General features: G+C 68.5%; 57 protein-coding genes and 1 pseudogene (2 of these 58 only partly in view). 24 read left to right on the forward strand and 34 right to left on the reverse strand.

Annotated features, from left to right (window positions below; translation table 11 throughout):
- Positions 1–190 carry the beginning of a type 1 glutamine amidotransferase domain-containing protein gene (locus ACPCHZ_RS19915; RefSeq protein WP_423486306.1) on the reverse strand. 368 nt of this gene lie to the left of the window's left edge, so only the first 190 of its 558 coding nucleotides appear in the window; it begins with the start codon at positions 188–190; the stop codon falls past the left edge of the window.
- 102 nt (positions 191–292) lie between these two features.
- Here ACPCHZ_RS19915 and ACPCHZ_RS19920 point away from each other — a divergent pair, with 102 nt between their 5' ends.
- On the forward strand, positions 293–1,084 hold the full coding sequence (locus tag ACPCHZ_RS19920; protein WP_423486307.1) for an SGNH/GDSL hydrolase family protein: 792 nt from the start codon (positions 293–295) through the stop codon (positions 1,082–1,084).
- Here the strand turns inward: ACPCHZ_RS19920 and ACPCHZ_RS19925 are convergent.
- The gene (locus ACPCHZ_RS19925; protein ID WP_423486308.1) at positions 1,081–1,458 is read right to left on the reverse strand and encodes a DUF732 domain-containing protein; all 378 of its coding nucleotides are present in this window, start codon (positions 1,456–1,458) and stop codon (positions 1,081–1,083) included. The two genes, ACPCHZ_RS19920 and ACPCHZ_RS19925, sit on opposite strands and share 4 nt — an antisense overlap.
- Positions 1,459–1,481: 23 nt before the next feature.
- Between ACPCHZ_RS19925 and ACPCHZ_RS19930 the strand changes: the two genes are divergently transcribed.
- On the forward strand, positions 1,482–2,387 hold the full coding sequence (locus ACPCHZ_RS19930) for a cyclopropane mycolic acid synthase family methyltransferase (protein ID WP_423486309.1): 906 nt from the start codon (positions 1,482–1,484) through the stop codon (positions 2,385–2,387).
- A gap of 7 nt (positions 2,388–2,394) precedes the next feature.
- Here the strand turns inward: ACPCHZ_RS19930 and ACPCHZ_RS19935 are convergent, their stop codons facing one another.
- From ACPCHZ_RS19935 to ACPCHZ_RS19945, 3 genes are all read right to left on the reverse strand, one after another.
- Positions 2,395–2,958, reverse strand: coding sequence for a hypothetical protein (locus ACPCHZ_RS19935; protein WP_423486310.1), 564 nt, complete (start codon positions 2,956–2,958; stop codon positions 2,395–2,397).
- A 68-nt stretch (positions 2,959–3,026) separates the two neighbouring features.
- Positions 3,027–3,215 (reverse strand): hypothetical protein, encoded by a 189-nt coding sequence (locus ACPCHZ_RS19940; protein ID WP_264014510.1) that lies wholly within the window; start codon positions 3,213–3,215, stop codon positions 3,027–3,029.
- 28 nt (positions 3,216–3,243) lie between these two features.
- Positions 3,244–4,047 (reverse strand): nuclear transport factor 2 family protein, encoded by an 804-nt coding sequence (locus ACPCHZ_RS19945; RefSeq protein WP_423486311.1) that lies wholly within the window; start codon positions 4,045–4,047, stop codon positions 3,244–3,246.
- Positions 4,048–4,137: 90 nt separating this feature from the next.
- On the opposite strand from ACPCHZ_RS19945, the gene ACPCHZ_RS19950 reads away from it, so the two are divergent.
- The 3 genes from ACPCHZ_RS19950 (at position 4,138) to ACPCHZ_RS19960 (ending at position 6,766) form a co-directional block, all read left to right on the forward strand.
- Entirely contained in the window at positions 4,138–4,524 is a 387-nt protein-coding gene (locus ACPCHZ_RS19950; protein WP_423486312.1) for a hypothetical protein, read from the forward strand.
- Positions 4,525–4,612: 88 nt separating this feature from the next.
- Entirely contained in the window at positions 4,613–5,038 is a 426-nt protein-coding gene (locus tag ACPCHZ_RS19955) for a hypothetical protein (protein ID WP_364983492.1), read from the forward strand.
- Positions 5,039–5,080: 42 nt separating this feature from the next.
- Positions 5,081–6,766 (forward strand): acyl-CoA synthetase, encoded by a 1,686-nt coding sequence (locus ACPCHZ_RS19960; protein WP_423486313.1) that lies wholly within the window; start codon positions 5,081–5,083, stop codon positions 6,764–6,766.
- Between the two features lie 12 nt (positions 6,767–6,778).
- Here the strand turns inward: ACPCHZ_RS19960 and ACPCHZ_RS19965 are convergent, their stop codons facing one another.
- Positions 6,779–7,756, reverse strand: coding sequence for an esterase family protein (locus ACPCHZ_RS19965; protein ID WP_423486314.1), 978 nt, complete (start codon positions 7,754–7,756; stop codon positions 6,779–6,781).
- Positions 7,757–8,070: 314 nt separating this feature from the next.
- Here ACPCHZ_RS19965 and ACPCHZ_RS19970 point away from each other — a divergent pair, with 314 nt between their 5' ends.
- From ACPCHZ_RS19970 to ACPCHZ_RS19985, 4 genes are read left to right on the forward strand one after another with little or no spacing between them, the layout of a single operon-like run.
- Positions 8,071–9,936 (forward strand): ATP-binding protein, encoded by a 1,866-nt coding sequence (locus tag ACPCHZ_RS19970; protein WP_423486315.1) that lies wholly within the window; start codon positions 8,071–8,073, stop codon positions 9,934–9,936.
- 57 nt (positions 9,937–9,993) lie between these two features.
- Positions 9,994–10,794 carry an alpha/beta fold hydrolase gene (locus ACPCHZ_RS19975; protein ID WP_423486316.1) on the forward strand — a complete coding sequence of 267 codons (801 nt, stop codon included), beginning with the start codon at positions 9,994–9,996 and terminating at the stop codon, positions 10,792–10,794.
- A complete protein-coding gene (locus ACPCHZ_RS19980) occupies positions 10,791–11,969 on the forward strand; it encodes a PP2C family protein-serine/threonine phosphatase (RefSeq protein ID WP_423486317.1) in 1,179 nt (392 codons plus the stop codon). Before ACPCHZ_RS19975 ends, ACPCHZ_RS19980 begins: the two co-directional genes overlap by 4 nt.
- On the forward strand, positions 11,966–13,507 hold the full coding sequence (locus tag ACPCHZ_RS19985) for an AMP-binding protein (RefSeq protein WP_423486318.1): 1,542 nt from the start codon (positions 11,966–11,968) through the stop codon (positions 13,505–13,507). The genes ACPCHZ_RS19980 and ACPCHZ_RS19985 overlap by 4 nt, the downstream gene beginning before the upstream one ends.
- On the opposite strand, the gene ACPCHZ_RS19990 is transcribed toward ACPCHZ_RS19985, so the two are convergent.
- From ACPCHZ_RS19990 to ACPCHZ_RS20010, 5 genes are all read right to left on the reverse strand, one after another.
- Positions 13,477–14,277, reverse strand: coding sequence for a glutaminyl-peptide cyclotransferase (locus ACPCHZ_RS19990; protein ID WP_423486413.1), 801 nt, complete (start codon positions 14,275–14,277; stop codon positions 13,477–13,479). The genes ACPCHZ_RS19985 and ACPCHZ_RS19990 overlap by 31 nt on opposite strands.
- Positions 14,278–14,309: 32 nt before the next feature.
- Entirely contained in the window at positions 14,310–14,762 is a 453-nt protein-coding gene (locus tag ACPCHZ_RS19995; RefSeq protein WP_423486319.1) for a nuclear transport factor 2 family protein, read from the reverse strand.
- A 6-nt stretch (positions 14,763–14,768) separates the two neighbouring features.
- Positions 14,769–14,996: a hypothetical protein gene (locus ACPCHZ_RS20000; RefSeq protein WP_264014519.1), complete on the reverse strand. Its 228-nt coding sequence runs from the start codon at positions 14,994–14,996 to the stop codon at positions 14,769–14,771.
- Positions 14,997–15,075: 79 nt separating this feature from the next.
- Positions 15,076–16,401, reverse strand: coding sequence for an APC family permease (locus ACPCHZ_RS20005; protein ID WP_423486320.1), 1,326 nt, complete (start codon positions 16,399–16,401; stop codon positions 15,076–15,078).
- A gap of 42 nt (positions 16,402–16,443) precedes the next feature.
- A complete protein-coding gene (locus ACPCHZ_RS20010; RefSeq protein WP_423486321.1) occupies positions 16,444–17,001 on the reverse strand; it encodes a class I SAM-dependent methyltransferase in 558 nt (185 codons plus the stop codon).
- Between the two features lie 103 nt (positions 17,002–17,104).
- On the opposite strand from ACPCHZ_RS20010, the gene ACPCHZ_RS20015 reads away from it, so the two are divergent.
- A complete protein-coding gene (locus ACPCHZ_RS20015) occupies positions 17,105–17,950 on the forward strand; it encodes an alpha/beta fold hydrolase (protein ID WP_423486414.1) in 846 nt (281 codons plus the stop codon).
- A gap of 3 nt (positions 17,951–17,953) precedes the next feature.
- On the opposite strand, the gene ACPCHZ_RS20020 is transcribed toward ACPCHZ_RS20015, so the two are convergent.
- On the reverse strand, positions 17,954–18,184 hold the full coding sequence (locus ACPCHZ_RS20020) for a hypothetical protein (protein WP_423486322.1): 231 nt from the start codon (positions 18,182–18,184) through the stop codon (positions 17,954–17,956).
- Between the two features lie 280 nt (positions 18,185–18,464).
- Between ACPCHZ_RS20020 and ACPCHZ_RS20025 the strand changes: the two genes are divergently transcribed.
- Positions 18,465–18,863 carry a nuclear transport factor 2 family protein gene (locus ACPCHZ_RS20025; RefSeq protein ID WP_423486323.1) on the forward strand — a complete coding sequence of 133 codons (399 nt, stop codon included), beginning with the start codon at positions 18,465–18,467 and terminating at the stop codon, positions 18,861–18,863.
- Positions 18,864–18,934: 71 nt separating this feature from the next.
- Here ACPCHZ_RS20025 and ACPCHZ_RS20030 read toward each other — a convergent pair.
- A pseudogene (locus tag ACPCHZ_RS20030) lies at positions 18,935–19,297 on the reverse strand (DUF4267 domain-containing protein); the annotation flags it as partial.
- A 47-nt stretch (positions 19,298–19,344) separates the two neighbouring features.
- A complete protein-coding gene (locus ACPCHZ_RS20035; RefSeq protein WP_423486324.1) occupies positions 19,345–21,714 on the reverse strand; it encodes a Tex family protein in 2,370 nt (789 codons plus the stop codon).
- 79 nt (positions 21,715–21,793) lie between these two features.
- Between ACPCHZ_RS20035 and ACPCHZ_RS20040 the strand changes: the two genes are divergently transcribed.
- On the forward strand, positions 21,794–22,417 hold the full coding sequence (locus tag ACPCHZ_RS20040; protein WP_423486325.1) for a hypothetical protein: 624 nt from the start codon (positions 21,794–21,796) through the stop codon (positions 22,415–22,417).
- Here ACPCHZ_RS20040 and ACPCHZ_RS20045 read toward each other — a convergent pair.
- Positions 22,414–23,709 (reverse strand): acyltransferase family protein, encoded by a 1,296-nt coding sequence (locus ACPCHZ_RS20045; RefSeq protein WP_423486326.1) that lies wholly within the window; start codon positions 23,707–23,709, stop codon positions 22,414–22,416. The two genes, ACPCHZ_RS20040 and ACPCHZ_RS20045, sit on opposite strands and share 4 nt — an antisense overlap.
- Before the next feature lie 254 nt (positions 23,710–23,963).
- On the opposite strand from ACPCHZ_RS20045, the gene ACPCHZ_RS20050 reads away from it, so the two are divergent.
- Both ACPCHZ_RS20050 and ACPCHZ_RS20055 read left to right on the forward strand, forming a co-directional pair.
- Positions 23,964–24,650: a M12 family metallopeptidase gene (locus ACPCHZ_RS20050; protein WP_364983440.1), complete on the forward strand. Its 687-nt coding sequence runs from the start codon at positions 23,964–23,966 to the stop codon at positions 24,648–24,650.
- Positions 24,651–24,745: 95 nt separating this feature from the next.
- Positions 24,746–27,235: a caspase family protein gene (locus ACPCHZ_RS20055; RefSeq protein WP_423486327.1), complete on the forward strand. Its 2,490-nt coding sequence runs from the start codon at positions 24,746–24,748 to the stop codon at positions 27,233–27,235.
- Here the strand turns inward: ACPCHZ_RS20055 and ACPCHZ_RS20060 are convergent.
- Entirely contained in the window at positions 27,204–29,462 is a 2,259-nt protein-coding gene (locus ACPCHZ_RS20060) for an NADP-dependent isocitrate dehydrogenase (protein WP_423486328.1), read from the reverse strand. The genes ACPCHZ_RS20055 and ACPCHZ_RS20060 overlap by 32 nt on opposite strands.
- A gap of 349 nt (positions 29,463–29,811) precedes the next feature.
- On the opposite strand from ACPCHZ_RS20060, the gene ACPCHZ_RS20065 reads away from it, so the two are divergent.
- Together ACPCHZ_RS20065 and ACPCHZ_RS20070 are read left to right on the forward strand one after the other, a co-directional pair.
- Positions 29,812–31,014, forward strand: a complete 1,203-nt coding sequence (locus tag ACPCHZ_RS20065; protein ID WP_423486329.1) for an acyl-CoA dehydrogenase family protein — start codon at positions 29,812–29,814, stop codon at positions 31,012–31,014.
- On the forward strand, positions 31,007–32,155 hold the full coding sequence (locus ACPCHZ_RS20070; protein ID WP_423486330.1) for an acyl-CoA dehydrogenase family protein: 1,149 nt from the start codon (positions 31,007–31,009) through the stop codon (positions 32,153–32,155). Before ACPCHZ_RS20065 ends, ACPCHZ_RS20070 begins: the two co-directional genes overlap by 8 nt.
- Before the next feature lie 13 nt (positions 32,156–32,168).
- Here ACPCHZ_RS20070 and ACPCHZ_RS20075 read toward each other — a convergent pair whose 3' ends face one another.
- The 7 genes from ACPCHZ_RS20075 to ACPCHZ_RS20105 all read right to left on the reverse strand — a co-directional run bounded on the left by ACPCHZ_RS20075 (position 32,169) and on the right by ACPCHZ_RS20105 (position 38,080).
- Positions 32,169–33,425, reverse strand: coding sequence for an MFS transporter (locus ACPCHZ_RS20075; RefSeq protein ID WP_423486331.1), 1,257 nt, complete (start codon positions 33,423–33,425; stop codon positions 32,169–32,171).
- Positions 33,425–34,276, reverse strand: a complete 852-nt coding sequence (locus ACPCHZ_RS20080) for a DMT family transporter (protein WP_423486332.1) — start codon at positions 34,274–34,276, stop codon at positions 33,425–33,427. Before ACPCHZ_RS20080 ends, ACPCHZ_RS20075 begins: the two co-directional genes overlap by 1 nt.
- A gap of 47 nt (positions 34,277–34,323) precedes the next feature.
- A complete protein-coding gene (locus ACPCHZ_RS20085; RefSeq protein WP_423486333.1) occupies positions 34,324–35,217 on the reverse strand; it encodes an SDR family oxidoreductase in 894 nt (297 codons plus the stop codon).
- Between the two features lie 111 nt (positions 35,218–35,328).
- Positions 35,329–35,733: a DUF1622 domain-containing protein gene (locus tag ACPCHZ_RS20090; RefSeq protein WP_423486334.1), complete on the reverse strand. Its 405-nt coding sequence runs from the start codon at positions 35,731–35,733 to the stop codon at positions 35,329–35,331.
- A gap of 17 nt (positions 35,734–35,750) precedes the next feature.
- Complete coding sequence (locus ACPCHZ_RS20095; protein ID WP_423486335.1) at positions 35,751–36,470, reverse strand: MgtC/SapB family protein; 720 nt, start codon at positions 36,468–36,470, stop codon at positions 35,751–35,753.
- 105 nt (positions 36,471–36,575) lie between these two features.
- Positions 36,576–36,956 carry a hypothetical protein gene (locus ACPCHZ_RS20100; RefSeq protein WP_364983410.1) on the reverse strand — a complete coding sequence of 127 codons (381 nt, stop codon included), beginning with the start codon at positions 36,954–36,956 and terminating at the stop codon, positions 36,576–36,578.
- 158 nt (positions 36,957–37,114) lie between these two features.
- Positions 37,115–38,080: a Bug family tripartite tricarboxylate transporter substrate binding protein gene (locus ACPCHZ_RS20105; protein ID WP_423486415.1), complete on the reverse strand. Its 966-nt coding sequence runs from the start codon at positions 38,078–38,080 to the stop codon at positions 37,115–37,117.
- Positions 38,081–38,458: 378 nt separating this feature from the next.
- On the opposite strand from ACPCHZ_RS20105, the gene ACPCHZ_RS20110 reads away from it, so the two are divergent.
- Positions 38,459–38,809 carry a hypothetical protein gene (locus tag ACPCHZ_RS20110; protein ID WP_423486336.1) on the forward strand — a complete coding sequence of 117 codons (351 nt, stop codon included), beginning with the start codon at positions 38,459–38,461 and terminating at the stop codon, positions 38,807–38,809.
- A gap of 15 nt (positions 38,810–38,824) precedes the next feature.
- Here ACPCHZ_RS20110 and ACPCHZ_RS20115 read toward each other — a convergent pair whose 3' ends face one another.
- On the reverse strand, positions 38,825–39,556 hold the full coding sequence (locus ACPCHZ_RS20115) for an SDR family oxidoreductase (RefSeq protein WP_423486337.1): 732 nt from the start codon (positions 39,554–39,556) through the stop codon (positions 38,825–38,827).
- Between the two features lie 27 nt (positions 39,557–39,583).
- Between ACPCHZ_RS20115 and ACPCHZ_RS20120 the strand changes: the two genes are divergently transcribed.
- Positions 39,584–40,216 (forward strand): TetR/AcrR family transcriptional regulator, encoded by a 633-nt coding sequence (locus ACPCHZ_RS20120; RefSeq protein ID WP_423486338.1) that lies wholly within the window; start codon positions 39,584–39,586, stop codon positions 40,214–40,216.
- A gap of 89 nt (positions 40,217–40,305) precedes the next feature.
- Here ACPCHZ_RS20120 and ACPCHZ_RS20125 read toward each other — a convergent pair whose 3' ends face one another.
- On the reverse strand, positions 40,306–41,526 hold the full coding sequence (locus ACPCHZ_RS20125) for a cytochrome P450 (RefSeq protein ID WP_423486339.1): 1,221 nt from the start codon (positions 41,524–41,526) through the stop codon (positions 40,306–40,308).
- Between the two features lie 186 nt (positions 41,527–41,712).
- Here ACPCHZ_RS20125 and ACPCHZ_RS20130 point away from each other — a divergent pair, with 186 nt between their 5' ends.
- Complete coding sequence (locus tag ACPCHZ_RS20130; RefSeq protein WP_423486340.1) at positions 41,713–42,279, forward strand: TetR/AcrR family transcriptional regulator; 567 nt, start codon at positions 41,713–41,715, stop codon at positions 42,277–42,279.
- A 62-nt stretch (positions 42,280–42,341) separates the two neighbouring features.
- Here the strand turns inward: ACPCHZ_RS20130 and ACPCHZ_RS20135 are convergent, their stop codons facing one another.
- The 3 genes from ACPCHZ_RS20135 to ACPCHZ_RS20145 form a co-directional block, all read right to left on the reverse strand.
- Positions 42,342–43,127, reverse strand: coding sequence for a DUF4239 domain-containing protein (locus ACPCHZ_RS20135; protein ID WP_423486341.1), 786 nt, complete (start codon positions 43,125–43,127; stop codon positions 42,342–42,344).
- A gap of 203 nt (positions 43,128–43,330) precedes the next feature.
- Positions 43,331–44,122, reverse strand: a complete 792-nt coding sequence (locus ACPCHZ_RS20140; RefSeq protein WP_423486342.1) for an enoyl-CoA hydratase/isomerase family protein — start codon at positions 44,120–44,122, stop codon at positions 43,331–43,333.
- A 62-nt stretch (positions 44,123–44,184) separates the two neighbouring features.
- A complete protein-coding gene (locus tag ACPCHZ_RS20145) occupies positions 44,185–44,604 on the reverse strand; it encodes a hypothetical protein (protein ID WP_423486343.1) in 420 nt (139 codons plus the stop codon).
- 97 nt (positions 44,605–44,701) lie between these two features.
- Between ACPCHZ_RS20145 and ACPCHZ_RS20150 the strand changes: the two genes are divergently transcribed.
- Complete coding sequence (locus ACPCHZ_RS20150) at positions 44,702–45,283, forward strand: DUF2165 domain-containing protein (RefSeq protein ID WP_423486344.1); 582 nt, start codon at positions 44,702–44,704, stop codon at positions 45,281–45,283.
- A 32-nt stretch (positions 45,284–45,315) separates the two neighbouring features.
- On the opposite strand, the gene ACPCHZ_RS20155 is transcribed toward ACPCHZ_RS20150, so the two are convergent.
- Both ACPCHZ_RS20155 and ACPCHZ_RS20160 read right to left on the reverse strand, forming a co-directional pair.
- A complete protein-coding gene (locus ACPCHZ_RS20155; RefSeq protein WP_423486345.1) occupies positions 45,316–46,107 on the reverse strand; it encodes an SDR family NAD(P)-dependent oxidoreductase in 792 nt (263 codons plus the stop codon).
- Positions 46,108–46,142: 35 nt separating this feature from the next.
- Positions 46,143–47,069 carry an alpha/beta hydrolase gene (locus ACPCHZ_RS20160; RefSeq protein WP_423486346.1) on the reverse strand — a complete coding sequence of 309 codons (927 nt, stop codon included), beginning with the start codon at positions 47,067–47,069 and terminating at the stop codon, positions 46,143–46,145.
- 104 nt (positions 47,070–47,173) lie between these two features.
- Here ACPCHZ_RS20160 and ACPCHZ_RS20165 point away from each other — a divergent pair, with 104 nt between their 5' ends.
- Together ACPCHZ_RS20165 and ACPCHZ_RS20170 are read left to right on the forward strand one after the other, a co-directional pair.
- Entirely contained in the window at positions 47,174–47,734 is a 561-nt protein-coding gene (locus ACPCHZ_RS20165; RefSeq protein ID WP_423486347.1) for a TetR/AcrR family transcriptional regulator, read from the forward strand.
- 122 nt (positions 47,735–47,856) lie between these two features.
- Complete coding sequence (locus tag ACPCHZ_RS20170; RefSeq protein WP_423486348.1) at positions 47,857–49,083, forward strand: serine hydrolase domain-containing protein; 1,227 nt, start codon at positions 47,857–47,859, stop codon at positions 49,081–49,083.
- A 215-nt stretch (positions 49,084–49,298) separates the two neighbouring features.
- On the opposite strand, the gene ACPCHZ_RS20175 is transcribed toward ACPCHZ_RS20170, so the two are convergent.
- Complete coding sequence (locus tag ACPCHZ_RS20175) at positions 49,299–50,816, reverse strand: adenylate/guanylate cyclase domain-containing protein (protein WP_423486349.1); 1,518 nt, start codon at positions 50,814–50,816, stop codon at positions 49,299–49,301.
- 438 nt (positions 50,817–51,254) lie between these two features.
- On the opposite strand from ACPCHZ_RS20175, the gene ACPCHZ_RS20180 reads away from it, so the two are divergent.
- Positions 51,255–52,097, forward strand: coding sequence for a serine/threonine-protein kinase (locus ACPCHZ_RS20180; protein ID WP_423486350.1), 843 nt, complete (start codon positions 51,255–51,257; stop codon positions 52,095–52,097).
- On the forward strand, positions 52,088–53,260 hold the full coding sequence (locus tag ACPCHZ_RS20185; protein ID WP_423486351.1) for a hypothetical protein: 1,173 nt from the start codon (positions 52,088–52,090) through the stop codon (positions 53,258–53,260). The genes ACPCHZ_RS20180 and ACPCHZ_RS20185 overlap by 10 nt, the downstream gene beginning before the upstream one ends.
- Here the strand turns inward: ACPCHZ_RS20185 and ACPCHZ_RS20190 are convergent.
- From ACPCHZ_RS20190 to ACPCHZ_RS20200, 3 genes are all read right to left on the reverse strand, one after another.
- The gene (locus ACPCHZ_RS20190) at positions 53,242–53,973 is read right to left on the reverse strand and encodes a hypothetical protein (protein WP_423486352.1); all 732 of its coding nucleotides are present in this window, start codon (positions 53,971–53,973) and stop codon (positions 53,242–53,244) included. The two genes, ACPCHZ_RS20185 and ACPCHZ_RS20190, sit on opposite strands and share 19 nt — an antisense overlap.
- Before the next feature lie 581 nt (positions 53,974–54,554).
- Positions 54,555–55,037, reverse strand: a complete 483-nt coding sequence (locus tag ACPCHZ_RS20195; protein WP_423486353.1) for a phage protease — start codon at positions 55,035–55,037, stop codon at positions 54,555–54,557.
- A 22-nt stretch (positions 55,038–55,059) separates the two neighbouring features.
- On the reverse strand, positions 55,060–55,522 hold the 3' portion of the coding sequence (locus ACPCHZ_RS20200; RefSeq protein WP_423486354.1) for a major capsid protein. The gene runs 425 nt beyond the window's last position; the window shows 463 of its 888 coding nt (coding positions 426–888); its start codon lies beyond the right edge, outside the window; the stop codon is at positions 55,060–55,062.

The raw sequence follows: 55,522 nt of genomic DNA on the forward strand, positions 1-55,522 counted from the left end.
GCTGCGCGGTGAGTGTGCCCGCCGGCTCCAGGTCGTGGTTGCGGGCGTCGACGTCGCCGGCCTGCAGGGAGAGCAGCTCGGTCTGCCCGCCCGCGTCGTGCACGGCGTCACGGGGTCGCTCGAACTCGACCATCTCGACGCCGTCGGCGGCCAGGATCGCGATCTTCCTGCCCTCGAGTTCGTTCGGCATGGTGTTCCTCCTCTGCTGTCGTGGCTGTTCCCGAAGTCCCGGCTACCCGGGCTCTCGGCGCCTCAACCCGCCGGGGGCACACCGTCGCTAGAGTCTCGGTTCGTGTCCGGATACACCCGCTATGTCGCGCTCGGCGACAGTCAGACAGAAGGACTGTGGGACGGCGACGACGCCGGCGGTCTGACCGGTTTCGCGGATCGACTGGCGATCATGCTCGACTCGCTGCGACCCGGACTCGAGTACGCCAACCTGGCCATCCGGGGCAGGCGGATCGCCGACGTGAAGGACGACCAGCTGCCGCGGGCGCTCGCGATGCGACCCGACCTCGTCACCCTCTGCATCGGCATGAACGACGTGATCAGGCCCGGCAACGCGTTCGACCGCGCGCTCGGCGACCTCGAGGACGTGTACCTCGCGCTGGCCCGATCCGGTGCCACGGTGGTCACCACCACCTTTCCCGACATCGCACAGATCCTGCCGGTCGGCCGTGTGCTGGCCGGACGCGTCCGCCGGATCAACTCCGTCATCCGCGAGTCCAGCACGCGGCACGGCTTCCGCCTCGTCGACCTGTTCGGCGCGCCGTCGATGCGGGAACCGGACACGTGGAGCATCGACCGGGTGCACGGTTCGACGAAGGGGCACCGGTTGTTCGCGGCCGCGGCGGCCGAGGCACTCGGCCTGCCGGGCAGCAGCCACGACTGGGCGCACAACGGTGCGGGCGGGGCGTGGCCGTCGTGGCGCACCCGGCTGACCTCGCAGGCCCTGTGGACCCGCAACATGCTGATGCCCTACCTGTGGTGGCATCTGCGCGGGCGGGCGGTCGGCGACGACCGCGACGCCCGGCGGCCGGAACTCCGGCGGGTGCAGCCCGCCCCGGCGCGAGGCCCGGCCTAGAAGCCCAGGAGTCCGAGCGGCAGCTGAGGGATCTCGCCGTTGCCGAGGCGGCTCACCATCGCCGGGCAGAACATCGAGATCGCCAGGCCGGTGAACATGGTGGCCGCGCCGAGCGGCATGCCGGCGGTGTCGGCCACCTTGGCGGTGGCATCGGCGGCGCCCTGGCCGGGATCGGCCAGCATCGGACACACCTGCTGGCCGAGGGCCACCGTGTCCGCCGGGTTTCCGGTCGCCAGGCCGGCGTCGGCCAGCGAGCGAAGGAAGGCGTCGTCAGCGGGTTCCGCGTGCGCGGGCGCGGCGAGGACGGTCGACGTCACAACCACCGCGGCGGCCAAGGTCAGGGTCCGAATGCCCGGTCGTTGTCTGCGCTGCACCGGAGGAATCGTACGCTGTCGGGATGCCGGACATCACTTCATTGCCACCTCAGGACCGCGACGCTGCGACAGACGGCCTGACCCCGCACTTCGAGGACGTCCAGGCACACTACGACCTGTCCGACGACTTCTTCCGGCTGTTCCTCGATCCGACCCGGACCTACAGCTGCGCCTACTTCGAGCGTGACGACATGACGCTCGAGGAGGCGCAGTACGCGAAGATCGATCTCGCACTCGGCAAGCTCGGCCTGGAGCCCGGCATGACGCTGCTCGACGTCGGCTGCGGGTGGGGTTCGACGATGCTGCGTGCGATCGAGAAGTACGACGTCAACGTGATCGGCCTGACGCTCTCGGAGAATCAGAAGGCGCACGTCGAGACGTTGTTCGCGGCGTTGGACAGCCCGCGTCGCCGGGAGGTTCGCCTGCAGGGCTGGGAGGAGTTCGACCAGCCGGTCGACCGCATCGTGTCGATCGGCGCGTTCGAGCACTTCGGCTTCGACCGTTACGACGACTACTTCGCGATGGCGTACGACGCGCTGCCCGACGACGGCGTGATGCTCCTGCACACCATCACCGGGTTGCACCCCAAGGAGATGGCCGAGCGCGGCATGCCGCTGTCGTTCCAGTTCGCCCGGTTCGTCAAGTTCATCGTCACCGAGATCTTCCCCGGTGGGCGGCTGCCGTCGATCTCGATGGTGGAGGAGCACGGCGCGCGGGCGGGGTTCACGGTGTCGAGGGTGCAGTCGCTGCAGCCGCACTACGCCCGCACCCTGGACCTGTGGGCCGCCGCGTTGCAGGCCCGCCGCGACGACGCGATCGCCGTCCAGTCCGAAGAGGTCTACGACCGCTACATGAAATACCTGACCGGTTGTGCGGACATGTTCCGCGTCGGCTACATCGACGTCAACCAGTTCACGATGGAGAAGTGACGCCGGGTCAGATGCCCGTCCAGCTCTCGTCGATCATCTCGGCGACGTTGATCACCTGGGCCTGCTGAGACGCCGGACTGTCGATCTCCCCTGCGACGTGGGCCGCGATGAACCGTTTGACCTCGTCGTCGATCCCGCCGATGATGCGGACCACCTCTGCGCGCAGCGTCTTCGAGGTGACGTGGATGGTGATGTCCGACGGCCGTGGCTTCTTGACGTCGAGGATGAGCAGCAGCGGTTCGGCGGCCAGCGCCGAGGCGCGCAACGCGATCTCGCCGTAGACGACGAACCGCGGCTTGTCGATGCGCAGGTCGACCACCATGTCGATCTCCAGCGGGATCTTGATGGCGAACGTGATCATCTCGCCGACGTGCCGCGTCACCTTCGGTTCCTGGACCTGCACCTTGGCGGTGACCTTGGCGATCTTGCCAGGCCCCTGCGCGATCGGACCGATCTCGAAGGCGTCACCGGCAATCTGGCCGATCGCGCCGCCGACGCGCTCGTCGGTGACCGCGAACTCGTAGAACTTCCGGCCGAATTCCTCGTAGGTCATGTACTCGTGGGCAGCCATGATGTTGCTACGGTCTCACGTCCGCTGCCCCGAGTGAACGCGGCGTGGCCGAACCGCAATCTGCGGACTCAGCTGTCGCCCTGTTGGCTGCGCGCTTCGGCGCCGCTCACCTCGTCGTCGAGCGCATCGTCGTTGAAGGTCCGGCCCACGTAGGAGCCGTCGCCCTCGTCGCCCTCTTTGCCGGCGCGGGAACCCGCGACCTTGTTGTCGTCGTCGACGTCGGTCTCGCTCTTGTCTTCGTCCTTGGGGCTGGTCACCTAGACGGTCTACCCAGTGCGCCGTCGGCTAACCGCCGGCCTCATCGTCGGCGAAGTACTGCAGCCCGGTCACCGTGTACCGGGGGGCGGCCAGGCTCGCGATCAGCACGCCGTGCCTGCCGTCGCGCTCGACCGATGCGACCGCGTGGCGGCCTGCGACGACGAGCTTGTCGGATGCGCCGGCTGCCAGCAGGTTCGACAGTGCGGCCCGCGGGATCGGCCCTCGCGCACCGTCGCGGGTCGGCGCCGGACCCGGCAACCGGCGGCGCACGGCGATCTCGTCGCCGGCGTGCGCGTCGGCGAGGAACCGGGCGAAGCTGCGCTTCCCCCGCCCGCCCACGCCGCGGAAACCGGTGAGGAAGCCGACGGTCCCGCGCGCGCCCTGATTGCGCAGCAGGGCACTCGACAGCCGCGCCCCGGCCGGTACGGCGCCCGGGCCCGCCCGCAGGAACTGCCCGACCATCGCCGGCAGCTCCCAGTACGCCTGCAGGCGGATGATCCGCAGGTCCACCGGATCGAGGTCGTACCGCAGGTAGGCGGGGATCATCATGGTCACCGACGGGCTCATCACGACCTCGAGGGTGGCGTCGCGGACGACGGTGGTGCCCGCGACGATGTCGCGGCGCGGGTGCGCGGTGATCTGCCGTGGCGCGATGAAGGTCTCGTAGAAGCGGTCCAATTGGTCGCGGCCGCGATGCGGGCGGGAGCCCACGGGATCTTCGACCAGGGCGGTCGCGGCGAACAGGTCGAGCCAGCCCGCGCGGTCGTGGGCGGCCGCCTTGTGCAGGGACTGCCGCGCGGCGGCGAGCGTGTCGGCACGCGAGAAGGGCATATGGCGGTTTACCACCCGGCCGGTCCGGAGCGGCGGGCGGACTGGATGGGTACCGTGGATGTCCAGGCTGCTGCCAGGAGGAGGACGGCGATGAGTAACGGGCCATTCGGATTCGACCCCGACGATCTCGACCGCGTCGCGCGGGAGGCGCTCGAGGGCGTCAGCAGGTTCTTCGCCACCTCGGGCGAACGCGCCGGATGGGGTGCCCTGGTCGACGAGCTCGGGCGGTTCTCCCGGCCGCGCACCGAACCGGAGACCACCGGTGAGGCAGGCGATGGGGTCTGGGCCATCTTCACCGTCGACGACGGCGGCGGCGCCCGCATCGAGCAGGTGTACCCGACCGAACTCGACGCGTTGCGGGCCAACAAGAACAACACCGACCCGGCACGGCGGGTGCGGTTCCTGCCCTACGGCATCGCGGTCAGCGTCTTGGACGCCAATGCCGAAGAGCGCCCCGAAGAGCAAGCCCCGGAGTAACGGGGAAATGTGTCGGCGGCGCCGCGGCAGCCGTTAGGCTTTGCGGCGCGGGGGCGATGGACGAGCGCTGGTCAGAGTGAGGGTGGACATGTTTCGCAGACTTCTCGTGAGCGCGGCGGCGGCCGGCGCGGTGATCGCTCTGGCGCCGGGTGCCGCGGCCGACCCCGGTACGGACTATCCCGACGACCCGGGTCGCTACTCCACCGACGTGCCCGGCATGAGTTACGACGCCCGCCTCAGCGCGCCGTGCTTCAACTGGGAGCGCAACGTATTCGGGCGTGGTCGCGGCGGTGAGCCGCTGCAGTGCAAGTACATCCCGAATCAGACTCAGCCTCCGGGCAGCGGCGGGTACTGGACCAGTTCGTATGCGCTGTACGGCGTTCAGCAGGTCGGCGCGCCGTGCCCCAGCCCGCAGTCCGCGGCGCAGTCGCCCGACGGCAAGCCGATGCTGTGCCTCGGCGCGCGGGGCTGGCAGCCCGGAGTGAAGACGGGCGCGGGCTTCTTCCCGATGTGATCGCCCGACCATACAGATGATGCCGCGATGTATGGTCCTCCCATGACCAGCGGCGCCGTCGCCTTCGACCTGTCCACCGTCTTCGCCACCGTCGCGCGGGCGATCCCGGATCAGACCTTCCTGGTCTGGCGCGATCGGCGGCTGAGTTACGGCGAGGTCGAGTCCCGGGCGACCGGGGTGGCGAATCATCTCGCCGGCCGCGGCCTCGGCTGCCACGTCGAACGGCCCGACCTCCGCGGGCACGAGTCCGGTCAGGACCATCTCGGCATCTACCTGCGCAACGGCAACGAGTACATCGAGACGATGGTCGGGGCCTACCGCGCGCGGGTCGCGCCGTTCAACGTCAACTACCGCTACGTCGGCGAGGAATTGGTCTACCTGCTGACCGATGCCCGCGCCACGGCGCTGGTCTACGCCGCCGAGTTCGCGCCACAGGTCGCGGCGATCCGCGACCAGCTGCCGCACCTCGAGGTGCTCATCCAGGTGGCCGACGGTTCCGGCAACGACCTGTTGCCCGGTGCCGTCGACTACGAGTCGGTCACGGCGAGACCCGCTCCCGCGGGCGGACTGCCCACACCCTCGGGTGACGACCTCTACGTGCTGTACACCGGCGGCACCACCGGCATGCCGAAGGGCGTGCTGTGGCGCCAGCACGACATCTTCATGTCGTCGATGGGCGGCCGCCCCTTCGGCAGCGACACCTTCCTCGCCTCCTACGCCGAACTCGCCGACCGCGCCACCGCGTCGGCCGGGGTGATGTCGATGCTGATGATCCCGCCGTTCATGCACGGCGCCGCGCAGTGGGCCACCTTCACCGGCGTGACGATGGGCGGAAAGATCGTCATCCCCGACCACGTCGACCGACTGCGGCCCGAGGACGCGTTGCGGGTGGCCGAGCGTGAACGTGTGCTGAGCATCCCGATGGTCGGCGACGCCGTCGCCCGCCCCCTCGTGGAGGAGATCGAGCGGGGCGACTACGACCTGTCGGGTCTGGTCACCATGACCAACGGTGGTGCGCCCCTGTCTCCCACGGTGCGCGATCGCATCCTGGCCGCCGTGCCGCACGTCATGGTGATGGACGCAGTGGGGTCATCGGAGTCCGGCGCCCAGATGAGCGCCTACACCGCATCGGGCGCCGCGGCTGCACCGCAGGCGAAGGCCGCCGTGTTCGACCCGCAGGCCGACACCGCCGTGGTGTCCGCCGACCTGACCCGGGTGCTCGGCCCGGGTGAGGGCCAGGGCTGGCTCGCCCGGCGGGACCTCATCCCACTGGGCTACCTGGGCGACGAGGCCAAGACCGCCAAGACGTTCCCGACGATCGACGGCGTGCGTTGGTCGGTGCCCGGTGACCGGGCCAATGTCCTCGACGACGGCCGGATCGAGCTGCTCGGCCGTGACTCGGTCACCATCAACTCCGGCGGCGAGAAGATCTTCGTCGAGGAGGTCGAGCGGGCCATCGCCGCGCACCCCGCCGTGTACGACGTCGTGGTGGTGGGGCGGCCCTCGGAACGCTGGGGCAGTGAGGTCGTCGCCGTCGTCCAGTTCGCCGACGGCAACTCGGCCACCGACGACGAACTGGCCGATGTGTGCGCGAAAGCCATTGCCCGGTACAAGATCCCGAAGGCGTTCATCAGGACGGAAAAGGTGGTGCGGTCCCCTGCAGGCAAGGCCGACTACCGGTGGGCCAAGGCGCTGGCGACCGACTCGGTGGCGGGTGGCACCTCCTGAGGCAGGCGCGTCTCACGTCGCCGGCGGGGCGCCCAGCACCCGCTGCAGGTCGGGCTTCATCGCCTGCAGTTGCTGGCCCCAGTAGGCCCAGCTGTGCGTGCCGTCGGGGAAGTCGAACATCCCGTTGCGGCCGCCCGCCGCGACGTAGCGGTCGCGGAAGGCGAGGTTCGACTTGATCGCGAATCCTTCGAGGAACCCCAGCCCGGCGACCGGCGCCGTCGAACCGGCGGCGTCGACGCCCGTCGGTGTGCCGTTGCCGCAGTAGATCCAGACGCGGGTGTTGTTGGCGACGAGCCGGTCGGCGCTGACCGTGGGATCGTTGCGGGCCCACGCCGGGTCGCCCGGCGGTCCCCACATCGCGTCGGGGTTGAATCCGCCGTTCCACATCATCGCGATGCGGACTTGGCCGGCCCATTCGGGCGCGGACAGGTTGAGGAAACCCGACAGCGAACCGGCGTAGACGAACACCTCCGGGTGGTAGGCGGCGAGTACGAGCGCCGCCGACCCGCCCATGGACAGCCCGACCGCCGCGTTGCCGCTCGGCGCGACATCGCGGTTGGCCGCCAGCCACGCCGGTAACTCCCGGGTCAGGAACGTCTCCCACTTGTAGGTGTGGGTGCCGCTGTTGCCGACAGCGGGCTGATACCAGTCGCTGTAGAAGCTGGACTTCCCGCCGACCGGCAGCACCATCGACAGCCCCGAGCCGTGATACCAGTCGAACACCGCCGTGTTGATGTCCCATCCGTTGCGGTCGTCTCCGGCCTCCATGCTGTCGAGGAGGTAGACCGCGTGCGAACCCGGACCGCCGCTGAGGAATTCGACGCGGACCGACCGGCCCATCGCCGCGGACGGCACGTCGAGTTGCTCGACGGGCAGGTCCGGGCTGGAGTACGCCTCGGCGGTGACCGTTCCCGCGGTGCCCGCGATCAGCACGGGAAGCACCGCGGCGGCGATCAGCCGTCGTAACCATCGCATGTCAATGAACGTCATCGCTGACCCCCACCTTCGTCCGGTCCTGGCTGGGGCGGACGATACGCGCGAGGCCGGATCAGCGGCCGGTTTTCGACATTCCGCGCGCGGCCGGTGACAGCGCCCGGACGACGCTGTGGCGCGCCAGGTCCACCTTGAATGCATTCTCACCCAACGGATGTGAACCGTCGGTGGCGAGTTCCACTGCAGCGGAACAGTTTTCGATCGTCCCGGGTCGTACCTGCCCTCCGGATGCTCCCGTCGGCGATGTCCGGTCCGGCGGCGAACGACACCGGAGGTGAGCCGCCCCTCCCGGCGCGAACTACCATCAGCCGGTGGCCGCACAGACAGGGCGATGGCAATCGCTGCACACCCGCCTGCTGCGGCTGGTGGTGCGCCCGACGGCGCCGCCGCTGTGGGTCGGGGTGCTGGTGGCGGTGGGTCTCATCGTCGCCGAGGCGCTGCTGGTGCTGCAGCTCAAGCGGGTGGCCCCGGAGAACGCGTTCGGCGCGGTCTTCCTGCTCGGCGTGCTCGTGGTGTCGGCCGCCTGGGGACTCGGCCTCGCGGTGGCCACCTCGGTGGTGAGCGCCGCGGTCTACATGTACTTCCACCTGGAGGGCACCGACAGTGTGGCTCCCGCGCTGTTCGTCTTCCTGCCGTTGGCGCTGCTGGCGAATCTGCTCGCCGGGCAGGCGAGACTGCGGGCCGCCGAGGCCGAGCAGCGCCGCGTCGAGGCCGACCTCTCCGCCGAACTGGCCCGTTCGACGCTGCGGGCGGGCGACCTGCGCGACGCGCTCGACGGCGCGGGCCGGCGGGTGGCCGAGGTGCTGGGCCTGCCCGCGGCGCACCTCGACCTCGACACCCTGGCCGGCGGCGACGACCAGATCGCGATCGCGCTGGAGGACGACGGCGAGCCGGTCGGCACGCTGCTCGTCCCGGCCGGCCTGCCCAAGGCGGCGCAGCAGCGGGTGCTAAGGATGATCCCCGCGCTGGAGGGACTGCTGGCCGCCACCCGCGACCGCTGGGCGATCAACGAGGCGCTGGCGGCCAGCCATGCCGAAGTGAGCGCGCTGGCCGCTCAGCAGGCGGCGCTGCGCCGGGTGGCGACGCTGGTGGCGCGTGGCGCCGATCCGGCCGAGGTCTATCCGGCAGCGGTGGCCGAACTCGCGGCGGGCCTGCAGGTCCAGCACGTCACGCTGGTGCGGTACGAGGCCGACGACCACTGCCTGGTGCTGGCCACCCAGGACAGCAGGCACACCGCGAAACTCACTGCCGGTGAACGCTTCTCACTGCACGGTGACAGCTTGAGCAGCCAGATCCGCCGGACCGCCGAACCCGCCCGCATCGACGACTACGCCCAGACGAACGGCCCGATCGCCGAGCGGATGCGTGCCCTGGGGGTTCGTTCCGGCGTCGGCGCTCCCGTCATCGTCGACGGGCAGGTCCGCGGCGCGCTCCTCGTCGGCTCGAGCCGGCCGCAGCCGATGCCGGCCGAATGCGAGGCGCGGGTCGGCGATTTCGCCGACCTGGTGGCCACCGCGATCCACAACGCCGAGAACAGGGCGGAGCTCAGGGCGTCCCGGGCGCGCATCATCACCGCCGCCGATCAGGCCCGCCGTGGGATCGAACGCGACCTCCACGACGGCGCCCAGCAGCGGATCGTGGCCCTCGGAATGGACCTGCGCGCAGTGGAGGCCGCGGTGCCGCCCGACCGGCCCGACATTCGTGACCAGCTCAGCCGGGCGGTCACCGGGCTCACCGATCTGCACCGGGACCTCCAGGAGCTCTCCCGGGGCATCCACCCGGCGATCCTGTCGCGGGGCGGTCTCGGCCCGGCGGTGAAGTCCCTGGCGAGGCGCTCGCCGGTGCCGGTCGCGCTGGACCTCGACCTCGATCCGGCGGCGGACCGTGCGCTCCCCGAGCAGGTGAAGGTCGCCGCGTACTACGTCGTCGCGGAGTCGCTGACCAACGCCGCCAAACACGCGCACGCCGAGGAGGTCAGCGTCCGGCTGCGCGCCGGGGAGGACGGGCTGAGCCTTTCGGTCACCGACGACGGGGTCGGCGGCGCCAGCACCGGCGGCGGATCGGGGCTGATCGGGCTCAGCGACCGGGTGGCGGCCGTGTCCGGACGGTTGCAGATCAGCAGCCCACCGGGTGCGGGCACGACCCTGGTCGCGACGATCCCGCTGGACGCCGGCTGAGTGGCAACGGCCGGGTTCCGCGATGAACGCAGCACCGCGAATGCAAAAATGACGTCGATGGATGTGCGCGCGAGGAACAACGTGCGGGTCGTCGGGAATGCCGACGGACCACCGGTGGTGCTCGCGCACGGGTTCGGCTGCGACCAGAACATGTGGTGGCGGGTCACCGACCTGCTGTCGTCGGAGTTCCAGGTGGTGCTGTTCGACCACGTCGGCTGCGGCGCCTCGGACGCCTCGGCGTGGGATCGGCAACGCTACGGTTCGCTGCAGGCCTACGCCGAGGACATTCTCGAGGTCCTCGACGCACTCGATCTGCGCGACGCGGTGTTCGTCGGCCATTCGGTCGCCGCGATGATGGGCGTACTGGCGGTGGGCGCCGATCCGGGCCGGGTCGCCAAGCTGGTGCTGCTCACCCCCTCACCGCGCTACATCGACGACGACGGCTACCGGGGTGGCTTCGCCCGCAGCGACATCGATGAACTGCTCGAGTCGCTGGAGGACAACTACCTCGGCTGGTCGTACGCGATCGCGCCGACGATCGTCGGGCGGCCGGACCGCCCCGACCTCTCCGACGAGCTGGCCGACAGCTTCTGCCGCACCGACCCGTCGGTCGCGCAGGTGTTCGCCCGCACCACATTCCTGTCCGACAACCGCTCCGACCTGTCGCGGGTGAGCGTTCCGACGCTGGTGATCGAGTGCGCACAGGACGCCCTCGCACCGCGTGAGGTCGGCGCGTACGTGACGGCCCACATCGCGGGCAGCGAGTTGGTGACCCTCGACACCACCGGCCATTGCCCACAGCTGAGCGCGCCGGACATCACCGCCGAGGCGATTGCCGCTTTCGCCCGGGCGACGTGACGTCCCCCGAATCCGCTGCGGGGCAGCCGGACTGGAACATCGAGGACCTGTACGACAACGCCCCGTGCGGAATCCTGCTCGCCCGGGCGGACCGGCGGATCATCGCGGTCAACGCCACCCTGGCCAACTGGCTCGGCCACTCGCCCGACGGCCTGGTCGGTGTCCCGTTCACCGACCTGTTCACCGCGGGCGGACGGATCCACTTCGAGACGCACTTCGCTCCCCTGCTGCATGCGGCGGGACATCTCGCCGGAGTCACCCTCGACCTGGTGGCCGCCGACGGCACCCGGCTGCCCATGCTCGTCACCGCCAACGCCGAGATCGGCGCCGACGGCGGTCTCGGCCTGTTGCGCATCGCCGTTCAGGACGCCCACGACCGGCGGAGCTACGAACGCGAGCTGCTGGCAGAACGCAGGCGTGCCGAGCAGGAGCGTGTGCGGGCACAGCAGCTGGCGCGGACGCTGCAGCGCTCGTTGCTGCCGCCTGCGTTGATGCCACCGCCGGGATTGGCCGCCGCCGCGTACTACCATCCGGCGTCCGAGGAGGTGAGCGGAGACTTCTACGACCTGTTTCCGCTCAGTCGGGATCGGTGGGCATTCTTCCTCGGCGATGTCTGCGGCAAGGGCGCCGAGGCGGCGAGCGTCACCTCCCTGACCCGCTACACCCTGCGGGCGGCGGCGGTGATCGACGGCGATCCGGTGGCGGTGCTGCAGAATCTCGACGCCGTCCTGAAACAGGAACGCGAAGGCGGCACGACCCCGTTCTGCACGGTGCTCTTCGGCGTGCTGGAGCGCCGTGGTGACGGCTTCGACGTCCACCTCGCCGGCGGTGGTCATCCGCCTGCGGTGCTGATCTCCGCCGACGGTGCGGTGCACGAGGCGGTGTCGGTCGGCGGGATGCCCGCAGGCATCACGGTGAGCGCCCGCTTCGTCTCGACGCGAATGCATCTGAGCCCCGGGGACACCCTCGTGCTGTACACAGACGGACTGTCCGAGGCCCGCATCGGCGCGGGCGTCGAACGCTACAACGATGACGGAGCCCTGCTGCGCTTCGCCGCCGCGCACGCCCCCACCACCCCCGCCGACTTCATCGCCGCGGTCCAGGAGTTGTTGGAGCAGTTCGGTTCCGGGGTGGAGGACGACGCAGCGGTGCTGGCGCTGGGCGTTCCGAGATGACCGCGCGACTGTTGCATCACCTCATCGCGGACACGGCGGAGGTGTCGCCCGAGCGGCCAGCGGTGCTCGCCGAGGACGCGTCGGCCACCTTCGCCGAGTTGGACCGGCAGGTCGCCGCGGTGGCCGGCTGGGTCACCGACCGGACCGCGCCGGGTGACCGCGTCGCGGTGATCGCCGACAACGGCCTGGCCTACGCCCAGCTGTACTACGGCGTCCCGCGCGGCGGTCGGGTGCTCGCCCTGGTCAACCAGCGGCTGTCGGCGCACGAGCAGATCGGCCAACTCGCCACGGCCGCACCGGTGGTGCTCGTCGCGGACCGTGGTCATCTCGCGGCGCTCGGCGACGTCGCCCGGCGGGTGCCGTCGATCCGCCACGTCGTCGAACTGGACTCCGCGCAGTGGCGGCAGATCACCGCCGGGGGCGCCGCGGGACCGAGCCCGGCGCGGCCCGACGACCCCGCGTGGCTGCTGTTCACCAGCGGGTCGACCGGGACCCCCAAGGGCGTCCTGCACACCCACCGCTCGGTGCTGGCCGCCGTGCGCGGCACCATCGCGGGGCGAGCGGTGACTCGGGGGGTGTACCTCCTGCCGTTCCCGATGTGCCACATCGCCGGTTACAACATGCTGGTCCATCACGGCGCCGGGTCCAGTGTGGTGCTGCTGGCGAAGTTCTCGCCGACGGCGTTCGCCGACGCCGTGCAGACCCACGGGGTGACGTCCTGCTCGCTGGCGCCGACGATGCTGCACGGCCTGCTCGACCACCTGGACCGCACCGGGACGACGCTGCCGACGCTGCGGTCGGTCGCCTACGGGTCAGCCGCGATCCCCGCCGACCTGCTGCGCCGGGCCATCGCCGTGCTACGGGTGGACTTCCACCAGGGTTACGGGATGACCGAGACGGCGGGCAACGTCACGTTCCTCGGACCCGACGAACACCGCGCCGGTGCGGCCGCGCCGTCGACGCTGGCCACCGCGGGCCGTCCACACCGAGACGTCGAGGTCGCGATCGTCGACGACGACGGCCGCCCCGTGCCTGCCGGCGGAACCGGTGAGATCGTGGTGCGCGGCGAGCAGGTCACCCCCGGCTACTGGCCGGACGCCACACCGGCCACCGCGGACGGGTGGCTGCGCACCGGCGACATCGGCCGCATCGACGACGCCGGCCGGCTGACGGTGGTCGACCGCCGCAAGGACGTCATCGTGACCGGCGGCGAGAACGTGTCCTCGCGCGAGGTGGAGGACGTGTTGTCGACCCATCCCGACGTCGCCGCCGTCGCGGTGGTGGGCGTTCCGGACGCCTACTGGGGTGAGGCGATCTGCGCGGTGGTGGTGCCGCGCGCCGGCAGCCTGCCGGTTGCCGACGAGCTGATCGCCCACGTCCGGGCGCGGCTGGCGCCGTTCAAGCGGCCGCGGCACGTCGTGCTGGTCGACGAGCTGCCGCTCACCTCGAACGGCAAGGTCGCCAAAACTGTTCTGCGACAGAAACTCACAGCCGGCAGTGCGGCCGGTCAGCCGACGGGGTCGAACCGCACCCGGTAGCCGGTGGGCCAGTTCTTCCCGGTCAGCAGGAACTCGCCGCCGCCGAGGTGGGCGATGCCGTTGAGCACCTGCGCGGCTGGCTCGCCGTCGCGCAGGACGGAGCCGTCGGCGCTCGCGGCGACGGTCGCCGACGCCAGGTCGATGCGGACGATCTCGTCGGTGGGCCAGACGTTCGCCCAGACCTGACCGTCGACACATTCGAGCTCGTTGAGCCCGGTGGCGGGCCCGCCGCCGGGCCGGGTGATCTGCACCGAGTCGGTCTCGGTGAAATCGCGCGGATCGATGAAGCGCAACCGGTCGCTGCCGTCGCTGAGCACCAGCCGGTCGCCGTCGCGGCACAGGCCCCATCCCTCGCCCGCGAGCGGCACTTCCCGGCGCGGCGTCAGCGAGGCGCGATCCCACTCGATCGCCACCCCGTCGCGGTAGGTGACCTGCCAGATGCGGTCACCGACCACCGTGATGCCCTCCCCGAAGTACCCGCCGGGCAGCGGTGCGGCGCGGCGTACGGCCCCGGTGCCGGGATCGAGTTCGCGCAGTTCGGACTGTCCCGACAGGCCGGTGCTCTCGTAGAGCGCAGACCCGCCTGCGGACGGGGCGATCTCGAGGCCTTCGGTGTAGGCCGAGGTGTCGTGCTGGACCTCGCTCGACACCGTGATGCCGAGGTCGGCCGGTTCCGGGACGGCGTGTGCGTCGGCGCAACCGGCGGCCGACGTGACCACGGCCGCGCAGAGCGAGGCGAGGAGGTGGCGTGGTGTGGGCATCACCGCCATGATGCCCGATCCGGAGGGCATTCGACACCCGGTCAGGAGACCGATGACGGCGGCGCCATCGTCGAGTGGGGTGCCCGCCAGTCGGTGGACACGAACCGGCTCCGGATGAGCCAGTCACCGTCGCACGGTGCCAGCGTGTCGCGGTAGCGTCCGCAGTGATCGAGGCCGATCTCGGTGATGACGGTGAAATAGGATGACACGAGCGCGCTTTCGGGTGTCAGCTCGACGAAGCGGGTGTTGGAGAGGTTGTGCCGGACAATACGTCGGACATCGGGCAGCGGTTCGGGGTGCGCCGCGGTGACCCCGCCGAGGAAGGCGGCGATCTCGCCGCGACCGGACATCGTGGCGACGCCCCGCACCTCGAGGGTGCCGTCCGGACAGAAGGTGCGGGTCAGCTCGTCGATCCGGCCGGCGTCACCGGCCCAGTGGTAGCGAGCAAGGGTGTCGCGAATTCGCTCGCGCGCCAAGAGCTCCCAGGCATCCACCACAGATCAGACAGCCATCACCACTTCATAGGACACGGCGTAGCGGCAGACGCCCTGCTGCGGCCGGAACAGGCATCCGCCGTTCTGCGACCACGCCACGATGCGGCGCAGCTTCTTGTGGGAGGGCAGGCGTTTGGTGATCGTGTCGGCGAGTGCGGCACGAAGTTGTTCGTAGTGGCGGGATTCCAGGTCGCGTGAGACCAGAACGTCCCAGGCGGTTTCCTCTACGGGCATCGTCTCAGTGTGGGGTTCCGGAGGTGAGGTCCGGGCATTTGACCGCCGTGTCGGCTGTTGTTATCGAAATGTGTCCTGGTCATTCCGCCGCTCGACGCGCACTCCATACCGCCAGCAGGTGCAGGACGGCGCCGACGGCGAGCAGGATTCCGGCATACAGCCACACCTGCGCGCTCTGCTGCGTCAGGAGCAGCAGGCACGACGCCACACCGAGCACGGGCGCCGCGGTCCATACCCGGAAGTGGTTGTGTTCCACGGTGTCCCGGCGCAATACCAGAACCGAGACGTTCGTGGAGATGAAGACGAAGAGCAGCAGCAGCACCACGGTCTCGGCCAGCGTCTGCAGCTCGCCGATCAGCGTGAGCAGCATGGCCACCAGCGTTGTCGCCACGATCGCGGCCCACGGCGTGCGCCGGTTCGGCAGCACCTTGGCCAGCGCACCGGGCAACAGACCTTCCTGCGCCATGCCGTAGGTCAGCCTGCTGGCCATGATCATCGTGAGCAGTGCGCCGTTCGCGACCGCTACGAGCGCGATGGCGCTGAACAGCCAGTCCGGAACACCCACGCCGGTGGCGGACACGACCGCGAGCAGTGGGCCCGACGACTGCGCCAACTCGCTGTCCGGCAATGCGATGGCACTCGCGACACCGACGAGGGCGTAGACGACGCCCGCCGCCACCAGTGCGCCGAACAATGCCCGCGGATACACCCGGCTCGGGTCGCGGATCTCCTCGACGACGTTGGCCGACGTCTCGAAGCCGACGAACGAGTAGTAGGCGATGATGGCGCCGCCGAGGATGGCCAGCGCCGGATTGGCGCCCTCGGGGAACTGACCGACGCGTGACACGTCGCCACCGCCGCGGCCGAGCATGACGGCCACCGTCACGACGACGATCACCAGACCGCTCACCTCGATGCACGTCATCACGACGTTGCTCTTCAGTGATTCGCTGATCCCCCGCGCATTGAGGCAGGCGATCAGCACGAGGAAGACCAAAGCGGCGGGCACCGCGGGCACCGGTACGAACGTCGTCAGATAGTCGCCGGAGAAGGCCAGCGCCAGGCCCGCGGCACTCGTCACGCCCGCCGCGAGCATGCTGAACCCCACCAGGAACGACACCAGGGGCTGTTTGAACGCCCGCTCCGCGAACACCGCCGCGCCGCCCGCCTTCGGGTACTTCGTCACCAGTTCGGCGTAGGAACCGGCGGTCAGCAGGGCGAGCAGCAGCGCCAGCACCAGCGGCGCCCACAGCACCCCGCCGACTTCGCCGGACAGCTTGCCCATCAGGGCGTAGATCCCGGCGCCGAGCACGTCGCCGAGGATGAACATGAACAGCAACGGCCCGGTGATCCGGCGTTTGAGCGCGGGCGGCTGGTCGGTCTCCTGCGGCGCTTCGGCTGTCATCGGTGCTCCCCTTCGCGGCGTACGGCCGTGGGGGTATTGCCCTCAAAGCGGCGAAGTATGCCTGCCCAGCAGCCATGCGTGCCCGTCGGCTTCGCCGGCGGCGACGATCTCGAGTTCGCCGAACGCGACGGTCAGCTCGCCGGGAGCCGCGCGGAACGGTCCCGGCGACGCACCGACCTCGCTGAGCGCGGTCACGGCCAGCAGGCCACCGGACGCGAGCCGGGCGAGGATCGGTCGGTCGAGACGGCGGTCGCGGAAGCGGTGGCAGACGATGACGTCGGCGGGCGGGCCGGGCGGCAGCCCGTCGTCGAGATCGGCGACGTCGAAGCGGGTGCGGTGCTCGACGCCGCATCGCAGTGCCAGGTCGCGGGCCTGGGTGATCGCCACCGCCGAGACGTCGAGGCCCACGACGTCCATTCCGCGGCGGGCCAGCCACACCGCGATCCGGCCCTGCCCGCAGGCCAGGTCGAGGGCCCGTCCGGTGTGGGGAAAGGCCGATTCGTGTGCCGTGAACTCGTCGGGTGGGGACACCTCGTCGGCGGGTACCGGTGCCCGGGAGGCGTAGCGCTCGTCCCAGCGGAGCCGGTCGCGTGCGGTCACCCGGGCCAACCTACCGAGCAGGGGCTGTCGCAACTTATTACCGGCCGGTAAGGTTGGGTGGCGCCGCGACCGACCGAGGAGGTCCCAGGTGGAGCTCGAGTTCATGGAACTGCACGGCGAGCGGGTTGCCTACCGCGACGCCGGCGAGGGCGAGACCCTGCTGCTGATCCACGGGATGGCGGGCAGCTCGCAGACCTGGCGCGAGGTGATGCCCCGGCTGTCGCGTCATTACCGGGTCATCGCGCCCGACATGCTCGGCCATGGAGAGAGCGGCAAGCCCCGCACCGACTACTCCCTCGGCGCGTTCGCGGTCTGGCTGCGCGATTTCCTCGACGAACTGGGCGTGGAGAGCGTCACCATCGTCGGGCACTCGCTGGGTGGCGGGATCGCCATGCAGTTCCTCTATCAGCATCCCGAGTACTGCAACCGGTTGGTGCTGATCAGCAGTGGCGGCCTGGGGCAGGACGTCGGCTGGATCCTGCGGCTGTTGTCCGCCCCCGGCGCCGAGCTCGTGATGCCCGTCATCGCGCCGTCCCCGGTGCTGGCCGCGGGGAATAAGGTGCGGTCCTGGCTGAGCTCGGCCGGGCTGCGGTCACCGCGCGGCGCCGAGATCTGGAACGCCTACTCGTCCTTCGCCGACCGCCAGACCAGGGACGCCTTCCTCAAGACGCTGCGCTCGGTGGTCGACTACCGCGGACAGGCAGTGAGCGCCCTGAGCCGGCTGCAGTTGCGCACCGAACTGCCGTCGCTGGCCATCTGGGGTGAGCGCGACGAGATCATTCCCGTGCAGCACGCGCACGACGCACAGGCCGTGCGGCCGGGCAACCGCCTCGAGGTCTTGCCCGACGTCGGGCACTTCGCGCACGTCGAGGCACCGAATCAGGTCATCGACCTGATCGAGGACTTCATCGCCACGACCACCCCGGCCCTGCGGACCGCCGGTCGCTGAGTCCTACCAGCGGTTGACCTGGCCGGGATTGACGGGCCAGTGTCCGGGCGGGCCATGGAACGGCCACGGCCCGTCCTTGAGATGACCCGGCGGCGGCAGACACCCGGGGCCCGGCGGGTCGACCCAGGGCACGGGGCAGCCGGGGGGGTCCGCTCCTGCGGCGACCGGATTCACCACTGCTCCGGCGGTGAGCAGCCCGGCCAGCATGGCGCCGGCGGCGATTTTCTTGATCATGAGACATCCTCCTCGGGCACACGCCCACTGAGTAGGAACCCGATGTCGACGATTACCCATTCCCGTGCGTTGCCACGCCGAAACGGCAACGCAGATAAGTGCTCTTACAACTGCCGATTCCCCATCCGGCCCGTACGCCGGGCTGATACTCGGGGTGGCGGCGAGTGGTCTGACTGATCCGAGAGCCCGACGTTGCGACTCCCTAGACCGGCCACGGCCAATTGCGGCTCAGACCGGCCGCGCCAGGTGCGGCCGGCGTTCGCAGGAAGGGAGTCGGGAGATGTCGGAAGAGACCGAACGCAACATCGAGGTGATCAAGAGGGGCTACGAGGCCTTCGCGGCCGGTGACGTCGACACGGTGATGAGCCTGTTCGACGACGATCTCGAATGGGTCCAGCCGGGCAACAGCGCGGTCAGCGGCACCTATCACGGGAAGGCCGAACTCGGGCAACTGCTCGGCCGGATGGCGGAGAAGCAGACCACGGTGAAGGTGAATCGCCTGCTCGGTGACGGGGACACGGTGGTCGCGCTCACCGATGTCACCTCCGACGGTCAGCTGAGCCACGATGCGGACGTGTTCACGCTGCGCGACGGGAAGACCGTGCGGGCCGAGGTCTACGCCGACACGGCGATGATGGAGCGCGTCTACGGCACCAAGGAGGTGTCGGCGACCGGGTAGCCGCCCGCGGGGCCGCGCTGACCGCGGGCGGCCGTGCCGGTGGTGACAGCCGGCCGGTTGCCCGCGGGGCCTCGACGCGCGGCCCCCCACAGCCCCACCCCGATGCCGACGACTGCACCGCCGAGCCCGATGATCTGCTGCCCCCGCTTGAGGTCGTTGTGCACACTCATGCCGCCGAGCAGGTCGGCGGCGTCGGCGCCGCCTGAGGCGAGGAACCAGCCCCGGGTGTCGCGGCCCCGCAGGCCTGCGGCGAGGAGGAGCCCGCCGATCAGGGCGTCGCGATACCCCATGGAGCGCAACAGAAGTCGCGCCGAGGGGCCCGGATCGTCGGGTTCTCCCCAGAGCCGGTTGGCGCGCAGCGGGTCGGCGAGGAACGACACGCCGGATGCCAGCCGGATGCTGCCGGCGATGACAGCGGCTCGGTCCATGGTCATGACGGGCAGCCTAGAACCATCGACCGGCCGCGGTGCTCAGAATGCGGTCACCTGCCGAAGCCCGCGTCGCGCAGCGCCTGCGCCATCGAGCCTGCGGGCAGGGCCGGTTCCCGGCGGCCGGAATCCTTGCCGCGACCCGGGTTCCGGCGCTCCTGACCGCTCCGGCTGGCGGCATCACGGCGCGGCGCCGGGGTGTTCGCGCGGGGGCCGCGCCCACCCCGGCCCTGCTCAGGCGCGTCCTTCAGCCGCATCGTCAGCGCGATGCGCTGGCGGTCGAGATCGACGTCGGTCACCTTCACCCGCACCACCTGCCCCGACCGGACCACCTCGTGCGGGTCGGACACGAAGCGGTCGGCCAGCGCGGACACGTGCACCAGGCCGTCCTGGTGCACGCCCACGTCGACGAAGGCGCCGAACGCCGCGACGTTGGTCACCACACCTTCGAGCACCATGCCGGGCTTCAGGTCGGCCACCTTCTCCACACCCGCGGCGAAGGTGGCAGTGGTGAAGGCGGGCCGGGGGTCGCGGCCCGGCTTCTCCAGCTCGGCGAGGATGTCGGTGACCGTGGGCACGCCGAACCGGTCGTCGGCGAAATCGGCGGGCGAGAGCGAGCGCAGGGTGCGTGCGTCGCCGATCAGCTCGGCGAGCGTGACCTTGGAGCGGTCCAGGATTCTGCGCACCACCGGATAGGACTCGGGGTGCACACCCGAGGCGTCGAGCGGGTCGTCACCGCCGGTGATCCGCAGGAAGCCTGCACACTGCTCGAACGCCTTGGGCCCCAGCCGCGGCACGTCGAGCAGGGCCTTGCGGTGCGGGAACGGACCGGTCTTCTCGCGGTGGGTGACGATGGCCTCGGCGAGTGACTCGGTGACCCCGGAGACTCGCGCGAGCAGCGGCACCGACGCCGTGTTCAGGTCGACGCCCACCGCGTTCACCGCGTCCTCGACCACGGCGTCGAGGCTGCGGGCGAGCGTGCCGGGCGTGATGTCGTGCTGGTACTGCCCCACCCCGATGGACTTGGGTTCGATCTTGACCAGCTCGGCCAGCGGATCCTGCAGCCGCCGCGCGATCGACACCGCGCCGCGCAGCGTCACGTCGAGGGCGGGCAGTTCGCGGGCGGCGTACGCCGACGCCGAGTACACCGACGCACCGGCCTCGCTGACCATCGCCTTGACCGGCGCATCGGCGCCGGAAGCGCGGATATCGGCGATGAGTTCGGTTGCCAGGGCATCGGTTTCGCGGGATGCGGTGCCGTTGCCGATCGCGATCAGGGTCACCTTGTGGCGGGCGACCAGCGCGGCCAGGGTGGCCTTGGCGGTGTCCCACTGCTTCTGCGGCTGATGCGGATGGATCGCACAGGTGTCGAGCACCTTGCCGGTGCCGTCCACCACCGCGACTTTCACACCGGTACGGAAACCGGGGTCGAGGCCGAGCGTGGTGCGCGCTCCGGCAGGCGCGGTGAGCAGCAGGTCCTTGAGGTTGCGCGCGAAGACCGCGGCCGCGTCCTCCTCGGCGCGCTGCCGCAGTCTGATGCGGGCGTCCACCGAGGCGGAGTACATCAGCCGGGTGCGCCAGGCCGCCTTCACGGTGGTGGCCAGCCACGGTGTCGCGGGGGCCGCCGCGGACATGTCGACTCCGAGCGTGCGGGCGATCATCGCCTGGTAGGCGTCGTCCTCGCCGCCGTCGAAGGTCAGCGACAGCGCTTCCTCCTTCTCTCCCCGCAGCACGGCGAGCACCCGGTGCGAGGGCATCTTCTCCAGCGGTTCGGCGAAGTCGAAGTAATCGCGGAACTTCTGTGCCGCCGGTGTTTTCGCCGCGTCGTCCGACCAGGGCCGGGTGCGCAGCGAACCGTCGGCCCAGAACTTGGCGCGAATCGCGCCGACCAGTTCGGCGTCCTCGGCGGCGCGTTCGACGAGGATGTGCCGGGCGCCGTCGAGGGCGGCCGCCGCGTCGGGCACCCCGTCGCCCAGGTGGTCGGCGGCCAGTGTCTCCGGCAGCTGCCCGGGGTTGGCCAGCAGCCGGTCGGCCAGCGGTTCGAGTCCTGCCTCGCGGGCGATCTGCGCCTTGGTGCGTCGCTTGGGTTTGTAGGGCAGGTAGATGTCCTCCACCCGCGCCTTGGTGTCGGCCGCCAGCAGTGCCGCCCGCAGGTCGTCGGTGAGCTTGCCCTGCTCCTCGATGGAGGCCAGCACGGCGGCGCGCCGCTGGTCGAGCTCGCGCAGGTACCCGAGCCGCTCCTCGAGGGTCCGCAGCTGGGTGTCGTCGAGGCTGCCGGTGACCTCCTTGCGGTACCGGGCGATGAACGGGACGGTCGCGCCCTCGTCGAGCAGGCGGACGGCGGCCGCCACCTGGGCTTCCCGCACGGCGAGTTCCTCAGCGAGACGGGCATTTACCGATTCGACGGCGGGGCTCGAAGTCACGCCGAGACCCTACCGAACCCCGCCGACATGTCGCGGCGGGCGGCCGGGGCGTGTCGCCGTCGGCGGTTATCGTCGGGCGATGCCCCTGCAGAACCGGGTTACCCCGGACGGAGACATCATCGCCACCGGGGCGAGGGGCACGCTGATGGGCAACCGGGGCGTCCTGCACGACGCGAACCGCCGCATCGTCCGCAGGTCGCGCAACAGAATGTGGTTGATCTGCCTGCTCGAGTTCCGCGACCGCAAACGGCGGGTGATGACGCAGGGCAGCTACACCGAGCTCTTCTTCCTCGACGAGGCCGTCGCGCTGGCCGCGGGCCACCGGCCGTGCGGAGAGTGCCGCCGCGACCGGTACCGGGCCTTTCTCGACGCCGCGGGTGCGGGTGCCGGTCGGGCGGTCACCGGTGCGAAGGACCTCGACGCCCTGCTCGCCGCCTCGCGGCGGTCGCCACGCAGCACCGCTTCGGTCGCCCAACTGCCCGACGGGGTGTTCGTCGACCTGAGCGGCCGAGATGGCGACCGTGATCTCCGGCTGATCTGGACCGGCGCGGCCCACCGGTGGACACCGGCGGGCTACGTCGATCCGGTGCCGGTCGCAGCGCTCGCCGGCGAGGTGGCGGTGGTGACGCCACGGTTGTCGGTCGCGGCGCTGCGGCGGGGCTACCGGGTAGAGGTCCATCACTCGGTGCAGCCGGCCGGCTAGACCACCGGCCGGCCCGCGGTGAAGCGGGCGGCCACCGCCGCCACCAGGAAGCCGCCGAGGGTGAGCCAGCCGGCGGCGCCGGTGAGCCCATTCTTGGCCAGCAGCACCAGCACGATGCCCGCGAGGCACACCAGTACGCCTGCCGCCGTCGACCGGGCGCCGGCCGGGCGCACCGCGGCGTCCCACCACGGCAGGGGCCGGTGTTCCAGCGGCGACAGCAATCGGAAGGCCACGGCCATCACCACCGTGAAGACGACTGCGCGCAGGCCCAGCAGTGCCCAGAAGTGCGGTGCGTGCACGTCGTAGGCGTCCAGACCGAGGGCGTGCAGGCAGAACGCGGCCACCGCGATGGCCGGGATGTGCCAGAGGTAGAGCGTCATCGCACCGCCGTTGCCCACCGCGACGGCATGCCACACCCGGGGGCGGGCGGCCCACCGCCGGACGGGGCCGGCCGCGGCGACGAACGCACAGGACATCCAGGTGCACTGCAGCGCGAGCAGCAGCGTCGGCGGCGACACGTTGGACATGTGCTCGACGCCGGTCACCACCAGCGACACCTCGTACACACCGGCTACGGCGAGCGCGATCTGGAGGGCGAGGGCGGCCACGGCGGTGGCCAGCGCGGCGCGCACACAGACCAGGCCCCGCGCGTAGGCCACGCCCAGCACGATCGGGATCAGCCACACGAGCAGGAAGTTGGCGACGCCTGCCACGGGGGTGCCGACCGCCACCCGGAACCCGTCCACGGCCGCCGCGGCGACGAGCAGCGATGCGACCAGCGCCGCGGCCGAGCGGCCCGACCTCAGCCGGGTCAGCACCGGGACGAAGGCGAGCGCGACGAGGTAGACCCCGAGAAACCACAGCAGCGCGACGGACTCGCGTCCGAGCCGGTCTGCCGATTCGCTGCCGAGGGTGACGCGGACGACCAGCAGTCCGAGCGACCACATGGCGAGATACCAGAACACCGGCCGACACAGCCGTTGAGCCCTGGCGAACAGCCAGCCGCCCCACGCTGCGCCGGAACGCCAGCCGTAGGCGCCCGCGGCGCCGCCCGCGAAGAAGAACAGCGGCATGACCTGCACCACCCAGGTGACCGGCTGGATGTCGGGCAGCGTGCCCAGCAGATTGCCGATGCGCACACCGCCGCTGTCGATGGTGGCGAGCAGCAGGGCGCAGTGCCCGAACATCACGACGACGAGTGCGGCGAGGCGGGCGACGTCGACTGCGCGGTCGCGGCCGGGTTTGGTGACGTCGCCGGCGAGCGCGTCGGCCGTGGGCTGGATGAGCGACATGTCCATCAGCATGCCCGGTTGCCCGCGGTCCGGGGATGAGTAGAGCTACGCAACTCGCCCACCCGAGTTGCGCGAGCGTGCACGTCTGCTCGCGACACGCCGTGGCGTACCGGCATTTTGCGCACGCTCGCGAGCCACCACCGGACAGATGTCGAGTAGTGCACTACTCACGACCTACCCCACGCGACGGGCAGACACTCGACGCAGCACATCCCCGGGGGTCGGGGTGTGAAACACGAGAGAAAGGTGTCGCCATGGCCGAGGAGAATGCACGCCACTTCTGCATGGTGCCCATACCGGGGCAGTTCCAGGGCAAGACGAAGGCCGCCATCCTGAACGAGTTCAGATGGGAGCCCGGCACGCAGATCACGGTGGCCTTCTTGGAGGGCGATCCGGATCTGCGGCGGCGCGTCGCCGAGGTGGCCAAGACGTGGACAGGCCCGCAGATGGCCAACCTGGACCTGAAGTTCGTCGACGGCGACGACGCCGACGTCCGGGTGGCGTTCAAGCAGGGCGACGGGTCGTGGTCCTACCTGGGCACAATGTCCAAGGACATTCCCCCGTCGCAGCCGACGATGAACTTCGGTTGGCTCACCCCCGACTCGGACGACTCCGAATTACGGGTGGTGCTGCACGAATTCGGCCATGCGCTCGGCCTGATCCACGAGCACCAGAATCCGATCGGGTCGATCAACTGGGACCGCGCCGCGGTGATCGCCGACCTGTCCGGCCCGCCCAACGAGTGGGACGAAGCGACCATCGAGCACAACATCTTCAAGAAGTACGACCCGGCGGAGGTGGACGCCACCGACGTGGACAACCGCTCGATCATGATGTACCCGATTCCGGCGGCGTGGACCACCGACGGGTTCTCCGCGGGCCTCAACCGCACCCTGTCCGAGACGGACAAGGCGTTCATCCACGACGCGTACCCGTGGTGAGCGACCGCGACAGGTGACGAGGGCACCCGGGTTCCGTGCGCGGAACCCGGGTCTTGCCTTGGCAGAGACGGGCCTCGACGGAACGGGAGACAGTCATGAGAGACCTCGCTGTGGTCGTGGGCATCTCGCGGTATCCACAACTGGCGGCCGACGGCGCCGCTCCCGATCTCGACGGGCCGCACAACGACGCGCTCGCCGTGAAGAGCTGGCTGGTCGACCCGGACGGGGGCGCTCTGGCGGAGGACGACGTGCGGCTGATCCGCTCGGACGATCCCGTCGACGCGCACGATCCCGAGCCGGCGACGGCACAGGTCGAACGGGCCCTCAAGTGGGTCGAGGAGCAGACCCGCGAATCGTCGGGACGCAGACTGTACCTGTACTTCTCGGGGCACGGCTTCGCCCCGCGGCTCGAGGAGGGCGCGCTGTTCACTGCGAACGCATCCCAGATGAGCCCGGAGCACGTGTTCGCCCACGGCTGGATGCAGTGGTTTCGCACGGCGCAGCGATTCCGGGAGGTGGTGTTGTGGATGGACTGTTGCATGAACTTCTCTCAGTCCATCCCGGTCAACGAAGTGCCGCTGCGCACCCGCATCGGCACCGGTTCGGCCGTCCCCGCCTTCCTCGGCCTGGCCGCTCAGACGAAGAGCGCGCTGGAGCACCGCATGGACGACGGGCAGGTCCACGGCGTTTTCACCTGGACGCTGCTGCGAGGTCTGCAGGGAGGTGCCGCCGACGAGCGCGGCCGTGTCACCGGACACAGCCTGCGCAACTTCCTGCTGACGGTGATGCCCGAATTCCTTCCGGATTCTGCGCGCAACTCCACGGCGGTCGACCTCTACCCGTTCGTCCGCGCCGATGACGGGCTGGTGTTCCATCGGCTGCCGGCGCGGCTCAAATATCCTGTGCAGCTGACATTCCCGGCGGAAGCCGAGGGCGAGCCGCTACACATCTGGACGGGTCGCCCCCTGGTGGAGGCCGTGTCGGCAACGGTGCGCAACGGGTCGTGGAGCGGCGAGCTGCTGCGTGGGTTGTACGTGGCCGAGGTGCCGGGAGCCGGACTGCGGCACGGCTTCCAGGTCAGCGGCGCCGGACGGGTGCCCGAGACCGTCAGCGACACCGGTCCCGCGGTCGGGCAGTCCGACGGAACGGAGCTCTTCTCGCTCGACGTGGTCGCGGACAACCCGTCGGCGGCGATCAGCGTGATGGACAACGGGTTCGAGCGTGTCTTCGACGGCACCGGGGAGGTGCACGAGGTCGACAGCCCCGGCGTCTACAAGGTGCGGGTGGAGTTCGGCCGTGACATCACCATGGTGTGCGACCAGGTCGTGCTGTTGGACCGCCACGGCGTGCCGGGCCGGGTGAAGTCGCCCCAACTCGCGTCCGCGGCGCCCATCCCGGGAACCGCGTCGACCCTCGGCACGCACGAGACGCCGTTCGCGGACGCGGCCGAAGGCCGAAGCCGTCACACCCCGTTCGTGCACGGCAGCTCCGGCATCTCGCTGCTGGCCCGGCATTGGAGCGACCCCGGCCAGTCCGCGATCGCAGTCCCCCACCCGATGGCCGGCCTCGAACTCGTCGACGCCGCAGGCGTACCGCTGGGCGACCTCGTCGCCGAGTGTGACGTCGACGGACAGCCGGGCGTCGACGCAGTGGCCGTCTGGGAACGCCCGCTCGACCCCGGCGTCTACTTCCTGAGGCAGAGCCGGGACGACGGCCGACGCCACGAGGGATGCCTCGTCGTCTCACCGGGCTGGATCACCCAGGTCGCCGTCAAGCGCGCCGCACACGAAACGCCGTCGGCCGAACACCCCGACGGACTCGCCGGCGTGGCCCTGTTCATGCGCAGGCACGGCGTGCCGCGATCCGCCGACGAGGATGCCGCCGTCGAGGGCGCCCGCGTGGCGCTGGCGCTGAACCGCAACATCCTCGCCGAGGGGCACGGCGAACAGCTCGTCGACATGCTGGTCACGAATGTCACCAGCCCGATCGCCGGCATCATCGGCGGACACCTGCTGCTGCTCGCCATGAAGCAGGCGGCGGCGCCGAATCCCCAGCAGGAGAAGCAGTTCGACACACTGGTGCGGCGGCTGCGGGAACTCGTCGGCGATGCCCACCCCGATGTCGAGGCGCTGTCACTGCGATGCACCGACCCGACGCTGCGCACCACGGCGACTTTCATCGCACCACCCATGCTGCGGTACGGCTGGCAGCTGGTCACCGACGCCAGTTACGACCATCCGGAGCTGATCTCGGCCGCGCTGTGGGAACGGGTGCATGCCACCGTGGCGCTGCGGGCCTACCTGACGTGGGCCATCGACGGGCAGACCCAGCAGGCGCACGCCGATCAACTCAGCGCGTGGATGGGTGCGTTCACCACGGCGTCGCGACCGGCACCGGCCCCCGGGAACGGCCACATCGGGGCGATGGCCGCCCGGCTGCCCGTGCTTCCGCCCGCCGAGTCGTTGCCGTCCGCCGCGAGGGACGCCGCGCGCCGGCTGCAGGTGCCGGCCGTGGCCGCCGAAGCGCTGTGGCGCAGCGCCCGACGGACGGCGGCTAGCTCTTCTCCGTCACCGGCTCCTCGGTGACGCTTTCCAGCACGGTGTTGAGCGTCTTGCTCGGCCGCATCACCGCGGTGGTCTTCTCGCGGTCCGGGTAGTAGTAGCCGCCGATGTCGACCGCATCGCCCTGCACCTCGGCGAGTTCGGACACGATCGCGTCCTCCTTCTCCTCCAGGGTCTTGGCCAGGGTGGCGAAATGCTCGGCCAGTTCCTTGTCGTCGGTCTGCTCGGCGAGTTCCTGCGCCCAGTACATCGCGAGGTAGAACTGGCTGCCCCGGTTGTCGAGCTCACCGGCCTTACGGGACGGGTTCTTGTTGTTGTTCAACAGTTTCCCGATGGCGGAATCCAGCGTCTTGCCCAGCAGCACCGACCGCTTGTTGTCGGTCTTGCGGCCGAGGTCCTCGAAACAGGCGCCCAGGGCCAGGAATTCGCCGAGCGAATCCCACCGCAGGTGATTCTCCTCGACCAGCTGGTGGACGTGCTTGGGCGCCGAACCGCCCGCACCCGTCTCGTACATGCCGCCGCCCGCCATCAGCGGCACGATCGACAGCATCTTGGCGCTGGTCCCGAGTTCCAGGATCGGGAACAGGTCGGTCAGGTAGTCGCGCAGGATGTTTCCGGTGACGGCGATGGTGTCCTCGCCGCGGATCACCCGCTCCAGCGTGTACCTCATGGCCCACACCTGCGGCATGATCTGGATGTGCAGGCCCTCGGTGTCGTGGTCCTTCAGGTAGGCCTTGACCTTCTTGCGCAGTTCGGCCTCGTGCGGACGCTCGGTGTCCAGCCAGAACAACGCCGTCATGCCCGACTCGCGCGCGCGTGTCACCGCGAGTTTCACCCAGTCCCGGATCGCGGCGTCCTTGACGATCGGCATACGCCAGATGTCGCCGGTCTCGACGTTCTGGCTCAGCAGCACCTCGCCGGTGTCGATGTCGACGATGTCGGCCACCCCGTCCTCGGGGATCTCGAAGGTCTTGTCGTGGCTGCCGTACTCCTCGGCCTTCTGCGCCATCAGGCCGACGTTGGGCACGGTGCCCATGGTGGTCGGGTCGAACTGTCCGTGGGTCTTACAGAAGTTGATCATCTCCTGGTAGATCCGGGAGAACGTCGACTCCGGGTTGACCGCCTTGGTGTCCTTGGTGCGCCCGTCGGCGCCGTACATCTTGCCGCCGAGCCGGATCATCGCGGGCATCGACGCGTCGACGATCACGTCGCTGGGCGAGTGGAAGTTCGTGATGCCGCGGGCCGAATCAACCATCGCCAGCTCGGGCCGGTGCTCGTGGCAGGCGTGGAGGTCGTTGACGATCTCCTCGCGCTGAGAGGCCGGCAGCTTCTCGATCTTGTCGTAGAGGTCGGACATGCCGTTGTTGACGTTGACGCCGAGCTCGTCGAAAAGCTTCTGGTGCTTGGCGAATGCGTCCTTGTAGAAGACCTTGACCGCATGCCCGAACACGATCGGGTGCGACACCTTCATCATCGTCGCCTTGACGTGCAGCGAGAACATCACGCCGGTCTCGTAGGCGTCCTGCATCTCGTGCTCGTAGAAATCGCACAGCGCCTTCTTGCTCATGAACATGCTGTCGATGACGTCGCCGGCGTCGAGGGCGACCTCGGGCTTGAGCACGATGGTCTCGCCGCTCTTGGTCTTGAGCACCATCTTGACCTTGCGGTCTTGCTCGATCGTCATCGACTTCTCGCCGGCGTAGAAGTCGCCGCCGCGCATGGTGGCCACGTGCGTGCGCGACGCCTGCGACCACTGGCCCATGCTGTGCGGGTGTTTGCGGGCGTACTCCTTGACCGCCTTGGGAGCGCGACGGTCCGAGTTGCCTTGTCGCAGAACGGGGTTGACCGCACTGCCGAGGATCTTGGCGTAGCGATCCTTGATCGCCTTCTCCTCGTCGTTCTTCGGCTCCCCCACCCAGTCGGGCAGGTCGTAGCCCTTGGCCTTGAGTTCCTTGATGGCGGCCAGCAGCTGCGGCACCGAGGCGCTGATGTTCGGCAGCTTGATGATGTTGGTATCCGGCGAGTGGGTGAGCTCACCGAGCGTGGCCAGGTTGTCGGGCACCCTCTGTTCCTCGGTCAACCGGTCGGAGAACTCGGCCAGGATGCGCGCCGCCACCGAGATGTCGCTGGTCTCGACGTTGATGCCCGCCGGTTCGGTGAACGTCCGAATGATGGGCAGAAAGGCGTAGGTCGCCAGCATCGGCGCCTCGTCGGTCAGCGTGTAGATGATGGTCGGCTTCTCGGCGCTCATTGGTCTGTTCTCCCGGCGTCAGTTCGGTCAGTGGCGAAGCGGTCCGCTTGTGGCGGCGGTTACCAGTATTGCCTCGCACACACCTCCCGTGTGATGTGCCCTGCACGACGACCCCGCACCGGCCGTCCGGCGCTGCGCCATGCGGCGCTGCGAGACTTTGCTGCCATCGCCGGCTCCGGCGCGACACGCAGCACCACTCGCGGCGACACCCACGGTGCAGTTCGCCGCAGCCGGCTCGGTCCGGTCGCCCGTCGGGTGGTCGCGGCCCGCCGGTACGGTCACAGTGGGCGCGTGGTCGCAGCCGCGTGCCGGGCGCGATTCCGCAGCCGACACGCTGGAGGAGCACTTCATGAGCACCGTCGCCGAAACCGAGCGGGTCGCCGAACTCGCCCGCACCGTAGTCGCCGAACACGATCCGAAGTCCGTGCCCATCCCTGAATTCCTGGGTGCCTGCTACGACGCCGGCCTGTCCTGGGTGCACTTCCCCGACGGGCTCGGCGGCCTCGGACTCTCCCGCGGGCTGCAGGCCGTCGCCGACGGCATCCTGCAGGGCGCGGGCGGACCGGTGCCGCTCGGGCTGAATCCGATGGGCTACGGCATGGCGGCGCCGACGGTGCGCGAACACGCCCGCAGCGACGACCTCAAGCGGGAGTGGCTGCGGCCGCTGGCCACGACGGAGCACATCTGGTGTCAGCTGTTCTCCGAGCCCGGTGCCGGTTCCGACCTCGCGGGGCTGTCGACCTCGGCGGTGCCCGATGGTGACGAGTGGGTGGTCAACGGCCAGAAGGTGTGGACCAGCCTGGCCCACCGCGCGCGCTGGGGGCTGCTGCTCGCACGCACCAATCCTGACGTGCCCAAGCACAAGGGCCTGACCTACTTCGTGATCGACATGCACGCGCCGGGCGTCGAGACGCGGCCGCTGCGCCAACTGACCGGCCACGCCGAATTCAACGAGGTCTACTTCAACGACGCCCGGATCCCCGACGCCCACCGCCTCGGCGACATCGGCAACGGCTGGGCGGTCGCGATGACCACACTGATGAACGAGCGCAGCGCGCTCGGCGGCAGCGGCAGCCGCCGCGGCGCGGGCACCATCGCCGACGCGGTGGCGCTGTGGGCGTCGCGGCCCGAGCGGCAGACACCGGTGCTGCGGGACCGGCTGACCCAGTTGTGGTTGCGTTCGGAGGCGCAGCGGCTGACGTCGGAGCGCTCGCGGGCCTCGGCGACCGTCGGCGGGCCCGGCCCCGAGGCCTCGATCGGCAAGCTCGTCGGCGCCGAACTCAATCAGCACATCTATCAGTGGTGCATGGATTTCCTCGGCCCGGAGGGACTGCTCTACCACGGCTACGGCATGCAGGACGGCGGCCGGGCCGCCGAGGAGACCGACTGGCGCGGCCCGATCCAGCAGCGGTTCCTGCGCAGCCGCGCCAACACCATCGAGGGCGGCACGTCCGAGGTGATGCGCAACATCCTGGGTGAGCGGGTGCTCGGCCTGCCAGGCGACCTGCGTGCCGATGCGGGCATGCCGTGGAAGGAGATCCCCCGTGGCTGAGAAGTTCAGGTTCACCGACGAACAGCAGCAGTTGCGGGCCGCGGTGCGAAAGTTCTGTGCCGAGCACTTCGACGAGCAGGCGGTACGGGCGTTGATGGAGTCCGACCCGCCGTTCGACGCGAAGCTGTGGTCCCGGCTCGGCGCCGAACTCGGCGTGCTGGGACTGTCGGTGCCCGAATCCGACGGCGGCGCGGGCGGCAACCTGGTGGACCAGGCGGTGGCGGTCGAGGAGTTCGGCGCCGCGCTGGCGTGCGGGCCGCTGTTCGGGACGGTGTACCTCGCTGTTCCCGCACTGGTCGCCGCGTCGGCGGGGCCGGCACGTGACGCCCTGCTGGCCGATCTCGTCGAGGGCGCCCGGACCGCGGCGTTCGCGGTGGGTGAGCGCGCCGGCGTCTTCGATCCGGGCGCGGTGACGGTCACCGTCGAGGGTGAGGCATTGACGGGTTCACTGCCGCAGGTCGTCGACGCAGGCGCAGCCGACGTGCTGCTGGTGGCCGCCACCGGAGTCGGCGGCGTGGGGTTGTACGCGGTCGACACGACGGGCGACGGGGTGACGCGGTCGCCGCTGGTGACACTCGACCTGACCCGCCCGCAGGCGGCGGTCGAACTGGCCGGCGCGACGGCCACGCTGATCGCCGGCCCGGACGAGGCGCCGCGGGTGATCCAGCACGCCCTGCACGTGGGTGCGGCACTGCTGGCCGTCGAACAGGTCGGCGCCGCACAGCATCTGCTCGATCTGGCCGTCGACTACGCGAAGTCCCGGCTGCAGTTCGGCAGGCCGATCGGGTCGTTCCAGGCGGTCAAGCACCGGTTGGCGGACATGCTCGTCGAGGCCGAGCATGCCCGGTCGACGGCGTATCACGCGGTGTGGGCGCTGACCGACGGGTCCGATGACGCCGCCCTGGCCACCGCCATCGCGCAGGCCACCACCTCGGCCGCGCTGAGCCGCATCGCCGCCGACACCATCCAGGTGCTCGGCGGCATCGGTTTCACCTGGGAGCACCAGGCGCATCTGTATTTCAAGCGCGCCACCACCGATGCGGCGCTGCTGGGCAGCGCCGAGGACCACCGCACTCGCATCGCCGAGCTCGTGCTGGATCCGGCGGTGCCCGACCGGGTGGTCCGGGTCGCCGCAGGCTGAGCCGAATCCGGGTTCAGCGCTCCGCGGTGTCGGTGGGGACGGTCTCCTCGGCCGGCGGTCGGCCCACCTCGGCCGCCACCACCGCGGACGGACGACCGAGGAGCAGGAACAGCGCTCCCCCGACGAATGCCGCAGCGCCTGCGAAGGTCAGGAAGCCGTTGAAGCTGGGGCCGGCCTGCAGGCTGCGGCTCAGGATCAGGGCGCCGAGTGCCGAGGAGACGCCGATGGCGGCCGACAGCACACTGAGCACGGTGCTGTAGATCGTCAGGTGGAAGCGACGCGCCACCAGGTAGGCGATGACGTCGCCCTCGGCGCCCCAGGCAGCCCCGAGGCAGCACACCGCCACCACGACGACGACGAAGCTGTCCCATGGTGACGCGATCAGCAGGCAGCCGAGGCCGGGCAGTCCCATCGCCACGGCCGCGACGATCTGGGGCGGCAGCCGGTCGAGGGCGACGCCGCAGGCGAACCGGCCGACGATCACGGCCACGGCGAAGACGGACACCAGCAGGGCGACCGCCTGGCCTGCCGGCACCGAGTCACCCAGCATCACGCCGAGCTGGGTGGTGGTCACCGAGTGGTACAGGTTGCACAGCAGCACACCGGCCAGCAGGATCCAGAACACCCGGCTCCGCCCGATCGCACGGTAGTCGTTGCGGGTGTTTGCTTCTCGGGCGGCGCGACGCAGCGTCCGGTCTTCGGTGGGGATGAGGGCGAGGGCCAGCACGCCGATTGCCGCGATGACGACCGCGATCGCCAGGCAGCCCACCCGCCAGCCGTAGGCGCCGTTGACCGCCTCCAGGGCGGGGACTCCGATCGCGCCGAGCAGAGGCGGTCCGGAGATGGCGATCGCCAGGGCGAGACCGCGCGCCTCCTGGAATCGGGTCGCGACGAGGCGGCTGTACACCGATGGGGTCGTCGTCACGCCCAACGCGATCAGCACGACGTTGATCGCGAAGTACTGCCAGATCGGCCCGGACATCAGCGAATAGGCGATCCAGCAGGCGGGCAGACCGGTGACGCCGAGGATCGCGATCCGGCGCACGCCGAAGAGGTCGGTGAGGCGCCCGTAGACGGGCAGGAAGACGAAGGTGAGCAGGGTGATGACACCGGTCAGTGCGAAATCGGCCCGGCTCCAGCCGAACTCGGCCAGAAACTGCGGCCCCATCGCAGCATTGGTGTAGGCGCTCAGGCTCAGTCCGGCACTGAGGCCGGAGGTCGCCGCGGCCAGTGGCTGCCAGTTGGTCCGCAGTTCGCGGAAGTAACTCATCAAGGGTTCGACGGTACCGGTTTGGGTCTCGCACGGACGGCGAGGAGGCCGCCACCGATGACGAGCACCATCCCGGCATAGGTGACCGGTGTCGGCGCGTGATGCCAGACCACCCAGTCGATCAGGGCGGTGAAGACGATCACCGTGTAGATGAAGGGCCCCACCTTCTCCGCCGAGGCGTAGCGGTAGGCCAGCACGATGAGGACCTGTGAGCCCATCTGCGCGCATCCCAGGGCGACCAGCCACACCCAGGCCTGCGCGGGGATCGGTTGCCAGTCGAGGACGGCGACGGGGACGGACAGCAGCGTGGAGAGCAGGAAGTAGTAGAACAGGATCCTCATGACCGGCTCGGTGGATCCGAGCCAGCGCACCGACATCATCGCCACGGCCAAAAACACTGCGCCTGCCAGTGCGGACAGCTCGCCGGTGTCGAAGCGGTGGCCCTGGGGCTGCAGCACCAGCAGCACGCCGGCGAAGCCGAGTCCGGCGCCCGCCCATGTCAGCCCGGAGATGCGTGCCCGGGTGACACACCAGGCGACCAGCGGCATCCACAGCGGTGCGGTGTAGGTCAGCAGGGTGGCGTTGGCCAGTGGGATCTGGGTGATCGCGAAGAACAGCGCGTACCAGCAGGCGGTGCCCATCGTCGCCCGCAGGATGTGCATGCCGATCCGGTTGGTCCGCAGTGCCGCCCGTCCGCCCCGCAGTGCCACCGGGGCGATGAACAAGAAGCAGATCAGGTTCTGGGCGAGCAACAGGACGCCGGTCGAGGTGTACTGACCCGACACCTTGGCCAGCGCACCCACCAACGCGACACAGAAGAAGGCGGCGGTGGTGAGAGCCGCTGCCAGCACGAGGTTTTCGGGACGGTACCCGGTTCTGGCGGTCGCCGGCGGCATCATCACCCCCGAGACGCCGGAATGCCGTCCACCGAAGCGGTTTCGGCGGTGCGGGCATTCATCCGGTTGGTCTCGCGCTCGAGCAGGCGGTTGAGCGCTCGTGGCGCGACGACATCGAGAGCCCGCAGTGCAAGGGCCTTTCGGGGCGCGATGCGGACGGGCCGGTGGCGCGCGGCGGTCACCATCCACTCCGCCGCCTCGTCCGGGGTGAGCGCGGGCAGCCCGGCGTAGGCGCGCGTCGGCGCGATCATCGCGGTCGCCACCAGCGGGTAGTACACGGTGGTCGAGTGCACGCCCGCATGGCCCCACTCGGTGTCGATGACGCGGCTGACCGCACTGAGTGCCGCCTTCGACGCGTTGTACACGGCGAACAGCGGCGAGGATTCGGGCAGCACCCGCCAGGTGGCGATGTTGATGATGTGGCCGTCGCCGCGTGCGCACATGCCGGGCGCCAGGCCCCGCATGAGTCGCAGTGGCGCGTAGTAATTGAGCGCCATCACGCGTTCGACGTCGTGCCAGCGGTCCAGCGAGTCGGCCAGCGGCCGGCGAATCGACCTGGCGGCGTTGTTGATCAGGATGTCGACCGGCCCGGCCTCCGCCACGAGGTGGTCTACCTGGTCGAGGTCGGCGAGGTCGGCGGTCATGGCGACGGCCCGGCCGCCGTGTGCGGTGATGCGATCGACCAGTTCGGCGAGCAGATGTTCGCGGCGGGCGACCGCGATGATCGAGCCGCCGCGGGCGGCGAGCTTCTCGGCAGCAACGGCACCGATGCCGGCTGATGCGCCGGTCAGCAGGATCCGCTTGCCCGCCAGATCGACCGGCCGACGTGAAGGCAGATGGGGCAGCGGACGCATCCCCGCCAGCCGCATCGCTCTTCTGATGTCGGGCTTGGCCACCGTTGATCTCCTGTCCGGCCGGCACTAGGCGGCCGGGTCTGTCCACAATCTATGGCCCCCCAAGCTGACCCGGCAGCAAATTGACTCAAAGGTCAGAAGCTGACGACGTCGTCATTCCTGCGTGGGTCGGGTCGACTCTCGTGCGGCCCGCGCCAGCACCTGCGGACCCGTCGTGAGGGCCTTTCGCCACGGCGCGACGCCGTCGACCTCCACCTCGATGGTGATGCTCAGCACCGTCCGAATCAGGACGATCATCCCCAGCACCGCCGCATCGGTCAGCGACGGTGTCGAGGTGACGGTCTTGACGATGTCCGCGGCCACGAGCAACTCCAGGCCGAGCAGTATCGCCCCACCGAGTGAGTTGCGCAGCGACTTGAAGGCGCGGCCGCCGTCGCGGGTTCGCCCCCAGATCACCGCGGCGAGGGCGAAGGCGAACACGAAGCCCACCACCATCGACAGCACACCGGACACCTCGAACACCTGGGTGGCCCGCTCGAAGAACGTCTGCACTCGCACTCAGATCACCCGTGCCCTCACGTCGACCAGTCGGCCGCCTGCTCGTTGAGCAGGCCCCATCGCACCGAAGTCACCCCGGCCTGCCCGCTCAGCGCACGGACGGCGTCTTCGGCGGACTGGTCGTCGCGGACGGCGGTCGCGTAGTCGGCTCGGAGTTCGGTCTGATCGGCGGTGTGCGCCGGTAGCGACTGCACCGCCCGCAATTGGAAGTGCGGCGCCGGCAGGGCTTGCGTCAACAGTGTTTTGACCACCGCTTCGACGCGGGCGCCGCACACGACACTGAGCCGGTACTCGGCCGGCGTCACGTCGCGCCCGCCCTTGGTGGTCATCCGGTCCAGCCGGGTTCCGAGAGGCTGCAGGAACCAGTTCCCCGCGACGACGATGACGGCGCCGGCAACGGCTTCGCGCCACATCCACGCACCGGCCAGCGCGCCGACGGCAGCCGTCGCCCACAGGGTGGCTGCGGTGTTGAGGCCGGTGACGGACAGCCCGTGCTTCATGATGACGCCGGCGCCGAGAAAACCTACGCCGGAGACGATCTGCGCCGCGACGCGGAGCCGGTCGCCTTCCTGGTCGAAGCTGTAGGCGCTGAGGATGAGGAACAGCGCGGAGCCCATGCTGACCAACGCCATCGTCTGCAGCCCCGCCATCCGGGACCGCCACTGGCGTTCGAAGCCGATGGCGATGCCCAGGGCCGTGGCCAGGCCGACGCGCGTCAGCAGTTCGAGGGCCAGCATGCCTGCGATCTTCCCCTCGTCGCCGGCTTTCGTCCGCTCGACACGCTCGGGGAATGCGGCCGGCCCGCCACCTGGTGGTGGCGGGCCGGGTGGGCGGCTCGGATGTCAGGGCTGTGCGGCGACGAGCGGCGGATTCTGGGCGACCGGGCCCGGCTGCTTGGGCGGCTTGGGCGACTGCTCGACGACGGCGAGGCCGGGGTCGACGATCTGGGGCCGGATGTTGCCTGCGCCGCGCTTGGGCGCGGTGGTGACGACGATGGTCCCGCCGCGGCAGGAGACGATCTTTCCGTCGACGAAGACGTCCTGGCCGTCGTCGATCGGGATGTTGTAGCCGTCGGCGTCGGTGTAGTTGCAACTGCCGGCGGGGCCGGGCTCGTTGTCGGTGGCGTGCGCGGTGGCTGGGGCCAGGGCGAAGATGGCGAGCGCGCCGAGCATCGTGGCTGCGTAGCGGAAGCGGGTCAGCTTGTGGGTGTTCGAAGTGGTCATGGTGAGTTCCTCTCGGGCGGGGCTGGTGCCTGGGTGCTGAGAAGAATGTTGCTCGCCGCAGGGGGGTGTCCGTAATCGCTTGCGAGCCAGAGTTCCGCTGTGGGAGGCAAGGTTTCCCTAGTCGTCGGGCAAGGCCGCCGCTCGGGGCGCAGTGCTGGTCAGCGGCCTGCGTCGCCGAGCGCGGCCTTGACGTCCGCCTGGGTATCGGCCAGGAAGGTCTGGAACTCCTGGCCGGTCATGAAGGTGGTGGTGAATTGATTGCGCTCGGAGATCTGTTGCCAGGTGGTCGATTTCACCATCTCGCCGATCGCCTTCTGCCAGAACGCGACGGCGACCTCCGGCATGGCCGGTGGCCCGTAGAGGCCGCGCCAGTTCGACAGCGTGACGTCGAGTCCCTGTTCCCGTGCGGTGGGGGCGTCGAGACCGGGCAGCCGGTTCTCGGCGAGCACGCCGAGCGCCGCGAGCTCCCCTGACTTCAGTTGGCCGACGAACTCGCTGACGCCGCCGATCGCCACGCCGATCGAGCCGTCACGTAGCGCAGTGATCTGGTCGCCGCCTCCCTCATGGGTGACGTACCTGATGGTCGACGGGTCACCGCCGGCCGCCTTGACCAGGAGGTCGAAGGGGGCCTGGTCGTCGTTGGCCGCGCCGACCGCGACACGTCCGGGATCCGCCTTGATCGCGGTCATGAGGTCACCGAGATTCCTGAACGGGGAGTTCGCAGCGGTGACGACGACGTAGTACTCGGTCATCAGACGGGCGATCATCGTGACGTCGCCGTACCCGTACTTCGACACACCGCGCAGCTCGTTCATCATGATCGACAGCGACGTGACGGAGACCTGATCGTCCCTGCCCTTGTCCTGTTCGACCATGGTGGCCAGGAAGTCCGCGCCGCTCGCGCCCGGCCTGTTCTGAATCGGGAGCGGCACGTCGACGATGCCCTCCTTCTGCAGCGCGTCGACGACCGAGCGGATCGTGAGGTCGAATCCGCTGCCCGGGTTGGCCCCGGCCGTCATCGTGACGGGTCCCGAAGGGTATGCCGCTGGGGCCGGCGCGGATTCGGCGTCTTGACAACCGGTCAGCACCAGCGTCGAAGCCACCACGGCAGCGATGGCGTGCATGATCTTCACAGGGGATGCGCTCCTAGGTCGTGTGTCGCGGCCGGCAGCCAGCGCGTTCGGTCGCTGAGAGCTGAGCCCACCCAGAAGCTGTACACGAAACCGCTGCTTCGCGGTCACCGCTTCGATGGATCCTCACACCCAGTTGAAGAATCTGGCCGAGCTGTCCGAGGGGGCGTGGACTTTGCGGATCGACCGCCGAGCGGGATGGCCATCTGTTGCTCAAGATCAACGCAGAGCAGGCCAGCCAGCCCGCTGAGCAGGCACTTCTCTGGACCCGCACCGGTGTAGCCCGTGGGGTTGATTGCGTTGACAAGCACTCGATGCCGTGGTTGCTGTCTCGCGTGGTGGACGGACGGTGATCGCCGCTAGGGTCATCGCGTGCGCACACACTCGACCTTCGTGGCATCGGCCCTGGCGGCCGGCGCCGCCGCCCTCCTGCTGGCGGCGCCGATCGCCGATGCCGATCCGCCACCGCCCTGCGCTCCGGAGGACCAGCAGTGCCAGGAGCAGCAGAAGAACCCGGGCGCGGGTATCGCCAACGAAGTCATCGACAACGTCCAGCAGGGCGTCGATCAGGCGAACGAGGCGCTGAACCCGAAACCCAGTGCCGGCCCGGGCATCATGGTGCTCAAGAACGGTGTGCCGTGGTGCATGGCTCTGGGCCAGCCCATCCCGCCCGGCGCGGTGATCTCGAACATTCACCCGAGCGGGATGACGTCCTACTGCTGAGACCGTGGGCCACCGTCAGACCGTGACGGCCGCGAGCGCCTCGGCGAGATGGGCATTGAGCTCCTCGACGCTGCCGCTCAAGCGGGCCTTGACGTCCTTGGAGTCCTCGTCGGCGAGCACCTCGAAGGCTCCGGCGGCGACACCGTCGTATGCCTGCCCCACCACGCTCGCCGGACTGCTCTTCGGAACCTCGAATCGGGTGACCATCGCGGTGTCGATCATCCCGACGATCAGCCCGGTGACGCTGGTCTGCTGCGCCGCCAGTTCGGCGCGCAGAGCATTGGTGGCCGACCACATCGCGGCCTTGGACGCCGCATAGGCCGTCGGCATCGGAATCCAGGCGGCCAGTGACAGCACGTTGAGCAGGGCGCCGCCGCCGTTGGCGGCCAGCACCGGTGCGAAAGCCTTGGCGACGCGCAGATTGCCGAAGAAGTTGGTCTCGAATATCCGGCGCGCGACGTCCTCGTCACCGGTCAGGACGGAGAAGTCCTCCTCGGGTGCGACGGCCGCGTTGTTCACCACGAGATCCACGTCCGTCGCGGTCGCCGCGGCACGGGCGACCGACGCCGTGTCGGTCAGGTCGAGGGGTAAGGGCACCACGCGGTCATCGTTCCAGTGCCGCGGCGTCCGGGCGGTCGCGTAGACGCGTCGCGCACCGCGCGCAAGCGCCTGTCGCACGAATTCACCGCCGAGACCGCCGTTCGCTCCGGTGATCAGCACCGTCCGACCCTCGAGTTGCTCCGTCATCGTGACTCCCGCCTAGTATGTGAGTAAGTGGGGTACATCCCCATCTACACAAGTGGGGAGCATCCCCAGTTATTCCTGGGAGCGGAGGCGGAATCGGTGGCCACCGTGTCGCGTCCGCTGCGCGCCGACGCACGGCGCAATCGCGAGGCGATCCTGCGTGCTGCTCGAGCGGCCTTCGACACCGAGGGGATCTTCGCTTCCATCGACGGCATCGCCACCGCCGCCGGCGTCGGCAACGCCACCCTGTACCGCAACTTCCCCACCCGAGACGACCTGCTGGCGGCGGTGATCGAGGACAGCGTCGCGGACCTGCTCGCCGAGGCCGACGGTTTCGATCGCAGGTCGGCCGACGATGCGCTGCGCGAGTGGCTCTTCCGGCTCGCGTGGCGACTGCGCATCTGGCACGACCTGCCGACCTGCATCGCCGGTGCAGTGGACGACGCCGACTCACCGGTCAAGGACGTCAACACGCGGCTGACGGACCGCACCCGCGACTTCCTGCTGCGAGCCTGTGACCATGGATCGGCGTCGGGTTCCGTCACCGCCGAGGAGTTGTTCGAACTCGTCCTGGCGGTCTCCTGGGCCATTGACCGCTTCGGTGACCAGCCGCGGCGCGCGCGGCGACGGGTGGCGCTGGCGACGGCCGGGGTGTTCGGTTAGTCGGAACCGACCCCACACCAGCGTTGTTCGACAAGACCTGGACGCTGCCCGACATCCGACCCGTCAGGTGACGTGTATTCCCCGTCGCGTCAAGCGAACTCGAGTGGGAGGCGATCGAGACGCCGCACGAGCAGGCTCGGGAGCCATCGTGCCGTTTCGGCCGCTCGGATACGGGTGGTTCGCTGCAGGAGCTGACTGAGCACGGTCGTTGCCTCCAGACGCGCCAGGGCGGCACCGACGCAGAAGTGCGCACCCTTGCCGAATGCGATGTGCCGCTTGCCGACAGCACGATCGAGTCGAAACGACTCCGGATCATCGAATTGCGATGGGTCCCGATTGGCCGCGCCCCACAGCAGGACCAGACGTGACCCGGCCGGAAGCTCTACCCCAGCCAACATGGTGTCGGTGACGACGTGGCGGTAGTGCGCGCGGAACGGCGGCTCGAATCGCAGCACCTCCTCCAGGAAGGCGCCGAACAGTTCGGGTCGATCCCGTACCTGCTGCTGAATGTCCGGGCGCGTGGCCAACACCCACGCAGCTGAACCGATCAACGAGGCGGTGGATTCGCCGCCGGCACTGAACAGCGTGATCATCATGACCTGCGCGGTGATGTCGTCCAGCTCGCCGTCCGCACAGGCCGTGGCGAGGTCGCCGAGAAGGTTGTCCCGCGGGCAACCTGCGGCGTGATGGAACTGAGCCGCGATGTAGCTGCTCAGCTCCACGACCGCGACGCCTGCTGCGGTGCGGACATCGTCGTCGACCAGACCTTCCAGCAACTGCGTCGCGGCGAACCCCCAAGCCACGAGGCTGTCGACATCCTCTTCGGGGACGCCGATGATCCGTCCGACGATCATCATCGGCAGACGGTTGGCCACCGCGCCCATCCACTCGATCCGCCCATCTCGGCCGTTGGCGTCCCAGAGTCGGGTCGCGGTCTCGGCGATGAACGGCTCTGCGGTCCCGATGCGCTTGGCCGCCAAATGCCGCACGAGCGCCTTCCTGTGAACCGCATGCGCCGGATCGTCAGCAGTGGCCAGCACCTGCGTCGGTCCGCCGAGTCCGTCCATGGCGAACGCGCTCACCGTGCCATCGGCGTCGTACTTCATCGTGGCGGTCAGATTCGAGGAGAAGTCGACACACCGCGTCACCGCCTCATTGATCGCGTCCCATCCGGACACCGCGTAGAAACCGGAGTCACCCACCCGGTGAACCGGTCCCGAGGCGTGCATGCGCTGGTACAGCGGGTAGGGATCCTGCAGGTATCGGCTGTCGAACAACTGAATGCCCAGAGGGTCCGCCCGCGGTGTCATTGGTCAACGCTGAGCGCCGTCGGGCGTCGGCGTCAACGCGGCGCGTCGAGGTTGAGACGGCACCTCACCGGTGAAGCGGGCCCCTGTCTCACTGAAGCTCGTTCACAAGCGGCAACGCTGAGATATCTATGCCGTAACGTCTCAGTTCTGCGAAGACCAGACACAAACGTCTAGAAGGGGTACGCGGTGGTTCGAGACGATTGGGTCGTCGGCGGCGATCGTCGTGCAGCCGCCGCCGACCGGATCTACGCCGCCGCGACCGACCTCGCGCTCCGCGACGGACTGGACGCGTTCGACATCGAAGCCCTGGCTGAGCGCGTGCACTGCTCGAGAGCCACGGTCTACCGATACGCGGGCGGCAAGTCGCAGATTCGAGATGCGGTCCTGATGCGCCTGGCCGCGGGTGTCGTTGACACCGTGCGCTCCGCAGTCGCCGACCTGAGCGGTCCTGAACGGGTGCTGACAGCGATCACGGTGGCACTCGCCGAGATGCGGTCGGAGCCGCTTCGACGGCTGATGACGGGTTCGACGACGCTGTCCGAATTGGGTGAGTTGCAGTCATCACCCGCGCTGGTGCGCATCGCCGCTGAACTCACCGGACTGACCGACGATCCGCAGGCGGCGGTTTGGGTCGTCCACGTCGTGCTGTCCCTTGTGTACCTGCCCCTCGGCGATCCGGCGGCCGAGCACGACATGCTGCGGCGGATCGTCTCACCCGGGTTGTCGGCCGCCGGTCGATGCTTGGCCGAATAGTCTGCGGTACAGACACATCGTCTCGAGGCCAAAGGGGTACGACGTCGAGTCGATGGCTTCTCCTAACTCCCCCGGTCCACGGTGTCGAAGATCGTCAACGCGTCTGCGAACGGCGCCGGCGTGACGCCCAGGTCGCGGCCGAACGGCCGGTCGAGCCAGAACACGATGAACAGCAGGAGCCCGAGTAGTACCGCCACAGAACCGGACAGCAGCAGGTGGACTCGCCGGTTTTCCAGTCGCGAGAAGGTCATCAGGGCGATGAGCAGCACGCCGCCGAACAGGAGACCGACCCAGAGCAAACCGGGTATTCGCGGCCTAGCGTCGAGGAACCGGGCGTTACGGTCCGAGGCGAGGGTGGCCAATTGCTTGAGGAATTCGCCGTCGAGGGGTCGCGAGGCCTCATCGGCCGGTTGCTTACCCAGTATTCGGTACATGTCGGTGATCGCCGAGCGGGCCACTTCGTTGCCGTCGCCCTCGTACTGGCTGTCCCACTCGGCGTCGACAGCCATCGTGTAATCGCGCAATGCGTCGCGGAGTTGACTCTGTTTCGGGCCCGACATGCCGACGGTCTGCCGGTACATCGTCGTCAGCGTCGAGGCCTCGTTGCTCACCGTCGCCTCGGCCGAGGAGAACTGCTCCCATGCCACGACGACCGTGAATCCCAGGAGCGCGCCGTAGACCAGAGCGACGGTGGTCAGGAAAGGGGAGAGCGAAGTGTTGGATTCGCGGTCCTTGCGGCCGTCCGCCGTGCGGTTGGCCAGCCAGATACCGAAGACCGCGAGAGCAATCGACGCCGCGACCACCAAGATCAAGAACAGCCACAATCCGGGAAGACCCATTCCCGCCATCGGCCACCTCCCCGATCGGGGTAGAACGCCTGCTGAACGTTACACCGAAAGACCGAGTCGCTCGTGACATCGATGACGCCCAATGCCCGTGCCGGTCGGCCGAAGACGGGGTCAAACAGAAGGCGTCGGAGGCTCGCGGCGATCGGCGATTCATGTACAGCCAGTCCACCGCGCAGCAGATCTCGCGACTGCGGTGGCGCCGATCAACGTCCGTCGAACGTCGCGTGGCCGGGACCGGCTTCGAGGAAGCTCGCCACCGCACGTTGCAGATCCTCGGTGGCGAACAGCGCGCCGGACACCTCGGGGGTCACCTCGTCGGCATGGCGAACACCGCCCGATCGCCACGCTGCGATGACCTCTTTCGTCGCCGCATTCGCCTTGGTCGGTCCGTCCGCCAGGCGGTTGGTGAGTGCGCGGGCGGCGGCGTCGACGTCGTCGTGAACGGCATTCACCACGCCCCAGTCGGCCATGGTCGCGGCATCGTAGAGATCACCCGTCATGACGAGCTCCCGCGCGCGGCCGGAGCCGGCCCGTTCCGCGAGCCGCTGCGGTCCGCCCATCGACGGCGTCAACCCCACCACGATCTCGACCAGTCCGAACTTGGCCTTCGGCGCCGCCAGAATGATGTCGCAGCCGAGCGCGATCTCGAACGCCGCCGTGAGAGTGAGCCCGTGCGCCGCGTACACCACCGGGCACGGCAGCTGCTCGAGGGGATGGATCACGTCAGCGAATAGTCGCCGCCACAGGTCCGCGCCCTGTTCCGCGGTCAACCCCTCGAAGACATGGACGTCGACGCCTGCCGAGTTGACCTTGCCCTCGGCGCGGAGCAGCACTGCCCGCGGCGGGTTCGCGGTCACCTCCGCGATGCGGGCGACCAGAGAGTCGAACGTCGCCTGGTCGAACAGGTTCAGCGGGCCGTTGTCGAAGGTCAGCGTCACCACGTCGGCGCCCGCGGGCGTGGTGGTCGTCTCGAGCACGATCGGATTAGTCGACACGGCCCTCACAGTGCCACACCGGGTTACAACTGTTGCGTCGATGCCCTGACGGACGTCACGACCTACTTGTCCGAGTCGTCCTTTGAATCGTCATCCGACTTGTCGTCAGAATCGCCGTCCGACTTATCGTCCGACTTGTCGTTCGAGTCGTCCTTCGAATCGTCGTCCGACTTGTCGTTGGAGTCGTCGTCCGACTTGTCGTCGGAGTCGTCCTTCGAGTCGTCGTCCGACTTGTCGTCAGAATCCTTCTTCTCTGCCTTCTTCTTCTCCGCCTTGTTCCTGGCGGCCTTGACCAACTCGAGCGCCTCGTCGTCGGTGCATTCGGTGCCGGCATCCTTGAACTGTTGTTTGACGGCCTTCACCGCCTCGTCATCGCTGACATTGAGTGGCACCTCGACGTCTTCGGGCAATTCCGCGTCATCCTCGTCCGCCCGCTTGTTCAGGTCGTCGATCACGTCCGGGTTTACTTCGTCTTCCGCCATAGCGCTACCTTAGGAAGTCGGCCGGCTGTTCGTGGCCACTTCGGCTCCATGCTCCAGACACGCACGTCGATAAGCACTCTGATCGGAGAAGTCGGGCATGAAATCCTTGAAGACCATCGACGGCGCTGATCGATCGCAGCCGCGTTGGCTAGCCATGGGTAGCCCTTTCGCTGTCGGTGGAGTGCTCGTCGGACTGAACGCGCTCTTCATGCTGTTGGTCGCATTCGGGAACATCACCGATTTCGCCACCAATCAGGCGTTCGTTCAACACGTTCTGTCAATGGACACGGCGAACTTCGGTGCGCCGGCGGGGCAGAATCTCGACCCGTCGGTGATGTGGCACGCAATCGAGTCCCGGCCACTTCAGACTGCCGCGTACACGGGCGTCATCGCGTGGGAACTCCTTGCCGGTGTGGCACTGGCAGCGGCGACGGTCTGGTGGTTTACGCGTTCGGTGCGGAACAGGAGACGGGCACGCGCCCTGGCGACCATCGGGCTGACGATGATCGTTGTGCTGTTCTTCGGGGGTTTCCTCGCCATCGGCGGCGAATGGTTCCAGATGTGGCGTTCGTCCGATTGGAACGGATCCGATGCCGCGTTCCGCAACGCCGTCATCGCGCTCTTCGCGCTGCTCGTCATTCACCTGCCTGCTACACCGGACGTCAGCGCCGGCGACTGACCACACCGAAGTGCATCCGGCCGGACCGTCCCCTACTTGAACGGGTTGAAGGTGCGGCCCATCACGTACTGAATGCGTTGCGGAATGGGTCGTATCGCCGCGGCGGTGAGCTTGTTGACCGTGCCCGGCACGCACACCGGGTTGCCCTTGGTGACCGCGGCCCACCCTGCGCTGACGACGGCATCGGGCTCCTGCCACAGGAATCCGGGCAGTCGATCCGCCGCGTCACGAGTGCCCATGACGTCGTGGAACTCGCTGTGGGTGAAGCCGGGGCAGAGTGCTGTCACATGGATGCCGTGCGGCTTGAGCTCCATGTCAAGAGACTGGGACATGTTGAGCACGTAGGCCTTGATCCCGGTGTACAGCAGACCCTCCCCGGGCGGAGCCATCGCGGCCAGTGAGGACAGATTGACGATGCGCCCCCATCGGCGCTGCTTCATGCCCGGAATCACCCGATGGGCCAGCTCGGTCGTCGCGGTCACCATGAGCTGGATCTCGGCGGCCACCGATTCCCACGGAGTCTCGGAGAACTTCGTGCTCGACGACAGGCCGGCGTTGTTGATGAGCACGTCGATGGGCAAGCCGATCTTCTCGGCGTGACCGACGATTGCCGCCGGGGCACCGGGGTCGGTCAAGTCGGCGGTGAGGACCTCGCCGCGCACGCCGTGCGCCTGACGCAGCTCGACTGCCAGTTCTTCGAGACGCTCGGCGCGACGGGCGACGAGCAGCACGTCGAAACCCTGGGCGGCGAGATGGCGGGCGAAGGCTGCTCCGATACCGGCGGAGGCTCCGGTGATGAGGGCGGCTCGTCGCTGAGTCGTCATGGGAATTCCTTTCGTGCGCGAGATGCGCGGATTGGTCAGGCCGCGGTTCGCGGTGCTCCGACGTGGCGGTCCAGGAAGGCGATCTGATCGGTCACGATCTGCTCGAAGTGCGGGTCCAGGTAGGGCTCGAAGTGCGTGCAGTCATAGGACTTCACCTCGCCCTTGGGGATGCGGGACACGATCTTTCGAGCCTTCGCATACGGGGTGACGTCGTCCTTGATGGCCAGTTGCACCAGCGTGGGTGCGGTGATCTTGGCGGCGTGACGGCCCGGAGAGTAGAACGGCACCCCCAGGGCAATACGCGCGGCGACGTCATTTTCGGCGAGCAGTTCCTCGCGGCGGTCCCCGGCCATCCGTTCCACCAGGTCCGCCGCCCCCGGGGAGGTCATCATCGCAACATCGCCCGGTCGTCCAATGGCGGCCACCCGGTAGGGCGGACGTCCCAGCCAGTCACCCACCCGGTCTCGCAGACCCGCGAGAATCAACCGCGAGACCAGCTTCGGGGATTGGGCGAACGCCGAGGCTGGGCCGGTGACGTGCGGCACCTGCACGATTGCCGCGGCGAGGTCGTGGTCGTGGCTAGCCAGTACCAGGACGTGCCCGCCGCCGAAGGAGGAACCCCAGCCCACCACCCGGGTGTTGTCGACACCGTCGAGGTGGCGGGCGTAGGCGATGGCAGCCGACCAGTCTGCCTGCTGGCCCTTGATGTCCAAGATTCGGCGGGGCTCCCCGCCCGATGCACCCCAGGACCGGTAGTCGAACACCAGCGTGGCGTAGCCGGCTTGGGCGAACCGTTCGGCGTAGGCGTCCAGGCGCAGCTCCCGGAATGCGGCGAACCCGTGCGCCATGACCACGATCGGCGGATTCGGCACGCCGTCGGGCCGATACAGCCAGGCCGCACAGGGTGTGCCGTCGGAGGCGAAGGTGACGTCGTGTCGAACGTAGCTGAATGGGTCAGGCACGGCATTAATCCTCATCAAGTATCTTGAATGGTATTCAACAAAACATAGCAGTCTCTTGAACGGCATTCAACAAATGTGATTCACCCGGTCGACGGAAGGACGCCATGGCGCGCAACAAGCGTCCCCAAGCCGCCGACGAGAAGCGGGCTGAGATCGTGGCCGCGGCACGGCAGCTGTTCATCGACGCCGGCTACGACGCCACGTCGATGAGCCGACTCGCGAAGGAAGCCGGGGTGGCTCCGAACACGATCTATTGGTACTTCGGCGATAAGGACGACGTCTTGATCGCGGTCCTGACTGCCGTGATGGCCGACGTGTGGCCGCAATATCAGGAGGTTGCGGGCGACCCGATCGCAGCCCGGCTGCTCTGGGTGGTCGGGAAGCTCACGGAGATGAGTCGCCTCGTGACGACGGTGCACGCCCGTGTCGAGCACTCACCGGCCGTCGCCGAATGGCATCGGAACTTCCACGCGATCACCGGCAGCATGTTCCGCTTCGAACTCGAGAACGCGGGAGTCTCCACCCAGACGGTGGACGCCGAAGTGATGATCGGCATCTTCACCGTCGAAGGGCTTCTCATGCACGACCTGGAGGACAGTGAGCAGCGCGCCATCTGCGACGCCCTGGCTTCGCGATGGACTCCCACTCCGTCGCACCAGAACTGAGGACCGATGCGATGATCCGACGCCGATCGTTGTTGTTCTTCACCGGTGCTATCGGCGCGGGGGCGGTGTTCGGAGCGTGCGCCAAACCCTCGCGACCACCCGGCGCCAGTGCGATACCGCCGATGCCCGTCTACGCGGCAGCCCTCAACGAGCAGCTCCCACCCATTCTGAAAGAAAACGGGATCCCCGGTGCGATCGTGTTGGTCCGCAGCCCCGACAAGGGTGATTGGAGCGCGACATTCGGCGTGGCCGGCACCGGAGGCGACGCGCCGCCCTCGATCGACGACCACGTCCGCATAGCGAGCATTTCCAAGTCGATGACCGCCACCGTCATCCTGCAATTGCAACAAGAGGGCGAGCTGGCGATCACCGATCCCATATCGCGGTACGTACCTGGGGTCCCCAACGGGGACGGCATCACCATCCAACAGCTGGCAGAGATGCGCAGCGGGTTGTACAGCTACGCCAATGACCCCCAGTTCGCCGCCACCCTGGAGAAGCATCCCGACACCGTGTGGACCCCGCAGCAGCTCCTCGGGATCGCGTTCGCCCACCCTCAGAACTTCCCACCGGGCAGCCGCTACGAGTACAGCAACACCAACTACGTGCTGCTCGGCTTGGTCATCGAGAAGCTCACGGGCATGACGGCGGCGGCCGCGCTGCAGGCCCGGATCTTCGATCCGCTCGGACTCCGCAACACGATGTTGCCGGCCCCCGCCGATGCTGCGTTGCCCGATCCGCATCCCCGCGGATACATGTGGGGGCCCAATGAGGCATTCGACGGACCCCTGCCCGAGGCTCAGCTCAAGGCGGCGCTGGCCGGGGACCTCCAGCCCGCCGATCACACGAACGACAATCCATCGTGGGCATGGACGGCCGGTGGTGTCATCTCTCGGGCGGAGGACGTCGCCGACTTCATCGAGGCGATGGTGGCCGGACCGCTGCTCGACGACGCGACCCGGCAGTGGCGGCTGGAGAACATGAAACCGATGGACCCCTCCGATCCGGGTGGCGCATCCAAGCTCGGGTTCGGAACCTACGGATTCGGATTGGAGGGCGCAGGCCCGATGTACGGCCATCCGGGGAACATCGTTGGCTTCTCCGGACTCGCCGCACACGACCCGAAGGCCGGCACCACGGTGGTCATCCTGACGACCGTGTATCTCACCCCGCAGGGCGATTCACCGCAGAATGCACTGTTCGCGCCGATCCTCGGTCAGCTGTATCCAGATGTGGCGGCACAGCTTTCCGGTGGATTCCCGGCCGCCGCACCCTCCCCGTCGACTTCGGCCGGACCCGACAGCTCGACGTCTGTGCCGCCCTCCAGTTCGACGGGGCCGGGTCGTTGATGCCGGCGACGATGATGAAGGCCTTGGCCGCCGTCGCTGCTGCTGCCCTGTCAATCCCGTCTCTGGGCGGTTCCCACCGCCCATGCTGATACCTACTGCGAGTTCGGCGACCTTCTCATTCCGGAGGAAGTGCGCTACGTAGGTACTTACCGTGAGGCCACCTGCGCGGCGATTGCCGATGTGGTGCTGACGACGCCGGAGAGGCGTTGACGGCGTCAACAAGACATATGGGTTTGTGAGTCGAGGCCGTAGACCTGTAGGGCGGCTGACTTTCCCTTCAACGCATGCGATCCCCGGTCGATGAGTCCGTCCGGTCGGTGTTCCAGGGCCCCGACGGTCTGGTGCGTGAGAAGGATCGTGTCGCCGGTGGTTTTGGTGAGTTGCTCGACGCGGGCGGCGACGTTGACGGTGTCACCGATCAGAGTGAACTCCAACTTGCTTCCACCGCCGATTGTCCCGGCGATCACCAGACCGGTGTTGATCCCGATGCCGATCCGAAGCTCCGCGCCGAATCGTTCGGCCACCAGACGCTGAATCACAACAGCAGCGTTCGGGGCGGCATCGGCATGATCGGCCAAATCGTTTGGCGCGCCGAAGACGGCCAGTGCGCCGTCGCCGAGGAACTTGTTCACATGCCCACCGGCATCAACGACAGCAGGCACCACGACCTCGAACAGGGCGTTGAGCCGGGCGACAACGTCCTCGGCGGGGTTCGCCTCGGCGAACGGGGTGAAGTCGCGGATGTCGACGAACATCACGCTCACCTCGCGGCGTTCACCGGTGAAGACATCGTCACCCTGCTCCAGTAGACGCGCCGCCAAGGCGGGGTCGACGTAGGTGCCGAACGCCGCCTGAAGTCGTTGCCGCTCAGCTAAACCGGCCTGCATCCGGTTGAACGACGCCGACAGCGCACCCAGGTCATCGTCCTGAACCACCGGCAGGCGCTGGCTGTAGTCACCGGCCGCCACCCGTTCGGTTCCTTCGGCCAGATCACGAATGGGCTGCAGCGACGGGGAGAACGAAGCACCCACGACGAGCGGGGCGAAGCCAAGCGTCAATGCGCCCCCGATCCCGACGGCGAGTACGGGGGCCTCACTGGCCCAATGGAACACCGCCGCCAGCATCGCAGCCAGGACGGCGAACGAGAACGTGGCCGCGAGCATGGACACGTTCGACCACGCGGCGAAGGTCGGCCGGGAGCGAGGGAGGGCGTCACCGATTCCCGTACCCCCGGCGATGGCGATCCTCGCTGGTCGCATTGCTGCTTCCACGAAGCTGTGGATGATAATCAGCGAGGAGACCGCGCCGAAGACCGCGCCGAGAATCCCGTATTGAACCAGCCGCGATCCCGTCGTCCCGGCGATCGCAGCGACAACGACAAAGAGCAATGCGATCCCAACACCGGCCGCCCCCACTATCCGGACAACCGATTCCCGGGCCCAGGCGTAGGTGGCCTCCAATGCCCTCACCCGATCGACATCGTGCCCTGCCGCCCACCGGTCCACGAGGCGGCTCGGGCCCACACCGGGAAGAGCCGCCATGTACGCCATCACCACTACGACGGCCACCATGACGGCGGCGGCCTCGACGTAGCGATTGGACCCCTCAAACACAACCAGGAGAAGCGCCGAACCAAGCCAGACCGGCATTACCGCGAGGGAGGTGATCGCGAAGACCGCCCACGAGTACCTCGCTGCATATCGATCCCAAGCCCACTGCCATATGCGGTCCATGCCGCGACACTACGTCGGCACCCGAGGCGACCTGCGGATACAGAGAAAGCATCAGCGAAACTCGATCCGGCTCCGAAACGGCCTCTGAACTGCTAAAACTTTTGTCGGGCTGACAGGATTTGAACCTGCGACCACTTGACCCCCAGGTAGCTGAACGGTGTTTGTGGGCGTTCACGCGAGTCCGGTCTGCGCAGGTCAGCGCGAATTGTCCACAGCCGCGGACACCCGTGGATCGGCCCGGAATCCGCGTGGTTGGCGTACGCGTTGGCGTACGGCTTGTCCCGCCACCGCACAAGCCGCGGCGTTGCTTGCGTCAATATCGGCCGCCCAAGCTACGTTGATTGGTGGGGGCCGCGCGCCGGGGTGGAACCGCCGAACTCAGCGATCTGGCGCACTCCTTTTGTTTCCTGTCAGGGTCGACAGATCGAGAGGTTACGTGTGGATATTGCAACACTGCTGACAGAGGTCGAAAGTGCTCTCGGCTTGGACAACGTCGCACCGTTGACTCAGGGCGGACAGAAGCTGGTGCTCACCGCCACGATGTCGGGCACGCCTGCAATCGCGAAAGTGATCTTGTTACCGATCGGTCCGAACGCCGATCTCACGCTCAAGCGAGCACACCGTGAAGTCGAACTGCTCGCAGCGGTGGACTCCGACTATGTCGTGAAGGTGTTGACCGACGCCGTCGAGATCGAGAATCCGCCGGTTGCGGTCTGCTGGGTCGAGGAGAGGCTTGACGGCGAGGACCTTGCAACGCACCTCACCGCGATCTGGCAGGAGGATGATGTATGGCGGCTTATTTGTGACGCGGCGAAAGCGATCGACGCGTGCCACAGCCTTGAGGTCGTTCATCGGGACCTATCCCCCGGTAATCTTCGCCGCACGACGGGTGGCCGCTACGTGCTTATGGACCCCGGTTTGGCGCGCCACTTGGAAAAGACCGCGCTGACGGGGAGCTTTCAACCGGGGACCAGGGGATGGAGATCCCCGGAACATGTGCCAGGCGGAGAACCGGTCCCGGCCAGTGATGTTTTTGCGCTCGGCATCCTGGCCTACTTCGCACTGACGGGGACGTATCCGATCGATCCCTCCGGGGACCAGGCCGATTACGACCGGCGGCTACTCGAGACACAAGCTCCACCGGTAAAGCAGCTCGCGACAAGCATTTCGGACGAGCTAGCCGCTGTCGTCGACCGTTGTTTGCAACGCCAGTCAGCACGACGATTCATCGATGGAGCTGAGTTACTCAGTGAACTGGCTAGCCTCGGGCGGTGCAGCTGATGGCCGGGGTGTTGATCCACGACGGACGCAGGATTGCTCACCGAAAATGGGCCACGGACGCGATCAGCGCAGGTTTCGCCGACGGTGTTGTGCTGACGCCTTTCTCGACGCCACGCGTATCTGTGCCTCGGCATCCCAGTGCACAGCAAGTCGCTTCAGCTGTGACAGATGTCGGTGGCGAGGTGATTTTCGACGCGATGACCCACGCGCGGTTCTTGGCGGGTGTTAATCGAACCGACTTCTACGACGACTGGGAGTTGTGGGGTACCAACGCAGTCGACGTGTCGAGTCCCCAGCAACGATTAGCTCACGTCGAGCGGGTCTTTGAGTGCCAAGACCTGGTTGGCAGTCCTCATCTCGCCCCTACGTTGTCGCTCCAATCGCCCCTAACTCAGGACGCGACCTTCGCCCGCGATCTGGCGCGGACGGCGCGTGGTATCGATTCCGGCGCATGGCAATCGCTCGCCGGAACGCGTGCGTTCTGGGCGTCCGGTGTCAATCTGGATGCATACGTCGGCACGCTGGTCGCGCTGCGCGCGCCAGTCTGGATAGTGACCGTTAACAACGAGATCGTCGTCGACCACGTCCCCGACATGACGGATGTCCTGGCCTTCGCGGGACTTTGCCGAACGGTTCACTCCCTATCGTTGCGGTCAAGGGTCATAGTTTCGCACGCGGACTACGCAGGCCTACCGGCGGTCGCTGCGGGCGCGGACACCGTCGGTAGCGGCTGGGATCGCGGACAAAGGACGTTTGATCCGAACAGCTTTCGTGTCGACTCCGATCCCGGAATCCGGATTCCAGCGTCCTACGTCACGCAGGGCAATCTACATGCGTTACTTCGCCGCGACACCGCGGAGGCGATTGAGCGCTGGGACTCCGCCGCGGCGCTCGCGATCCGAGGTGGGCCAATGCCCGCTAGTGACCAGGTTCAGCGCATGCACCATCTCAATCAGCTACGAGCTGCGGTGCTTGCCATAAATGCCGCCGGATCTCGCGCGGATCGAGTCGCCGCGCTACGGATGAGATACCAAGCGGCGAGCGCAGATTTCGACATTCTGAACGATGCGTTGCCCCGAACGGTCCAGGACCGGGACAAGTACGCATGGGCCACAGCTCCCGCGAACGTGCTCGAAACGTACGCTCAGCCCGAGGGCTTTTGACCGCTAAAGCTCTGGGCTAGTTGCTCTGACGTCGCCAATCGAAAACCGGGCTGTGGTCGGCCGATCTTGGGACGGACGACCCATCTAGACCTGACTGCCAAACCGATACCCAGCCGTCGGCATCGGCTGCTGGCATCGGTCAAGTCCCGTGGCGAGTTGAGCAGTACCACGGCACCCGCATCACACCAGCTGGAGTACCTCACGGCCTGGCTCAGGCCCTTCCGCCAATCGTTGACTTTGGCCTCGAGCGCATACGCCCGCCCAATCGGCTTCAGGCCGGGGTTGCGAACGAAACCACTTCCCATTCGTGAGAGGTAACCATCGGACGCTAAAGAGCGCAGGCGGCGCTCGGCACGTTCGATGCTCATCCCCGTCGAACGCGCAACCGTAGCGGTTGTCCGAACGCGATTCGGCGATGTCGCAGCGACGACGAGGCAGTCCGTGACGTTGGTGAGGAACGGAAGTCCGAGAGCGAGTCGTGAACGCAGATCCTCGAACGGTTGCGTAATCGCGACCAGATCGGCGACACCTCGTGGTCCCGGGAACTCCGTGCTGATGATTACGCCACCGCTCGCACCTGGGAGCCGGGTTGCGAGACGCTTCAAATCCTCGTCGAGGAGGCGCTCGCCTTTTGGCTCAAAGCGCCGTCCGGCGCGTGGCAACGACGGAACATGTTCCACGATTCCGTCGGTGATCTGCCTCGCGCTCAGCACGTTGGAAGGCTACCCGCAGCCATCAATGCCGCACGCGCGGCTTCCGTGGGCGCATCCGCCCCTATACGCATCTCGCATTCGTCCACCGCACCCGTTCTCCTAGTCCACAGCATTCCAGTGGGCGCTGACAAAAAAATGGTGACTACCGCGGTGGAAGTCACGGCACTCCCCACCCAACATTCTTGGGGGTGGCGTCGGTACCGCCGTCATCCGCCGGGAATCGGTCGGCGCAGTGCCTCCGAGCGGCGGTCGACGGAGAGCGCTGGAGTGCTCAACGCTGCGGTTGCTCACGGGTCAGACCGCCTTGCCGGAAACAATGGCGCAACCCCCGCCCCGCGGCTTCCGGCCGCGCTTCAAATGCCCGCGCGAAACCGACTCAAACATGAGCGTCCGTCGATATGTTCCGGCCGGGCCATGCGGCGCGTGGCAGGCGCTAGGCGGTTGGGTGGTGCGCCACCCCCGGCCCGCACTTACGAAGGAGACCGACCGGGGGTGCCGCGTGGCGTGTCCGGGATCTGACGACCGGACCCGGCGGCCTGGGTACGCGGCCCGCACCGCGTCATCCCAGACGTTTCATTGGGTTACCAGAACCATCCGGCGGGCTTGGCGAGGTCGTCGGTGTTGTCGGCGGCGTGACCAACCTCCGACAACGGGACGGCGGTGCCGGGCGCGATCGACGCGAGGTGTTCGATCATCGCTTCGTCGTTGGCGCACAGCGTGAGCCAGTGTTTCTCGCGGCCGGGGGTGATGCGGCCAGTGTTGATCGCATCCTCCACTGCGGCCTCCACCTTGGCGCGTGCGGCGGCCGCGGCGACGCGTCGGCCCTCTGCGGCGTCGCGGCGTAGTGCGTCGGCGGTGGCGGTGTCGATGACCTCCATGCCGTTGCGTTTGGCGGCCGCGGCGACGGTCGACGGCTTGGCCGGGTCGAGCGTCTCGACCTGCGCGGCGAGGTCGTTGATGGTGTCGATGAACAATTCGACGTCGGTCTCGCCGGGCGCGGCTTCGGGCAGGCCGAGCAGCTTCAGCAGGTCGACTACCTGATTGTCGTTCAGTGTGAGTGCCATTGTGCTGCCGATCCTTTCGGTGCTAGTCGCTGAGTCCGCTGATCCGCTTCGCCGCATATGGCCGGTCGATCGCCATAGCCGGTACGGCGTAGGCCTGAACCCACTTGGATCGGGTGAGGCGGTCGTCGACGACCTCGACGACGAGTCCGGCGGATTCCCAGCCGATGGTGCCGACCATGCCCTGTTGCAGGGTGTAAGCGGTGCCGATCGGTACGCGCGGGTTGGCGAACATGCCCTCGGCGAACCCGGCGGATTCGAGGGCAGCGTCGAGGTCCTCGGCGTAGGCGGTGCGTAGCTGGCGCGCCTGCTCGGGATGGACCACGAGTAGGTCATGCCGCACGCCTAGCTCCTCGAGGTCGGCCATCTCCTGCGCTTCGGCCCAATGTGCGGACGGTCGAGCGGCCGACTCGGTGAGTTGGTCGAGCGGCCCCACAAATTTGAGCACGTCCCATCCCGTCGCCGGGGCGAGGGTGGCAATTCCGGCC

The sequence above is a fragment of the Mycobacterium sp. NPDC050041 genome, from assembly GCF_049541695.1.
In the GTDB taxonomy this organism is placed as follows: domain Bacteria; phylum Actinomycetota; class Actinomycetes; order Mycobacteriales; family Mycobacteriaceae; genus Mycobacterium.

Coding starts and splice junctions, on each gene's coding strand:
- ACPCHZ_RS19930 (WP_423486309.1), top strand. CDS start 1,482: ATGCCGGACATCACTTCATTGCCACCTCAGGACCGCGACGCTGCGACA.
- ACPCHZ_RS19935 (WP_423486310.1), bottom strand. CDS start 2,958: ATGGCTGCCCACGAGTACATGACCTACGAGGAATTCGGCCGGAAGTTC.
- ACPCHZ_RS19945 (WP_423486311.1), bottom strand. CDS start 4,047: ATGCCCTTCTCGCGTGCCGACACGCTCGCCGCCGCGCGGCAGTCCCTG.
- ACPCHZ_RS19950 (WP_423486312.1), top strand. CDS start 4,138: ATGAGTAACGGGCCATTCGGATTCGACCCCGACGATCTCGACCGCGTC.
- ACPCHZ_RS19955 (WP_364983492.1), top strand. CDS start 4,613: ATGTTTCGCAGACTTCTCGTGAGCGCGGCGGCGGCCGGCGCGGTGATC.
- ACPCHZ_RS19960 (WP_423486313.1), top strand. CDS start 5,081: ATGACCAGCGGCGCCGTCGCCTTCGACCTGTCCACCGTCTTCGCCACC.
- ACPCHZ_RS19965 (WP_423486314.1), bottom strand. CDS start 7,756: ATGACGTTCATTGACATGCGATGGTTACGACGGCTGATCGCCGCCGCG.
- ACPCHZ_RS19975 (WP_423486316.1), top strand. CDS start 9,994: ATGGATGTGCGCGCGAGGAACAACGTGCGGGTCGTCGGGAATGCCGAC.
- ACPCHZ_RS19985 (WP_423486318.1), top strand. CDS start 11,966: ATGACCGCGCGACTGTTGCATCACCTCATCGCGGACACGGCGGAGGTG.
- ACPCHZ_RS19990 (WP_423486413.1), bottom strand. CDS start 14,277: ATGGCGGTGATGCCCACACCACGCCACCTCCTCGCCTCGCTCTGCGCG.
- ACPCHZ_RS20000 (WP_264014519.1), bottom strand. CDS start 14,996: ATGCCCGTAGAGGAAACCGCCTGGGACGTTCTGGTCTCACGCGACCTG.
- ACPCHZ_RS20005 (WP_423486320.1), bottom strand. CDS start 16,401: ATGACAGCCGAAGCGCCGCAGGAGACCGACCAGCCGCCCGCGCTCAAA.
- ACPCHZ_RS20015 (WP_423486414.1), top strand. CDS start 17,105: ATGGAACTGCACGGCGAGCGGGTTGCCTACCGCGACGCCGGCGAGGGC.
- ACPCHZ_RS20020 (WP_423486322.1), bottom strand. CDS start 18,184: ATGATCAAGAAAATCGCCGCCGGCGCCATGCTGGCCGGGCTGCTCACC.
- ACPCHZ_RS20025 (WP_423486323.1), top strand. CDS start 18,465: ATGTCGGAAGAGACCGAACGCAACATCGAGGTGATCAAGAGGGGCTAC.
- ACPCHZ_RS20040 (WP_423486325.1), top strand. CDS start 21,794: ATGCCCCTGCAGAACCGGGTTACCCCGGACGGAGACATCATCGCCACC.
- ACPCHZ_RS20045 (WP_423486326.1), bottom strand. CDS start 23,709: ATGTCGCTCATCCAGCCCACGGCCGACGCGCTCGCCGGCGACGTCACC.
- ACPCHZ_RS20050 (WP_364983440.1), top strand. CDS start 23,964: ATGGCCGAGGAGAATGCACGCCACTTCTGCATGGTGCCCATACCGGGG.
- ACPCHZ_RS20055 (WP_423486327.1), top strand. CDS start 24,746: ATGAGAGACCTCGCTGTGGTCGTGGGCATCTCGCGGTATCCACAACTG.
- ACPCHZ_RS20060 (WP_423486328.1), bottom strand. CDS start 29,462: ATGAGCGCCGAGAAGCCGACCATCATCTACACGCTGACCGACGAGGCG.
- ACPCHZ_RS20065 (WP_423486329.1), top strand. CDS start 29,812: ATGAGCACCGTCGCCGAAACCGAGCGGGTCGCCGAACTCGCCCGCACC.
- ACPCHZ_RS20075 (WP_423486331.1), bottom strand. CDS start 33,425: ATGAGTTACTTCCGCGAACTGCGGACCAACTGGCAGCCACTGGCCGCG.
- ACPCHZ_RS20095 (WP_423486335.1), bottom strand. CDS start 36,470: ATGCTGGCCCTCGAACTGCTGACGCGCGTCGGCCTGGCCACGGCCCTG.
- ACPCHZ_RS20100 (WP_364983410.1), bottom strand. CDS start 36,956: ATGACCACTTCGAACACCCACAAGCTGACCCGCTTCCGCTACGCAGCC.
- ACPCHZ_RS20105 (WP_423486415.1), bottom strand. CDS start 38,080: ATGCACGCCATCGCTGCCGTGGTGGCTTCGACGCTGGTGCTGACCGGT.
- ACPCHZ_RS20115 (WP_423486337.1), bottom strand. CDS start 39,556: ATGACGGAGCAACTCGAGGGTCGGACGGTGCTGATCACCGGAGCGAAC.
- ACPCHZ_RS20125 (WP_423486339.1), bottom strand. CDS start 41,526: ATGACACCGCGGGCGGACCCTCTGGGCATTCAGTTGTTCGACAGCCGA.
- ACPCHZ_RS20135 (WP_423486341.1), bottom strand. CDS start 43,127: ATGGCGGGAATGGGTCTTCCCGGATTGTGGCTGTTCTTGATCTTGGTG.
- ACPCHZ_RS20145 (WP_423486343.1), bottom strand. CDS start 44,604: ATGGCGGAAGACGAAGTAAACCCGGACGTGATCGACGACCTGAACAAG.
- ACPCHZ_RS20150 (WP_423486344.1), top strand. CDS start 44,702: ATGAAATCCTTGAAGACCATCGACGGCGCTGATCGATCGCAGCCGCGT.
- ACPCHZ_RS20155 (WP_423486345.1), bottom strand. CDS start 46,107: ATGACGACTCAGCGACGAGCCGCCCTCATCACCGGAGCCTCCGCCGGT.
- ACPCHZ_RS20165 (WP_423486347.1), top strand. CDS start 47,174: ATGGCGCGCAACAAGCGTCCCCAAGCCGCCGACGAGAAGCGGGCTGAG.
- ACPCHZ_RS20170 (WP_423486348.1), top strand. CDS start 47,857: ATGCCCGTCTACGCGGCAGCCCTCAACGAGCAGCTCCCACCCATTCTG.
- ACPCHZ_RS20175 (WP_423486349.1), bottom strand. CDS start 50,816: ATGGACCGCATATGGCAGTGGGCTTGGGATCGATATGCAGCGAGGTAC.
- ACPCHZ_RS20195 (WP_423486353.1), bottom strand. CDS start 55,037: ATGGCACTCACACTGAACGACAATCAGGTAGTCGACCTGCTGAAGCTG.